54 protein-coding genes, 1 tRNA gene and 2 pseudogenes (1 of these 57 running past the window's edge) are annotated in these 56,129 nt (G+C 69.8%); 26 read left to right on the forward strand and 31 right to left on the reverse strand.

Annotated elements, in window-relative coordinates; all coding sequences use genetic code 11:
- Positions 1–255: pseudogene (locus ACIO52_RS27690) on the forward strand (hypothetical protein); the annotation flags it as partial.
- Positions 256–364: 109 nt separating this feature from the next.
- On the opposite strand, the gene ACIO52_RS27695 reads toward ACIO52_RS27690, so the two are convergent.
- Both ACIO52_RS27695 and ACIO52_RS27700 read right to left on the reverse strand, forming a co-directional pair.
- Entirely contained in the window at positions 365–1,234 is an 870-nt protein-coding gene (locus ACIO52_RS27695; protein WP_402647959.1) for a MerR family transcriptional regulator, read from the reverse strand.
- 134 nt (positions 1,235–1,368) lie between these two features.
- The gene (locus ACIO52_RS27700) at positions 1,369–1,866 is read right to left on the reverse strand and encodes a DUF6764 family protein (RefSeq protein ID WP_218716067.1); all 498 of its coding nucleotides are present in this window, start codon (positions 1,864–1,866) and stop codon (positions 1,369–1,371) included.
- Positions 1,867–2,121: 255 nt separating this feature from the next.
- Here ACIO52_RS27700 and ACIO52_RS27705 point away from each other — a divergent pair, with 255 nt between their 5' ends.
- A complete protein-coding gene (locus ACIO52_RS27705) occupies positions 2,122–2,778 on the forward strand; it encodes a fasciclin domain-containing protein (RefSeq protein WP_402647962.1) in 657 nt (218 codons plus the stop codon).
- Between the two features lie 160 nt (positions 2,779–2,938).
- On the opposite strand, the gene ACIO52_RS27710 is transcribed toward ACIO52_RS27705, so the two are convergent.
- The 4 genes from ACIO52_RS27710 to ACIO52_RS27725 all read right to left on the reverse strand — a co-directional run bounded on the left by ACIO52_RS27710 (position 2,939) and on the right by ACIO52_RS27725 (position 7,270).
- Complete coding sequence (locus ACIO52_RS27710; RefSeq protein WP_402647965.1) at positions 2,939–3,787, reverse strand: acyl-CoA thioesterase; 849 nt, start codon at positions 3,785–3,787, stop codon at positions 2,939–2,941.
- Between the two features lie 131 nt (positions 3,788–3,918).
- Positions 3,919–4,893: a DUF389 domain-containing protein gene (locus tag ACIO52_RS27715; protein ID WP_218716070.1), complete on the reverse strand. Its 975-nt coding sequence runs from the start codon at positions 4,891–4,893 to the stop codon at positions 3,919–3,921.
- An 88-nt stretch (positions 4,894–4,981) separates the two neighbouring features.
- Positions 4,982–5,962 (reverse strand): alpha/beta hydrolase family protein, encoded by a 981-nt coding sequence (locus ACIO52_RS27720; protein WP_218716071.1) that lies wholly within the window; start codon positions 5,960–5,962, stop codon positions 4,982–4,984.
- Positions 5,963–6,190: 228 nt separating this feature from the next.
- Positions 6,191–7,270: an alkaline phosphatase family protein gene (locus ACIO52_RS27725; protein ID WP_218716072.1), complete on the reverse strand. Its 1,080-nt coding sequence runs from the start codon at positions 7,268–7,270 to the stop codon at positions 6,191–6,193.
- A gap of 402 nt (positions 7,271–7,672) precedes the next feature.
- Between ACIO52_RS27725 and ACIO52_RS27730 the strand changes: the two genes are divergently transcribed.
- Both ACIO52_RS27730 and ACIO52_RS27735 read left to right on the forward strand, forming a co-directional pair.
- Positions 7,673–7,912 (forward strand): three-helix bundle dimerization domain-containing protein, encoded by a 240-nt coding sequence (locus ACIO52_RS27730; protein WP_402647970.1) that lies wholly within the window; start codon positions 7,673–7,675, stop codon positions 7,910–7,912.
- A gap of 94 nt (positions 7,913–8,006) precedes the next feature.
- Positions 8,007–9,695, forward strand: coding sequence for a SulP family inorganic anion transporter (locus ACIO52_RS27735; protein WP_394358706.1), 1,689 nt, complete (start codon positions 8,007–8,009; stop codon positions 9,693–9,695).
- 54 nt (positions 9,696–9,749) lie between these two features.
- Here ACIO52_RS27735 and ACIO52_RS27740 read toward each other — a convergent pair whose 3' ends face one another.
- Both ACIO52_RS27740 and ACIO52_RS27745 read right to left on the reverse strand, forming a co-directional pair.
- Positions 9,750–10,688, reverse strand: a complete 939-nt coding sequence (locus ACIO52_RS27740) for a DAPG hydrolase family protein (protein ID WP_255586662.1) — start codon at positions 10,686–10,688, stop codon at positions 9,750–9,752.
- A gap of 152 nt (positions 10,689–10,840) precedes the next feature.
- The gene (locus tag ACIO52_RS27745; protein ID WP_342801951.1) at positions 10,841–11,422 is read right to left on the reverse strand and encodes an ABATE domain-containing protein; all 582 of its coding nucleotides are present in this window, start codon (positions 11,420–11,422) and stop codon (positions 10,841–10,843) included.
- A gap of 102 nt (positions 11,423–11,524) precedes the next feature.
- On the opposite strand from ACIO52_RS27745, the gene ACIO52_RS27750 reads away from it, so the two are divergent.
- Positions 11,525–12,385 (forward strand): SDR family NAD(P)-dependent oxidoreductase, encoded by an 861-nt coding sequence (locus tag ACIO52_RS27750; RefSeq protein ID WP_218716075.1) that lies wholly within the window; start codon positions 11,525–11,527, stop codon positions 12,383–12,385.
- Positions 12,386–12,508: 123 nt separating this feature from the next.
- Here ACIO52_RS27750 and ACIO52_RS27755 read toward each other — a convergent pair whose 3' ends face one another.
- Complete coding sequence (locus ACIO52_RS27755) at positions 12,509–13,270, reverse strand: glutamine amidotransferase (RefSeq protein ID WP_402647974.1); 762 nt, start codon at positions 13,268–13,270, stop codon at positions 12,509–12,511.
- Between the two features lie 284 nt (positions 13,271–13,554).
- Between ACIO52_RS27755 and ACIO52_RS27760 the strand changes: the two genes are divergently transcribed.
- On the forward strand, positions 13,555–15,714 hold the full coding sequence (locus ACIO52_RS27760; RefSeq protein ID WP_402647977.1) for a hypothetical protein: 2,160 nt from the start codon (positions 13,555–13,557) through the stop codon (positions 15,712–15,714).
- A 324-nt stretch (positions 15,715–16,038) separates the two neighbouring features.
- Positions 16,039–16,941, forward strand: coding sequence for an aminoglycoside phosphotransferase family protein (locus tag ACIO52_RS27765; RefSeq protein WP_402647980.1), 903 nt, complete (start codon positions 16,039–16,041; stop codon positions 16,939–16,941).
- Between the two features lie 296 nt (positions 16,942–17,237).
- Here ACIO52_RS27765 and ACIO52_RS27770 read toward each other — a convergent pair.
- Together ACIO52_RS27770 and ACIO52_RS27775 are read right to left on the reverse strand one after the other, a co-directional pair.
- Positions 17,238–17,322, reverse strand: a tRNA-Leu gene (locus tag ACIO52_RS27770).
- Positions 17,323–17,372: 50 nt separating this feature from the next.
- Positions 17,373–17,885, reverse strand: a complete 513-nt coding sequence (locus ACIO52_RS27775) for a PadR family transcriptional regulator (RefSeq protein ID WP_316575092.1) — start codon at positions 17,883–17,885, stop codon at positions 17,373–17,375.
- A 104-nt stretch (positions 17,886–17,989) separates the two neighbouring features.
- Between ACIO52_RS27775 and ACIO52_RS27780 the strand changes: the two genes are divergently transcribed.
- Complete coding sequence (locus ACIO52_RS27780) at positions 17,990–18,544, forward strand: hypothetical protein (protein WP_402647983.1); 555 nt, start codon at positions 17,990–17,992, stop codon at positions 18,542–18,544.
- Positions 18,545–18,637: 93 nt separating this feature from the next.
- Here ACIO52_RS27780 and ACIO52_RS27785 read toward each other — a convergent pair.
- From ACIO52_RS27785 to ACIO52_RS27795, 3 genes and pseudogenes are all read right to left on the reverse strand, one after another.
- Positions 18,638–19,243, reverse strand: a pseudogene (locus ACIO52_RS27785) (hypothetical protein); the annotation flags it as partial.
- On the reverse strand, positions 19,131–20,405 hold the full coding sequence (locus tag ACIO52_RS27790) for a glycosyltransferase 87 family protein (protein ID WP_255586693.1): 1,275 nt from the start codon (positions 20,403–20,405) through the stop codon (positions 19,131–19,133). The gene ACIO52_RS27790 and the pseudogene ACIO52_RS27785, both read right to left, overlap by 113 nt.
- A gap of 130 nt (positions 20,406–20,535) precedes the next feature.
- Positions 20,536–20,967, reverse strand: coding sequence for a MarR family winged helix-turn-helix transcriptional regulator (locus ACIO52_RS27795; protein ID WP_402647987.1), 432 nt, complete (start codon positions 20,965–20,967; stop codon positions 20,536–20,538).
- A 57-nt stretch (positions 20,968–21,024) separates the two neighbouring features.
- Between ACIO52_RS27795 and ACIO52_RS27800 the strand changes: the two genes are divergently transcribed.
- Positions 21,025–22,044 carry a hypothetical protein gene (locus ACIO52_RS27800; protein ID WP_316575094.1) on the forward strand — a complete coding sequence of 340 codons (1,020 nt, stop codon included), beginning with the start codon at positions 21,025–21,027 and terminating at the stop codon, positions 22,042–22,044.
- Positions 22,045–22,242: 198 nt separating this feature from the next.
- Positions 22,243–23,784, forward strand: coding sequence for a hypothetical protein (locus ACIO52_RS27805; RefSeq protein ID WP_342801925.1), 1,542 nt, complete (start codon positions 22,243–22,245; stop codon positions 23,782–23,784).
- On the opposite strand, the gene thpD is transcribed toward ACIO52_RS27805, so the two are convergent.
- From thpD to ACIO52_RS27830, 5 genes are all read right to left on the reverse strand, one after another.
- Positions 23,781–24,704: an ectoine hydroxylase gene (gene thpD / locus ACIO52_RS27810; protein WP_218716147.1), complete on the reverse strand. Its 924-nt coding sequence runs from the start codon at positions 24,702–24,704 to the stop codon at positions 23,781–23,783. The two genes, ACIO52_RS27805 and thpD, sit on opposite strands and share 4 nt — an antisense overlap.
- Entirely contained in the window at positions 24,691–25,095 is a 405-nt protein-coding gene (locus ACIO52_RS27815) for an ectoine synthase (protein WP_218716146.1), read from the reverse strand. The genes thpD and ACIO52_RS27815 overlap by 14 nt, the downstream gene beginning before the upstream one ends.
- Positions 25,092–26,360: a diaminobutyrate--2-oxoglutarate transaminase gene (gene ectB, locus ACIO52_RS27820; protein WP_218716156.1), complete on the reverse strand. Its 1,269-nt coding sequence runs from the start codon at positions 26,358–26,360 to the stop codon at positions 25,092–25,094. The genes ACIO52_RS27815 and ectB overlap by 4 nt, the downstream gene beginning before the upstream one ends.
- Complete coding sequence (gene ectA / locus ACIO52_RS27825; RefSeq protein ID WP_255586690.1) at positions 26,360–26,911, reverse strand: diaminobutyrate acetyltransferase; 552 nt, start codon at positions 26,909–26,911, stop codon at positions 26,360–26,362. Before ectA ends, ectB begins: the two co-directional genes overlap by 1 nt.
- A 71-nt stretch (positions 26,912–26,982) precedes the next feature.
- A complete protein-coding gene (locus ACIO52_RS27830) occupies positions 26,983–27,693 on the reverse strand; it encodes a response regulator transcription factor (RefSeq protein ID WP_218716145.1) in 711 nt (236 codons plus the stop codon).
- A gap of 292 nt (positions 27,694–27,985) precedes the next feature.
- On the opposite strand from ACIO52_RS27830, the gene ACIO52_RS27835 reads away from it, so the two are divergent.
- A complete protein-coding gene (locus ACIO52_RS27835; protein ID WP_218716144.1) occupies positions 27,986–28,933 on the forward strand; it encodes a threonine/serine dehydratase in 948 nt (315 codons plus the stop codon).
- A gap of 214 nt (positions 28,934–29,147) precedes the next feature.
- On the opposite strand, the gene ACIO52_RS27840 is transcribed toward ACIO52_RS27835, so the two are convergent.
- From ACIO52_RS27840 to ACIO52_RS27860, 5 genes are read right to left on the reverse strand one after another with little or no spacing between them, the layout of a single operon-like run.
- Positions 29,148–30,002, reverse strand: a complete 855-nt coding sequence (locus tag ACIO52_RS27840; RefSeq protein ID WP_218716143.1) for an SDR family oxidoreductase — start codon at positions 30,000–30,002, stop codon at positions 29,148–29,150.
- A 34-nt stretch (positions 30,003–30,036) separates the two neighbouring features.
- Positions 30,037–30,705 carry an FHA domain-containing protein gene (locus tag ACIO52_RS27845; protein ID WP_402647993.1) on the reverse strand — a complete coding sequence of 223 codons (669 nt, stop codon included), beginning with the start codon at positions 30,703–30,705 and terminating at the stop codon, positions 30,037–30,039.
- A 1-nt stretch (position 30,706) separates the two neighbouring features.
- Positions 30,707–31,996, reverse strand: coding sequence for a VWA domain-containing protein (locus ACIO52_RS27850; protein ID WP_402647996.1), 1,290 nt, complete (start codon positions 31,994–31,996; stop codon positions 30,707–30,709).
- Positions 31,993–33,009 carry a PP2C family protein-serine/threonine phosphatase gene (locus ACIO52_RS27855; protein ID WP_402647999.1) on the reverse strand — a complete coding sequence of 339 codons (1,017 nt, stop codon included), beginning with the start codon at positions 33,007–33,009 and terminating at the stop codon, positions 31,993–31,995. Before ACIO52_RS27855 ends, ACIO52_RS27850 begins: the two co-directional genes overlap by 4 nt.
- Positions 33,006–35,201: a tetratricopeptide repeat protein gene (locus ACIO52_RS27860; protein WP_402648130.1), complete on the reverse strand. Its 2,196-nt coding sequence runs from the start codon at positions 35,199–35,201 to the stop codon at positions 33,006–33,008. The genes ACIO52_RS27855 and ACIO52_RS27860 overlap by 4 nt, the downstream gene beginning before the upstream one ends.
- 37 nt (positions 35,202–35,238) lie before the next feature.
- Here ACIO52_RS27860 and ACIO52_RS27865 point away from each other — a divergent pair, with 37 nt between their 5' ends.
- Positions 35,239–35,376, forward strand: a complete 138-nt coding sequence (locus ACIO52_RS27865) for a hypothetical protein (RefSeq protein WP_402648135.1) — start codon at positions 35,239–35,241, stop codon at positions 35,374–35,376.
- Positions 35,377–35,416: 40 nt separating this feature from the next.
- Here ACIO52_RS27865 and ACIO52_RS27870 read toward each other — a convergent pair whose 3' ends face one another.
- The 4 genes from ACIO52_RS27870 to ACIO52_RS27885 all read right to left on the reverse strand — a co-directional run bounded on the left by ACIO52_RS27870 (position 35,417) and on the right by ACIO52_RS27885 (position 40,515).
- Positions 35,417–36,589 (reverse strand): hypothetical protein, encoded by a 1,173-nt coding sequence (locus ACIO52_RS27870; RefSeq protein WP_402648002.1) that lies wholly within the window; start codon positions 36,587–36,589, stop codon positions 35,417–35,419.
- Positions 36,586–37,560, reverse strand: a complete 975-nt coding sequence (locus ACIO52_RS27875) for a glutamate ABC transporter substrate-binding protein (RefSeq protein ID WP_342801752.1) — start codon at positions 37,558–37,560, stop codon at positions 36,586–36,588. Before ACIO52_RS27875 ends, ACIO52_RS27870 begins: the two co-directional genes overlap by 4 nt.
- Positions 37,557–38,828 carry a hypothetical protein gene (locus ACIO52_RS27880; protein WP_308248341.1) on the reverse strand — a complete coding sequence of 424 codons (1,272 nt, stop codon included), beginning with the start codon at positions 38,826–38,828 and terminating at the stop codon, positions 37,557–37,559. Before ACIO52_RS27880 ends, ACIO52_RS27875 begins: the two co-directional genes overlap by 4 nt.
- A gap of 187 nt (positions 38,829–39,015) precedes the next feature.
- Positions 39,016–40,515, reverse strand: coding sequence for a flavin-containing monooxygenase (locus tag ACIO52_RS27885; RefSeq protein ID WP_402648006.1), 1,500 nt, complete (start codon positions 40,513–40,515; stop codon positions 39,016–39,018).
- Between the two features lie 211 nt (positions 40,516–40,726).
- On the opposite strand from ACIO52_RS27885, the gene ACIO52_RS27890 reads away from it, so the two are divergent.
- Entirely contained in the window at positions 40,727–41,881 is a 1,155-nt protein-coding gene (locus ACIO52_RS27890; RefSeq protein ID WP_342801755.1) for an LLM class flavin-dependent oxidoreductase, read from the forward strand.
- Positions 41,882–41,891: 10 nt separating this feature from the next.
- On the opposite strand, the gene rox is transcribed toward ACIO52_RS27890, so the two are convergent.
- The gene (gene rox, locus ACIO52_RS27895) at positions 41,892–43,316 is read right to left on the reverse strand and encodes a rifampin monooxygenase (RefSeq protein WP_402648009.1); all 1,425 of its coding nucleotides are present in this window, start codon (positions 43,314–43,316) and stop codon (positions 41,892–41,894) included.
- Between the two features lie 471 nt (positions 43,317–43,787).
- On the opposite strand from rox, the gene ACIO52_RS27900 reads away from it, so the two are divergent.
- From ACIO52_RS27900 to ACIO52_RS27920, 5 genes are all read left to right on the forward strand, one after another.
- Positions 43,788–44,402 carry an HAD family hydrolase gene (locus ACIO52_RS27900; protein WP_218716227.1) on the forward strand — a complete coding sequence of 205 codons (615 nt, stop codon included), beginning with the start codon at positions 43,788–43,790 and terminating at the stop codon, positions 44,400–44,402.
- Positions 44,403–44,473: 71 nt separating this feature from the next.
- Positions 44,474–45,082, forward strand: coding sequence for a bifunctional 2-polyprenyl-6-hydroxyphenol methylase/3-demethylubiquinol 3-O-methyltransferase UbiG (locus ACIO52_RS27905; protein ID WP_218716226.1), 609 nt, complete (start codon positions 44,474–44,476; stop codon positions 45,080–45,082).
- Positions 45,083–45,165: 83 nt separating this feature from the next.
- Positions 45,166–45,603, forward strand: coding sequence for a DUF4247 domain-containing protein (locus ACIO52_RS27910; RefSeq protein WP_218716225.1), 438 nt, complete (start codon positions 45,166–45,168; stop codon positions 45,601–45,603).
- 30 nt (positions 45,604–45,633) lie between these two features.
- A complete protein-coding gene (locus tag ACIO52_RS27915) occupies positions 45,634–46,059 on the forward strand; it encodes a DUF350 domain-containing protein (RefSeq protein WP_218716224.1) in 426 nt (141 codons plus the stop codon).
- On the forward strand, positions 46,059–47,588 hold the full coding sequence (locus ACIO52_RS27920) for a polyamine aminopropyltransferase (protein WP_402648013.1): 1,530 nt from the start codon (positions 46,059–46,061) through the stop codon (positions 47,586–47,588). The genes ACIO52_RS27915 and ACIO52_RS27920 overlap by 1 nt, the downstream gene beginning before the upstream one ends.
- A 2-nt stretch (positions 47,589–47,590) precedes the next feature.
- On the opposite strand, the gene ACIO52_RS27925 is transcribed toward ACIO52_RS27920, so the two are convergent.
- A complete protein-coding gene (locus ACIO52_RS27925; RefSeq protein ID WP_316575107.1) occupies positions 47,591–47,821 on the reverse strand; it encodes a hypothetical protein in 231 nt (76 codons plus the stop codon).
- A 16-nt stretch (positions 47,822–47,837) separates the two neighbouring features.
- On the reverse strand, positions 47,838–48,902 hold the full coding sequence (locus ACIO52_RS27930) for an NAD-dependent epimerase/dehydratase family protein (protein ID WP_402648017.1): 1,065 nt from the start codon (positions 48,900–48,902) through the stop codon (positions 47,838–47,840).
- Positions 48,903–49,025: 123 nt separating this feature from the next.
- Between ACIO52_RS27930 and ACIO52_RS27935 the strand changes: the two genes are divergently transcribed.
- The 8 genes from ACIO52_RS27935 to ACIO52_RS27970 form a co-directional block, all read left to right on the forward strand.
- Positions 49,026–49,649, forward strand: a complete 624-nt coding sequence (locus ACIO52_RS27935) for a TetR/AcrR family transcriptional regulator (RefSeq protein WP_218716220.1) — start codon at positions 49,026–49,028, stop codon at positions 49,647–49,649.
- A gap of 93 nt (positions 49,650–49,742) precedes the next feature.
- On the forward strand, positions 49,743–50,060 hold the full coding sequence (locus ACIO52_RS27940) for a nuclear transport factor 2 family protein (protein WP_255586723.1): 318 nt from the start codon (positions 49,743–49,745) through the stop codon (positions 50,058–50,060).
- Positions 50,057–51,211 carry an alkaline phosphatase family protein gene (locus ACIO52_RS27945; RefSeq protein WP_402648020.1) on the forward strand — a complete coding sequence of 385 codons (1,155 nt, stop codon included), beginning with the start codon at positions 50,057–50,059 and terminating at the stop codon, positions 51,209–51,211. The genes ACIO52_RS27940 and ACIO52_RS27945 overlap by 4 nt, the downstream gene beginning before the upstream one ends.
- Before the next feature lie 65 nt (positions 51,212–51,276).
- A complete protein-coding gene (locus ACIO52_RS27950) occupies positions 51,277–51,597 on the forward strand; it encodes a hypothetical protein (protein ID WP_218716218.1) in 321 nt (106 codons plus the stop codon).
- A gap of 126 nt (positions 51,598–51,723) precedes the next feature.
- Positions 51,724–52,977 carry a transcriptional regulator gene (locus tag ACIO52_RS27955; RefSeq protein ID WP_218716217.1) on the forward strand — a complete coding sequence of 418 codons (1,254 nt, stop codon included), beginning with the start codon at positions 51,724–51,726 and terminating at the stop codon, positions 52,975–52,977.
- Between the two features lie 87 nt (positions 52,978–53,064).
- Positions 53,065–54,582, forward strand: a complete 1,518-nt coding sequence (locus tag ACIO52_RS27960) for an aldehyde dehydrogenase family protein (RefSeq protein ID WP_402648025.1) — start codon at positions 53,065–53,067, stop codon at positions 54,580–54,582.
- On the forward strand, positions 54,582–54,989 hold the full coding sequence (locus ACIO52_RS27965; protein ID WP_218716215.1) for a DUF779 domain-containing protein: 408 nt from the start codon (positions 54,582–54,584) through the stop codon (positions 54,987–54,989). Before ACIO52_RS27960 ends, ACIO52_RS27965 begins: the two co-directional genes overlap by 1 nt.
- Before the next feature lie 217 nt (positions 54,990–55,206).
- A protein-coding gene (locus ACIO52_RS27970; protein ID WP_402648028.1) for a nitrate- and nitrite sensing domain-containing protein crosses the window boundary here: on the forward strand, positions 55,207–56,129 show its start. Its footprint extends 1,432 nt past the window's final position; only the first 923 of its 2,355 coding nucleotides appear in the window; it begins with the start codon at positions 55,207–55,209; the stop codon falls past the right edge of the window.

Here is a 56,129-nt window from a genome sequence, read left to right on the forward strand (position 1 = left end):
TACCCGGTGCCCGACAGCGTGAAGTCCGGTGACCAGGTCACCAGCGGTGGCGTCGGCGTCGCGGGCACCGTGGGTGTCAGCAACGAGATGCCGGGCCTGACCGCCTGCTTCACCGCGCGCGGCGCGAACGCGGGCGAGACCGTGATCGGCAGCCTCGGCGACAACGGCCTCGGCTCCTCCGACGGTCAGCTGAGCTCCACCGGCTCGCTCAGCGACGTCATCTCCGACGTGCTGCGCAATCTGATCGGTAGCTGATCGCGTAGCACCTGGTCGCCGGGACGGTCTCGCGCTGCCGTCCCGGACGACCTATCGCCCGTCGTCCTTCGGCCGAAGGACGACGGGCGAGTGATGCATCGTTTATGAATCATTCAACGGTCGGCGGCCTGTCCCGGCCACGTGCCAACCGACTGACCTCGGCGACCGCCTCTTCGAGCGAGCCGAGGCACCGCACACCAGGCACCTCGGGCCATCCAGGTCCCGCAAGAAGCAGCTGGGCCGGTGCACCGATTCCGGCGGGGATCGGCGCCGCTGCCGCCGTGCGCGCGGTTTGGGACCACAGCACCACCACGGGATCCTGCGCTTTGGCCACCGCGTCAGCGAGCGCGCCGCCGGGTACCGCCGCGCCGAGTAGCACCGCCGGTACGCCGATCTCCGCCAGCGCCGCTCGCAGAACTTCCAGGGGCAGTACATGCGCCTCGCCCGGAGCACAGGCCAGCAGCACCGGAGCGAGCCCGGCTACGCCGCGCACCGCCGGCACAGCGCGGTGCAGACCCGTGGTGATCGCCCAGGACACGACATGCTCTACATCGATCAAGCCATTGCCACGATCCTGCCTGCTCACGATGTCCGCGAAGACAGGTCGACACAACTCGCGCCACGTCGCCACCACCCCGAAATGGGTCAGATGGGCAGTGATCACGCCCAGGAGTTCGGCGACCCGGAGCTGCTCGGCAGCGTCCAGCACCGGCGCCACATCACCGAGGGTGGGGACAGAATCCGCCGCGATCCGGGCGGCCTGCGCCGCTTTGGCCGGGCTCGCTCCAGCACGGACCAGATCGGCCATTCGGCTCAGCATCGCCACATCCCCGGCCGTGTAGTACCGGTGACTGCCCGGGCGGCGGTGCGCGGGGCCCAGGCCGTAGCGCTGGTTCCAGCTGCGCAATGTCGCTACGGGAATGCCCAGCATCGCGGCCACGGTTCCGACGGTGTAGCCGGATGCCGAGTCACCCCTCACACCACCTTCTCCCAACCTCCGCGCGCCTTTCCACGAATCGGACGAGATCTACGGCTGCCGACCTGCCGCGTTCCCGAAGCACCGACCTCGTTCGATCGGTGCCCTCCGGCCCGCCGGACGGCGCACGCCCGGTGTCAGCGCAGCGACACGCAACCCTGCAGGGTCTGGAAGTCGCCGGCGAAGGCGGGACCGCCGGTGCAGGTGGGGGTGGTGACGCCGTTGACGGTGACCTCCGCTCCCGGACCGGCGATCCCGATGGACAGCCCGGGCCGCACCCCGGTCGTCGTCACCTGCGCACCCGGCCCCAGGGCGATGGCGGCCGGGCCCGACAGGAACGTCGAGCTCGAGGTCGCGGTGCCGCCGTTCTGCGCGATGGCCAGCGACAAGCTCGTCGGCGCGGCATCGGCGGACGCGGCGCCGTCGAATCCGTAGGCCGCCGCCGCGCCGCCCGCGGCGCTCGTCGCGGAGCAGGACCCGTCCGCCGCACCGGCCTGCACGGACGCCGCACCAGGCGCCGGACACATGGCAGTCGGCGCGGCATTCGCCGTCGGTGCGGCGGCCAGGGCGAACAGTGAGGCCGTTCCCGCACTCACGAGAAACCCGAGTGCGCGCCCAGCAGTGAAATGAACCATGACCATCTCCTCGCTTCCGATTCTTGTCCGTGGCCGCGCCACGCCCGTGACGATGTCGGCCGGTGAAAATATCTGCCTACGAGATGCCTGTGAGGCTTCACACTACACGTCAAATGATGCAGAATCGACGCATCAGGAAGTTTAATTGCGTGGTCCACGACGCACAGCGGTAGCGCGGGCTCCGACCCCGCTTCGCAGCAATCGATCCTGCGCCGTCGGCCGATACGGGCATCGCCCCTGACAGGAAGGCACGACATGAAGGTTCGACAGCACTCCGGAACAGTGATCGCGGTACTGGCGGCGATAGCGATCGCCGGGTCAGCGTGTACCGACACCGACGAGGCAAGCGACACCACGTCCGCACCCACGACGACCACGTCCGCTACGGCCATGCCCGCACAGGGCGAGGTGGCGATGACCGGGCTCGTCGGCCCCGGCTGCGCAGACTACGCGGCGCAGGTACCGACCGGACCGGGCTCGATCGAGGCGATGTCGCAGGAGCCCGTAGCGACCGCCGCCGCGAACAACCCCTTGCTGACCACCCTCACCGCGGCGGTGTCCGGCCAGGTCAATCCCCAGGTCAACCTCGTCGACACGCTCAACGGTGGCGAATTCACCGTTTTCGCGCCGGTGGACTCCGCGTTCGCCGCGCTCGGCCCGGGCACGCTGGAAACACTGAAAACAGACTCGGCGATGCTGACCAGCATTCTCACCTACCACGTCGTACCGGGACGGTTGGCACCCGAAGCCGTCGTCGGCACACACGCGACCGTCGAGGGATCCGAGGTCACGGTGACGGGATCGGGCGATCAGCTTCGCGTCAACGAGGCAACAGTGGTCTGCGGTGGTGTCCGCACGGCGAACGCGACCGTCTACCTGATCGATGGTGTCCTGACACCGCCCACCAGCTAGCGGAACCGGACGGCTCCAGGGCGGGTGCGAGGTTGCCGAACGCGCTGCCGCACCCGCTCCTCCGGAGTGCGTGCGGCCGCAGGGCTCGAGCCCCGTCGACCGGACGGTGAGCCCCGGGCGGGCCGTTCGCCCAGCGCCGTGGCTCGTCCGCCGCCTCCGCTCAGCCGGGCGTGTGTGCGCGCATCAGGCCCTGCGCGTCCACCGAAGCGACCAATTCTCCTGCGCGCGTGAAGATCTGGATCCGCTCGGACATCCGTCCCGCGCCCGCGAACGGACTCTCACAGCGCAACAGCAACCAGTCGTGCACGGTGAACGGCCGATGGAAGGTGACGGTCTGTGTGAGCATGGCCGAGGTCCCCCGGCCACCGCGCCGCGTGATCTCGGCCTGCGGATACGGCCGCATGCTGACCGGTCCCAGGAAACCCTCACTGCCATGGGCCAACAGCGCCCGGGAGAACACGGGCAGGTCGGGCGCCTTGTCGCAGCGCATCCACACATCCAGCGACGGTGGACCCGCGAGGTCGAGCGCCAGCGCGTCCGCCCCGCCGGGCGTCCGCACCTCCCAGGGCAGCAGGGCGCACGGCAGGTCGGCGCACTCGTCCGGACCCGGCACCTCCGGCGGTAGTGCGACGTGGTGTGCGAGGAAGTCCGGCTCGTCGACGCTGAGCATGGCCAGCACCCGGGCGTGCTCGCGCCCATCCTGCCGGAACGCCACCTGCACGGTGGCCAGTGCCCGGCCCGACTGGATGACCTCGACATCCACGTCGACCTCCCGATCGGCGAACCCACCGCGCGGGAACACACCGTGCAGCGACTGCACCGCCATCTGCGGCACGGTGCGCTCGGCCGCGACCACCGCCTGCGCCAACGTCTGACTGCCCAACGTCGTCGGCAGCGTCGATGTCACGTTCCTGGCCCGGAATCGTCCGGGCGCCGTCTCGGCGAGATCGAGCACGTCGAGGAGGTCGGCCAGGTCGACGACCGGCCAATTATCGGTTCCACCAGCCATGGCCGAATGCTCGCACAGACCCCGACTGCCGGGAAAGCCGAGAGGAGCGGTGAATGGGACACTTTTTTCCTCCCCCGACCGGCGCTCAACGCCGCTTCCTCGCGCAGCACAGCAACGGACTGTCGGCCTGGTCACCGGTTCGGCTGCACCCTGGCGCCGACGTTGTGCACGATGACCACAGTCGGATTCCACGGCACGAGGTCGTCGACGCGGCGTTGCAGTTCCTCGACCGGTGGCAGTTGTTCGGGCCCGAGCACCGAGATCGTCGCGGTATCGCTCTGCAGCGTCACGTCGGTCACCTGTGCGCCCGGCTCGTCGCGCAGCCAGTCGCCGGTGGCCTCGGCGATCTGGCCGGCCCACAATGTCGACAACGAGTTGATCACCATCGGGATCGCGACCAGCACCAGGGCTGCGCCGAGTATCGCGAAGCTGCGTCCGCGTCGCGCCGCGGCGGCCTGCGCGTCGGCCGCGTAGCCGGCACCGAGCAACACGATCGTCGCGGTGATGATCATCGCCACGACATTGGACGCGAACAACACGAACGCACCCAGGGCCAGGGCGGGTGCGTGCGAGCCGAGGCAAACTCCGACCACGCCCAGCGGCGGCACCAGCGAGATCGCGATCGCGACGCCGGGCAGCACATCGCCGACGTCGCGCCGGGCGATCGCGACAGCGGCCACCAACCCGGTGGCTATCGCCGCGGTCAGGTCCACCAGTTTCGGCGATGTTCGTCCGACGACCTGAGCGTTCGACAGGACGTGCACCGGATTCGGCAGCAACTGGGCGAAGAGAAAACCCAAGACGACGACAACGACGACGCCGGCGCCCACCAGCACCACGCTGCGCCCGATCAAGGCCGAACGGCCGGTCACCACGCCCAGCGCCACCCCGAGAATCGGCAACGACAACGGCGCGACGATCATCGCGCCGATCACCGTGGCGGTGGAATCCCCGATGACGCCGGAGATCGCGATCACCGCCGAGAGCACCAGCATGATCCAGAACGCGGAACGCTTCGCGCCGACCTCACCGACCGACAGATCCAGCCGATCGGTGAGCTCGGCGAGCGATCGCCGCTGGTCCACGGGCACGAGATATCCCAGCATGGCGGTCCTTTCGGCGAGGCTGTCGCCGACGTTAGCGACAGCGGACCCCAGGCGACTCATCCGCTGCGGGTGAACTCCACCTCCCGGCTCAGCGGGCAAGCCCGATCGTCGCGGCGAGGAACGGCCAGGACCGACGAAGATCGTCTTCCCAGTACCCCCACGAGTGCGTGCCGACCGGGCGCTCGTCCAGCGTGACCGGAATATTCAACTCGCCCAGCCGATTCGCCAGATTGATCGTGCAGAAGCGAACCGCGGCTTCGATCGGGCCACCGAGAAGCACCTGCGCCGCCAGCGGAATGCGACCGTCTTGGACTCGGGGATCGGCGGGAGTGTCGTGCGGCGCGGCGGGCACACCGCTACCGGTACTCAGATAGATGGCGGTCCCGCGCAGCCGTTCGGCATTGACCAGGGGATCGTTGGCCCGCCACAACGGCCCATTGCGCGGACCCCACATGTTCTCCACGCTGCGTCCGCCGCCCCAGTTCTCGACGGTGACGCGGACGAACTCCTGCCCGACCGGATCCGACGTCTGCGCACAGCCACTGTAGGAGGCCACGCTGCGCCAGAAGCCCGGCTTGGCGATGGCGAGATTCAGCACCGACGTGCCGCTCATGGACACCCCGGCGAGCGCTCGCTCGTCATCGGCGCCCAAGAAGTTCTCGATCACCGGCGGCAGTTCCTCGTTGAGGAAGGTCTGCCACTTGTTCCGGCCGAGAACGGGGTCGTCGGCGATCCAGTCGGTGTAATACGAACTGCTCCCGCCGACCGGTGTCACCACGTTGACGTCCTCGGTGCGCAGAAAGTCGATCACCTCGGTCTGCGCGTCCCAGCCGCTTCCGTTCGGACCGCCCTGCGAACCGTTGAGGAGGTACAGCGTCGGCCGTGGCCGAGCCTGGTCCGCCGCCCGGAGGACCTGGACCGGGACGGACCGCTCCATCGCCGCGGAGTACACCGAGACGACCTGTCGACGGTCGCCCAGGTCCTGCACGGTGACCACGCCTGCCGATGGTTCGCCGACCGCGGGCCCGGCGAGGGTCGCCGGACCGGCGGCGGCCGCCACCGCGACCATCAGCGCGCTCCATCGGAACCGGGCAGACCTGCGTATCGGTCGCGGTGTTCTCATGTGAGGTCATCCCTAGTGCTCGCGTCAGAACCTGACTGGCCCACGTGCCGACGATCTGACGGCACGACAGGAGGTTCGCGGCGCTACCGGGTGCGGTTTGGTCCCCTGAGCGAACGAAGTGACCGTGTCGGCGAGCCGGTTCGGCCACGCCGATCTCCGGACGGCGTCACCGCGTCATCGCTCGGAGGAACCGCTCGCCGATCCACTTCCCAGCAGACACAACGGATTCGCGACCATCGCCGACTGCGCCGAACCCGACGACGAACCGGTGATCCCGGCGTCCACCGGCGGCGTATTCGGCACCGGTGCCGCAGGGTCGCCCGAGCCACCGTTCAGCATCGACTCGCCGTCGAGATTCGCCGGCGCCGAGACCTCGAGCAGGTCCAGCACGGTCGGGGTGATGTCGGCGAGGGTGTATCCGTTGTGCTGCGCGCCCGCGGCGAACCCCGGTCCGCGGGCGATCACGAAACTGGCTGTCTCGTAGGCACTCTGCCCACCGTGTCCACCGTCGGGCTTGTGTCCGTGGTCGGTGGTGACCAGAATCGTCCATCGCTCGTTCGCGTGCGCGGCCGCCCGCGCGTCGACCGCGGCGGTGATCTTCCCGACCAGGCCGTCCACCCGCCCGATGGCATCGCGATACGCCTGCGGCCAGACTCCGCGCAGCGTGTGCCCGACGATGTCCACCTGATCGAGGTGCGTGAACAGCAGATCGGTCCCGTCCTCGGTGATGGCCGAGACAACCGCCGCGGCGGCGTTGGAGTCCGCGGTGGTCTCGCAGACGCCCGCGCCGGTGGGATCGATCTGGGTGACCGCCACCCGGTCGGCTTGCGGGCTACCGGTCCGCGCGATCATGCCGATCGTGTCCCAGGTCCCGATGGAAGCCGTCGACAACGACGGACGCTCCCGCTCCACCTGCGTGAACACCGTCGGATACGGCGCGAAAGCCTCCGCGTTGCAGGTGGCTCCGTTGTCCCGGATCCCGTGCTTGCTGTCCCATACGCCGGTCAGCGCCGTCGCCCACGAGACGCACGACATGGTGGTGTGCGGGGCGATGGAGGTCCGTGCCAGCGTGCCCTGCGCGGCCAGGCGGTCGAGGTTCGGCGCCTCGGCCGCCGACACCTCACTCCACAGGGTGCCGTCGATACCGATGACCACGACCTTGTTCACGATCGGAGCCGCCGGGGCCGGGGCGGCTGCGGCGAGTGGGACAGCGGCCAGTGCGGCGGCCGCGAGTATGCGGTGAGTGCGAGACATGGGCGGCACCGTAGTTGCCGAGCGGCCCCCGCACCCAGCAAATTGGACAATCGACCGGCACAGTCCCGTCCACCGGGAAGTCCTCGCCGCCGCCATTCGGGCCCACAACCCCGCGGCGGACACCGCGTCTTGTAAAAAGGAAACCACCCCGGTAAAATGTGAGCAACCACACCACTGTGGATTCTGCGCCCGCACAGCGATTTTCGCTGGACGGATAGTTTTCCGATGATGCACCACGACACCGAGCGAGCAGTCGCGCACGGAAATGAAGAGCATCTCCCCATCCTGACTACCACCACCGCTTGGTGGCCACCGACACCCGGATCGGAACGGGGAGAATTTCTCGACAGGACCCGCATCCATTCACCGCCGAATTGCCTGATGCCGAATGGTCGATAGACAATGCGCGACGACCTTGAATTCGTACAGATCGATCAGGTGATCGAACGCCTGATCACCCGTTTCCCCGCGGAATCACCGGCGGAGATCGAGCTTCTGGTTCGCCGTATTCATGCGCGGTTCGCCGAGGCCCGTATCCGAGATTTCGTTCCGCTGCTCGTCGAAAAGGCCGCTCGGCAAGCTGTCGGCCGCGTCCCGGTCGAGATCCCTCGCAGCACTCCGAGCATGGCTACGATCCAGTAGTGGATTCCCCCACGGCGCACGCCGTCCCGGTGACGACCGCCTCCGCTCGCGCCCGAGCACGCTGAGGCCCCCGACCATGTCGTGGAAGCAGCGAGTGAGCGCCTTACCCGGGATCGCGACGGCCCGCGGCTATCGTCGTGCGTGGCTGCGAGCCGATGTCACCGCGGGCCTCGTCTTGACCGCGTTGTTGATCCCCGCCGGCATGGGCTACGCCGAGGCGGCGGGGCTTCCCGCGTATGCCGGGCTCTACGCCACCATCGTGCCGCTGCTGGCCTACGCGGTGGTCGGGCCGTCCAGGATCCTTGTGCTCGGCCCGGATTCCTCGCTCGCTCCGCTGATCGCGGCCGCGGTGCTGCCGCTGGCCGCCGTCGACGACCCCGACCGTGCGCTGGCTCTCGCGGGAGTCCTCGCGGTCCTCGTCGGGCTCATCCTGCTCGTCGGGGGGTTCCTTCGGCTCGGGTTCGTCACCGAACTGCTGTCCAAGCCCATCCGACTCGGCTACCTGAACGCCATCGCGCTCATCGTCGTCGTCGGACAACTTCCCAAACTGCTCGGGTTCTCCGTCGACGCCACCGGCGTTCTCGCCGAGATCGCCGAGATCGGGAAGGCCGTCGTCGACAGCGAGATCGATCCCATCGCGGCCGCTCTCGGCCTCGGCACCCTCGCCGTCATCGTGGCCTTTCGCTGGTGGCTACCCGCGGTGCCGGGAGTGCTGGTCGCGGTCGCGGTGGCCATCGCGATCTCGGCCGCCGCCGGACTCACCGACGACATCGGCATGGTCGGCGCCTTGCCCGAAGGCCTGCCGCTGCCTTCCATCGACGGCATCGGCTGGGACGACATCGGGCACCTGATCGGACCCGCGGCGGGCATCGCGCTGATCGCGTTCGCCGACAGCGGCGTCCTGTCGCGGACCTTCGCCGCCCGACACGGAGAAGACGTCGACGGCAGCACCGAGATGAAGGCGATCGGAGTCGCCAATGTGGCGGGTGGGCTCTTCGGCGGATTTCCCGTCTCCGCGAGCGGGTCACGAACCCCGGTCGCCGAACAGAGCGGCGCCCGGACACAATTGGCCGGCGTCGTCGGCGCGATCGCCGTCCTGCTCTTCGTGCTGCTCGCTCCGGGTCTCACCGCGTACCTGCCAGACGCCGCGCTCGCGGCCGTCGTGATCGTCGCCGCCACCGCGTTGATCGACATCCGCGGCATGGTCCGGATGTGGCGGATGAGCTCGGTCGAATTCGCCCTGGCGGCAGCCGCGTTCGTCGGGGTCGCGTTGGTCGGCGTGCTGCAGGGCATCCTCGTCGCGATCGGACTCTCCTTCGTCGCGGTGGTCGCACGAGCCTGGCAGCCCTACCGCACCGAACTCGTCCGGACACCGGACCGCCCCGGCTACCACGACATCGAACGTCACCCCGACGGCCTGCGCATTCCCGGCTTGGTGCTGGTCAGGTTCGACGCACCACTGTTCTTCGCCAACGGACAGATATTCGACGACTATGTCCGCTCGGTCGTCGCCGACGCCCCGTCCCCGATCGAGTGGGTCATCATCGCCGCCGAACCGATCACCGATCTCGACACCACCGCCGTGGACGAACTCGTCGACCTCGACAATTACCTCGAAGGCAAAGAGATCCAATTGAAGTTCGCCGAGATGAAAGGACCGATCAAGGACAAGCTGATCCGCTTCGGCGTCGGTGACCGGTTCGACAGAACGCACTTCTATCCCACCGTCGAGGCCGCGGTAGCGGCTTTCCACCATCGCGCCGACCGTCCCGCGGACAGTTGATCCGGAGTCGCGCCTTTCGCTCGCCCTCGAACGCATTCGAGATCGGCAACGCGGCTACTCCGAGCTCGCGGAGTCTGCTCCGCCCGCGAACTCGCTGTACAGCTCGGGTAGGAATCCCGCCAGGTGCGCCATTTCCTGACCGCAGTGCAACAGGAGATCACGTGCCAACCCCAGACCGAGCACCAGATCCGCGGGATCGAGCGCGGCGCCACGCCCCAACGCTTGGGCGGCCTGGCGAGGGTCGGGCAGGCGCAGGCCGTAGCGGTTGAGGTAGAAGCGGCTACGCATCTCGCTGCCGCCGGGGATCGGGCGCACTTGATGGGCAAGCCAGCCGAGCTCCACCGGCGCGATGCTGCTCCCGACCCGTCCCAGGATCACCGTATGCCCGGCCGGGACTTCGAAGCCGTGCGCCACCGGGTCGACGAACGAGATCGCGAGCTGCTGCAATTTCGCCCCGACATACTCGTCGACGTAGGAGATGGTGCCGACGTATTTCGCCCGGTCGGGCATCGCCTCGGCACTGCGATCCGAACTGATGTCGGCGTACAGGTGCGCGTCAGGATGCCAGAGCTTGTACCGGGCGGACTCCGCCGAGTGCCAGCCGAACCACCAATCCCACATCGCCGCGGTCACACCCGGCATCTCGGTGCGCACCGCGGTCCACACCAGACCTTCGTCGCTGCGGCCGTACCCGGTTTCGACCGGCGAATAGCCCGAGATCGACAGGTCCGACGTCACCGCGGAGAACGCAGGAATCATGCCGCCCGGAGTCGCCGGCCCGTGGAATGCCGCCGCGACCGCGGCGGGAGGGGCGACGGTGCGGTGGGCCATGAACCGCGCGTAGGGTTGGGCCCAATCCTGTGCGGAATACCCCGGATAGCGGACAACCGGCGACGCCTGTGCCGGTGCGGTGGTTCCCAGGATCAGCTCACCCGCCATCGCGGTTCCCAACGCCAACACGTCGCGTCTGCGCGGACGCCACCCTCTCGACATTGTCCGACGCTAGCCATCACCGGGCCGGTCGAGGGCGCAGTCCCCGCAAATATTGTGACATGTAACAGATTCGGCGACGCCGTGCTCCGGCACAGGTAGGAGAATCCGGGTGGCACCGTCGACTGTCGAAGTGATCCCGGCGGAGCCCCGCATCAGGACTGGGTATCCGCGTCGGCGTCCGTCGCCTGCGCTCGGCGTCGTGCTCTGATGGCGCGCATCGAGACCTGACTGCTGCAGGCGTTGCTGCAGTACGCGGCCGAGGTATTGCGGGTGCGGTCGTAGAAAGCGAAGTGGCAGGGCGGATTTCGACATGCCTTGAGCCGCGACCAGGAACCGGTGTAGGCGAGTTCGGTCACCGCGGCGAGGATCGCCGCCAGCACCGCGGACACGCCGTCGGCGATCGGTCGCAGTTCCACTCCGTCTCGGTCGATCGTCGCGCGGAGTGGATACCTGTCGGCCGCCCGCCGTAGCAACGCCTCGCTCTCCTCGATCGCGACGGCGGAGACGTTCGGGTCCGCGGAGTGGGTGAGCAGGATGGTCACGACGGCATCGCGCAACTGCCGCGCCTCGGCCGCATCCGCGTCGGTGACCGCACCGGTGACCTGTCGCCCGGTACCCCGCAACCACGTGCGCAGTCCGTCGGCGTCGGCGAACTGCTCGACACCCCCACCACCATCGGCGTGCGTATTCGCGAACGCGATCACCGCCAGCGCTGCTTCCGACCCATCGCCCATACCGCGAATTTACCTCGGGAGTTGTCGGCTAGCCAATTTCGATGGGAACAACTTCCACATCAAGCGTTGACTTGTTGCTAGCAAACAACTTACGCTCGCAACATGATCAACACGTCGAAAGCTCCCATCACATGGTTCATCACCGGCGCCTCATCCGGCATCGGCCTGGCATTGACCGAGGCGGCCGCCGCACGCGGCGACAATGTCGTGGCCTTGGCGCGGCACATCGATGCGCTGTCGCCCCTGGCCGCGGCTCATGGCGGCCGGATCACTCCCGTTGCCGCCGACGTGCGCAGGCAATCGTCGATCGACGACGCCGTCGCGCTCGCGCTGCACACGTATGGGCGCATCGACGTGGTTGCGAACAACGCAGGCTACGGGCTCTTCGGAGCAGTCGAAGAAGTCGACGACGAGCAGGCCCGCGAGATCTTCGACACCAACTTCTTCGGAGTGCTCACCGTGCTTCGCGCTACCCTGCCGATCCTGCGCCGACAGCGCGCCGGTCACATCCTGCAGGGTTCCTCCTACTACGGACAGACCGCCCACGCCGGCGTAGGCCTTCTCGCGGCGACGAAGTGCGCCATCGAAGGACTCACGGACGCGCTGCTGGACGAAGTCGCTCCCCTGGGTATCGACGTCACACTCGTCGAGCCCGGCCCGACCGCAACCCCGTTCCTGGCCAACCTCCATCACGCCCGGCCGATCGACGATTACGACCGAACCGTGCGCGAAGTACAGCGACAGATCGGCGAGCTGCCGCCGACGGCGTTCAACGATCCGAATCGGGTCGCGGCCGCCATCCTCACCGCGGTCGACAGCGACACTCCCCCGGTGCGCCTGGTCACCGGAGGCTTCGCCGTCACCGAGATCGACGCCGCGCTGCGGCGGCGACGCGATGAGCTCGCGGCGTGGCACCAGGTGTCCTGCGATGTGGACGTCGCCGCAGCCCCCGCGACGGTGTAGCGCCGACCACCGACAACGCGTCCGGTTCGGCGCACCGATAGTCGTCGGTGCGCCGAACCGGACGAGAGCGCGAGTGCCGGCGTTCGCCGGAACTCGACCCGACGGTGACAGTCCAGCCGAACGTCAATCCTCGTACAGCTGGACGAACCGACGCACCAGCGCGCCGGGGTGCACGACGTTGCCCGAGCGGGCTACTTCCTTGAGCGCTTCGGCCTCGACGGGGTCGAAGTAGCCGTGGTGCTTATAGGCGTCGATACGGATGCTCATGCCCTGCGCGTCCAACTCCGGATGGAACTGCGTGGCGTACACGTTGGCGCCCACCCGGAATGCCTGTATCGGGCAGCCGGTCGAGGTGGCGAGCCGTTCGATCCCCGCCGGGAGCTCGGTGGCGGCCTCCTTGTGACCGACGAACGCGTCGAACTCGCGCGGGAGCACGCACAGCAGCGGGTCGACCCGCCCGGCATCGGTCAGAGTGATGGTGGTGGGGCCGACCGGTTCGGGATGGGTTCGGTCGATGACAGCGCCGATCACCGAGCCGATCACGCCGATGCCGTAACAGGCGCCGAGGAACGGGAAATCCTGACGGACCACGGCCGCCACGAGCTCGCGCAACTCAGCTTCCACTCGCCGCTGCACCGGCGATTTCGTGTCGGGCGGGTCGGAAACGGTGAACGGGCTCCCGCCCAGCATGATGCCCGCGTAGCGGTCGAGGTCGATCTCTCCGAGCGGATCGCGTTCCAGACGGCGCCGGTGCAGTCGGCGCGGTACGAGCCCGCCGCAGCGCAGGAAAGCCTCGTATTCCTGGTCGGCGGCCTCGTTCTCGGCGCGTGTCGCCAGCAACAGGAACGGCCTTCCGTCGCGGTCGCGCACCATCGCGTCGCTCATGCCGAACACCGTAGCGGTGCGAACGGCCGGAACCCTCGCAGCTCACCGGCGTTCGGATCGAAGCGCCGCAGGCTCGCGATCGGTCAGTCGATTAATGGTCTCCGCTCGCCAGGCGATATCAGGAAGAGATCCCCCGTTTCGACGACGGAAGTAGTTCGATGGCGCACACACACTTTGTCTTCGTGATTGCCTGGGTGAGCGGCGATGCCACACGGTCGGGGCACACCTTCACGGAGGCGTGGCTGCTGGCCTGCGGTGACGAAGTACGCCGATTCTGGCGAGATATGTCCGGATTTCGCGAGGAGCACACCTGGTCGGTACATCCACCGGTCGAGATCGATCAGCCCTACGCCGACGCCGACGCACTCGCCGCCGCGGTGCGCGTGAAGGCCGCGGCCGACGGGGCGCCCTTCCCGAAGGGCGCCGTCCTGGTGGTGATTCAGGATTGGGCGGCCGCCACCGGTGGCCAGTTCGGCTACGACGGTCAATTCGCCGCTGCCCAGCTGAGCGCTTCGCTGCTGTGCCACGAGCTGGGCCACTACTACCAGCGTCGCAATCACCAGCCCGGCGGCCACGCCAGTACGTTCAACGGTCACGTCGGGCTCGACTACGCCGATCCGACCTGCATCATGGGCTCGGTCGGAACGCTCGCCGCGCAGGAGCCGCAGCTGGCACACGCGTCACCGGGCCACGATCTGACCGGGCCCGCCCTGTGCCCGGCGGCGACGGTGCCGATCGGCTGGCTCGACCCCCACCACCCGACGGCCACGGTAGCGGTGCCGCGACAACCGGCGGGCCCTATCCAAGTGGCACGCTGGCCCGGCGTCCCGGCCGCGGGCCACACCGGGGCTCCGGTGGTGGCTGTCGCCCACGCGATGGCTCCGGGCGGTGCCGACGTCTACATCTCGCTTCGCTCACCGCGCGTCTGGGACCGCGGCTTTCGCACGCTCACCCCGCAGGGCATGCAACGCCAGATCGTCGCGCAGGAGCTGGCGCGCAGCGGTGCCACGTTCCTGCTCGCCCAGGTACCGGTCCAGCCGGGAGCGTCGATGCGGTTGGGCCGGGCGCCGCTGCGTCTCGATGTGCGCGGCGGAGGCGACGCCGTGGCCGAGATCGATGTGGTGGCGGATCCGTGGCGGTTGTGGTCGGTGCTGGAATCCCCACCGCTGCATCGGGCGGCCCGGATCGCGGCCGTCGCGCGCGAGGGCGAGATCGACGTCTTCGTCGTCGCGCTCGACGGCGCGGTGCTGCAGACCCGGTTCACCGGCCACGTATGGGTGTCGTGGCGAGCACTCACCGACCCCGGCGCGTTCGACCCACGTGCGGGCATCGCCGCGGCCAGCTCGACGACGAACACGATCGACCTGTTCGTTGTCGGCACGGGCGATCACCTGGTGCGCCGACGCCGGTGGATCGACGATCGGTGGGCACCGGACTGGCAAGTGTTGACCGGCGGCGGGTTGGGCCCGCGTTCAGCGTTGGCCGCGACCGCGACCGCGCCGGGGCGAATCGAGCTGTTCGCCGGCGATGCCGAGGGCACCGTCATCCACACCACGGTCACCGATGCCGCCGCGAGCTGGCGACCGCTGCCGCCGCTGCCCCGGGCGGGCAGCGTCGCCGCCGTCACGCTGTCCGGTGACACGATCCAGGTCAGCGCCGTCACCGAAGGCCCCGGCGACGGGCGGATCTGGACCATCGTCGGCGAACCGGACCAGTGGCCGTCCCCGTGGGAACCCCATCTCGATGTCGGCCTGACCGAGGACGGCGGAATCGCGGCGGCCCGGTCGACGCCCGGGGTGAGCGAACTCGTCGCCGCGGCCAGTCCACTGGCCGCACGCTCCTACGCCTACGGTGCGTGGACCGGCCAACCGGTACGGGTCCCCGGTCAGCCGCCGGGCACCGACAACCGCACGGTGGCCGCGGTATTCCGCACCCCCACGACCCTGGATGTGCTCGCCGTCGCCGACGGCAAGATCCACCGCATCACCCGTTCCTTCGACCCCGACGTCGTCCAAACCGACATCCAGGAGCGGGTGCGATACCAGGCCCGCCTCGTCGCCTCGGGCGGTCGGTTCGTCCGCGTCAGCGACGACCCACTGACCCGCGACCTGCTGATCGCCGACGAGTACCTGCCCACGCCCGCAACGGTCTTCACGATCAGCGAACTCGCCTACTACTCCTCGTACGGGATCAGGACGGTGGTGTCGATTCGAGCGCACGACGGCCGGTACGTGATGGCGCTCGACGGCGGCGGCGAGTGGTTGCGGGTCGGCGCAACGACCTTGGGCCAGTGGGAGAAGTTCGTCCTGACCACCTCCGGCGGCGCGAGCACCATCATGGCCTTGGGCGGGCACTACTGGTCGGCGCAAGGCGGGGACTCGTGGCTGCTGTGCGACCGAGTCGCGGTGGGTCCGTGGGAACGGTTCGACATCGCCCGACTCTGACCTTCCGGAGAAGGCCGCGGTGTAATCAGGGGACACACTCACTATCCACAACGATCCGACGCGATCGTGGCCGAAGGCCGAACGCCATTCCCGGAAACGGACAAGCTGACACCCAGAGCCACAGCGGCACAGGCAGTTCAGGACCCGCACCGCCACGTAGGTCCGGCGGGAAGGCCATGAATGTGGACGAAGAAACCAGCGTCAGCTGCACTGCCTGATCTGATGCTTGGTCACGGTCTTGTGCACCCGGGACGGCGTGGGTCGGCGGCCACCCGGTCAGATCTTGCACGTCGGGACCGAGCCGGACGCGCATACAGTCGGGTCGTGATCGAGATTCCCGATGATTTCGCCCGCGAGACCGTTCTCCGAGAGGGAGATGCCGGCAGGACGTGGATCTCAACACTTCCAGGCTTGGTCAATGAACTGTTGCAGCGGTGGGACTGCGTACCCGACGGGTCGGTGCTGCACGGCCACATCGGAATCATCGTGCCGGTGCGACACACCGACCTACCTCCCTCGGTCATCAAGGTGTCATTCCCGCATCCGGGCAACGTCTACGAACCGGACGCGTTCAGTGTCTGGAACGGCAGCGGAGCGGTGCACCTCTACGGCCGTGACGATGAGCATTTCGCGATGCTGCTGGAACGGGCGGGACAGGGAACGCTGGCCGATGTGGCCGACTTCGACCAAGCCGTCAGCACGCTCGGCCAATTGTCTCAGCGCCTTGCTGTCGGCGCACCGGAGGAATTGCCGAGACTCAGCGACCTGGTCGCCGACTGGGAAAGCGAGATCATCACCACCGCAGCCGAACTCGGTAATCCACTGCCACGCCGAGCCCTGGACGCCGCAATAGCGACGCTGCGGGAGCTGGGCCCAGACCAACCCGACACCCTGGTCCACGGCGACCTCCACGACGCCAACGTCCTGCCGGGTGACCGGGAACCCTGGCTAGCCATCGACCCGAAAGGCTATGTCGGTGACCCGGCCTACGACACGATCACGGTGATCCGCAGTATTCGCTTTGCGCATCTACTGTTCGGGCCGAATCCTGAGCAGGGGCTTTCACGCAGCCTGGACCTATTCTGCGAGTCAGCGGGCATCGACCGCGAGCGGGCCCGTCGCTGGGCGCAGGTCCGCGCGATCAAGGCCGCGCTCTGGGGACGCCAACACCACGACCCGGGCTGGGTGATCCAAGCCACCGACCAGCTCGTCGACATCCTCACATAGCACCGCAGGGGATCGAACCGCACCCGGCTGACCCAGCCTCCACCAGCCACCGAGAAGCACAGGCTCGAAGCCGGATATCGGAGTTGGATCGATACGCGACCGAACACGTACCGATGACCGGGCAGGGAATCAAGAGCTTGGTCGTCGCCTCCTGGGTGGCCTGCCGGCCGTCCTACGCCGATCCGATCCCGACGACAAGCATCGCGCGTATCGGGAACTCGGCTTGAAACCGACCTACAACGAAAACACACGGATGGTGTTCGCCGAAGCGACTCCATCCGTGCGTGTAAAGAACGTGTCCGGAGGGGGACTTGAACCCCCACGCCCTAATACGGGCACTAGCACCTCAAGCTAGCGCGTCTGCCATTCCGCCACCCGGACTTGCTGGTGTGCCAAAAGATTATCCGACGCGGTGTCGGAAACCAAATCGCCTAGGTGACCTGCTGTTTTGCCCACTCGGCCCACTCCTGGTTCATGCGGTAGAAGCGCTTGCCCCACTCGAGGGCGATGTGGCCGTTGGTGGAGAAGGGGTTGGCGGTCCAGTCGATGGCGGATTCGAGGGTGAGGAGTTCGGCGAGGGCGGCGGCGGAGCGGGACTCGAGGGTGGTGAGGTAGGTGATCGCTTCGGCGGGGGTGAGGGCGTCGAGGAAGAAAACGCGCAGGAGGGTTTCGTTGCGGGTGATCGGTTTGGGGGCGACCTCGGTGAGCCAGTGGCGGAGGTCGGCGAGGCCGGCGGGGGTGATCGTGTATTCCTTGCGGCCGCGGGGGCCCTCGTCGGAGACGGTGATCTCTCCGGCGTCGGCGAGCTTGGTGAGTTCGGTGTAGATCTGACTCTGAGTGGCGGGCCAGACGTTGGCGAGGGATTCCTTGAAGCGGTGGATCAGGTCGTAGCCGCTGGCGGGGCGGTCGGCGAGCAGGCCGAGCAGGGCGTGACGGAGGCTCATGCCCATCATCTTACCTTCCACTCTTGACATGTCTGAATAGGAACATCTAATTTCGACCTGTCTGAATTGGAATGTCGCGTCTACCGCGTACTCAGGGAGCCACCATGTCCTACCTGCGCACCTTCGCCCCGTGGATCGTCTACGCGCTCGTTCCCGGCCAGTACTGGGCGTGGGCGGCGCTCGTCGCCGCAGGCCTGGCGCTCGCCGAGGTGGTGGGCCGCAGGCGGAACGGGGCCGGGTTCGACGCGCTGATCATCGAGGTCGGGACGCTGGCGTTCTTCGTGGGGCTGACCGTGCTGGCGTTCGGCGACCCCGACACCGGACTGCACGCCTACTCCCCCGCGCTCTCGCACACCGCGCTGGCACTGATCGCTGGTGTCTCGCTCGCGGTCGGGATGCCGTTCACCCTCGGGATCGCGAAACAGACCACCCCGCAGGAGGTCTGGGAGGAGCCGCTGTTCGTGCGGACCGGGTATGTGCTGACCGCGGTGTGGACGGCGAGCTTCGCGGTCGGTGCGGTGCTGCTGGCGCTGCTCGCGCACGCCGACACCTGGCCCCGCACACTCGCGCACGCGCTGACGTTCGCGGTGCCGATGGTGTTCACCGTGCGCTACGTCGCCTACATCCAGGCCAAGGCGGCCGCGTTCGACGCCGTGTGAGCCGATCAGGGCTGTCTGGCAACGGTTTCCACGTGGGGCTCGGACGTCGGCGGACGTCCGGGCCTCACGCCGTCGGCGGAGCCAGCGGATGAGGGCGGCGGGCGGAGTTTCGGTGGCCCAGGCGACGATGCCGTCGGGGCGGGCCGGCAAGCCGGTTCCCGGCGTGGGATAGACCGGTGCGGCCGTGACCGCGGGGAGGCGGTCCGTCCACGGCGCTGCGGCGACTCGGAGGGCGACGGAGTCGGCCGGGTCGAACAGGACGGCGCGGCGCGACGTGAAGAAGTCGGGGCGGTGTCGGTGCCGTCGGCCGGGTCGAGAAACGACGCCGAGGAGGTGGTGACCCGCGCCGAGGTCGTAGCACCGGCGGACGCCGGCGATGGATTCGAACATCGTGGTGGCGTCGTCGGCGGTTGCCATGGGTTCGCCGACGACCTCGCACAGGGCGCGGGTGCCCGGTTCAAGACGCATGACGACGATCTGCGCACGGGCCCAGGCGCCGATCGGACGACCCCAGGCGGCGGGACAGGTCCGCCGGGTGCCGCGGCAGAATGCTGGGCGACCCGGACCTCCACGGCCTTCGCGCGACTCAGCGGGCGCGCGCGGGTTCCTCGACGACGGTGGGCTCCGTCGCCTTCGCGGCGGCGGTGTGGCGGCCGGTGACCAGGAACAGCACGACGAGCCCGACCGCGAGCCACACATAGGTGTCACCGACGACGTGCTGCCACCACGCCCACGAGGTCTCGCGGTGTTCGCCGTCGGGCAGGAAGCTGTGCGGCGCGATGACGAACACCGCGGCCACCACGACGGCCGTGGCGTACCAGCCGCCTGCGCTGGCGATCGGCAGAGTGCGCGCGTGGCAGACGATGGCCAGCAGCGCGGGCGCGATCCACACCCAGTGGTGCGACCACGAGATCGGCGAGAGCAGCAGTGTGAAAACCGCGTTGAGGGCCAGCGCGATCGCGGGGGCGTCGGCGGCCTTGCGCATGGCGGCGACGACGAGGACCAGCAGCAGGCCACCCAGGACCAGCCAGAGCGCGTCGAACGGCAGCCCGGTGACGTGCAGGCGAGCCAGCACGGCCTGGATGGACTGGTTGGTGTGGAACGCCGAGCCGCTCAGGCCAGAGACGTTGCCGAGGCCGCCGAACCAGTAGCGGGTGGATTCACCGGGCAGCAGCGCGAACGAGGCGATGGTGGCGACGGCGCCGGTGGCCGCGGCGGTGGCCGCGGCCTTGTAGTCCTTGCGGACCAGGAAGAACAGCACGAACGCGGCGGGCGTCAGCTTGATGGCGGCGGCCAGGCCGATCAGCATGCCGCGCGGATAGCGGGTCTTGGGCAGCAGGCAGTCGGTGGCGACGAGCACCATCAGCAGCAAGTTGACCTGACCGAAGTCGATGGTCGAGCGCACCGGTTCCAGCAGCATCGCGGCGGGCAGCGCGCACGCGGTCACCAGCAGCGCGGCCTGACGGTTGTCGCGGTGGTAGCGGCGGGCGACGAGGAACAGCGTCCAGCCGAGCGCGGCGACCGAGGCCACCACATAGAGGATCTTCGCCGCACCCCAGGGCAGCAGCGCGAACGGCGCGAGCGCGATGGCGGCGAACGGCGGGTAGATGAACGGCAGACCGATCCCGATGGAGGTCTTGGGCAGCTGGCCGTACATGTCGGCGCCGTCGCGCATGGCCTCGATGCCGAGGCGGTACACCTGCAGGTCGATGAAACCGCCGGAGTACTGCTCGAACGGCCAGAGTGGGATGCGCACGCACGCGATCGAGACCACGGTGAGCAACACCGGCACCAGCCACCATGCTCGATTGATCGGGCGTGGGGAAGGCTGCTGCGCAGGGTGGGTGGTGTCACTACTCATCCGCGGCGACTATACCGACTCGCGGGCCGCACCGCGCCATCGCCCGTCGGCGGTGGTGACCCGCGCAATAGCCAGCGGGATGCCCGATCGGGCTGGTCGGAGCGATTCCGGCGCCGACGGCGGGGTGCGTTCAGTCGCCCCGGTTGTAGCGGGTGAGCAGGGTCGCCATAGCCGTGACGTCCGCGTCGGTCCAGTCGGCGAAACGCTCGGTGAAGGCCTCGCGGCGGCGGCGCTCGGCCTCGCGCGCGACGATCCGGCCGGACTCGGTGGCGTGCAGCAGGTGATTGCGCCGGTTGCCGGGGTCGACCTCGCGGGTGAGGTAGCCGAGCCGCTCGAGCGCGCCGACCTGCCTGCTGACGGTCGACTTGTCGAGCAGGAACTGTTCAGCCAGATCGGTGGCCTGACATCCGCCGCGCTCCAGGATCAGATCGAGGATGCTGTAGGCGACCAGACTCAGTTCGGGGTGCAGCTCGGCGGCGCGGCCACGCGCGCGGCGGGCGAAGGCGGTGAGCTCGCGCTGGATGGCGTCCACGGCGGCGGTTCTTGTGTCGGGCGCATTCATAGTTGTATGCTACAACAATCATAGTTGCATTTACCAACTGTTTGGAGATCTCCGTCGATGACCACCACCCAGCTCCGGCATGTCGCCGGACATCTGCTGACTCCGTTGCTGATGTGCCTCGGTATGGCGTTCGCGTATCTCGGCGCGTTCCACCAGCCGACGCCGAACCATCTCGAACTGGCCGTGGTCGGCGAGTCACCGCAGGCGATGGTGCTGGCGCAGACGATGAAGGACAAGGCGGGTGACGGCGTCGACATCATCACCGTGCCCACCCGGGACGCGGCGATCGAGGCGCTGGGCAATCGCGACCTCACCGGCGCCTACGTGCCCGACGAGCGGCGTCCGGAACTGCTCGTCGCCACGGCAGGCTCCGACACCACCGCGATGGCCGCCGAGGTGGCATTCCGGCGGGTGTCCGATCATCAGGGCGTGCCGCTGGTCGTCACCGATGTGACCGCGAAGGCCGACGGCGATCCGACCGGGCAGGGCCTGTTCTTCCTGCTGGTCGCGTTGAGCGTGGGCGCCTACGGCAGTGTCGCGGTGATCGGGGCGGCGGGCGCGATGCTGCGGATGCGGGTGCGCGCCGCGATCGGTGTGGTGACGGCGTTCGTGGTGAGCCTGATCGGGATTCTCGTCGCGGGCCCGGTGTTCGGGGTCGTCGACCACGACTACGCGGCGGTGTTCGGGGTCGCCTGGCTCTACAGCGCGGGGATCATCCTGATCGGGATCGGGTTGCACACCTTCCTGAAGCGCTGGACGACGCTCGCGCTCATCACCCTGTTCGTGATGCTGAACTTCACCACCTCCGGCGGCGTCTACGGACCGCAGCTGCAGAACGGGTTCTTCGGTGCGCTGCACTCGTTCTGGAACGGCGCCGACTTCGTCGAGGGCCTCCGCACGCTGCTGTACTTCGACGCCGCCGCCGGGTTCGGGGCGCGTTTGCTCGGTCTGTTCGCGTGGCTCGCCGTCGGCGTCGTGCTCGTCGTGGTCGCGGGCCGCCACGAGGCGCGCATCGCGCCGAAGCCGGTCACGCCCGCGGCGATCGAGGAGGAGATCGGCGAATCGGTCGCTGTGTGACCCGCAGGCCGGGCACGCCCCGGCGAAAATCGTTGCCGAGACTTCGGATCCGACTCCGGACGCAGGTCAGCGAGTTCGCCGGGACGTTGCGCGGAAAGGGTCGCGGTATCTCGTAGACGCGAGTACGGTGTAGCGCGCAACCGCGGCCAGCGTCAGGCGCCGCATGGGGGTCGAACGCGGAAAGGGTGGGCTGCACCGATGAATCATCCCGGCGCGCGACCTTTCGGCGACCCGATTCCCCTCGAACAGCGCTACACCAGCGCCGACCCGATCGACTGGTGCGGCGCCGAGGTATATCCGATGTACGCCGAGGCGTTGCCGGCCGGAACGACGGCGGTGCGGTTGCGTGCGGTCTCGGTGCTGGCGCCGCCCGAGGTGACCGGGCTCGGCCTCGGCCTGACCGTGCAGGGCGGGTATGTGCACCTGAACGGGAAATCGTTGCAGGGCGTCGACATCTGGTACGACGCGCTCGCCGACGGCGTCGACATCACGGTCACCGTGGACGGGCCCGAGCCGCTGTTCACACTCACCCCGGTCTGGGTGGCCGGGTCGGGGAGCCAGCAGTCCTGGACCGGCAACTACGGCATGGTCATCGATCTGTTCCCGGGCGGCGCGTCCACGCTGTGGTGCAGCACCGGGCCCGGCACACCGGATTTCAACGAGCTCGTGGTGGAGCTGACCACCTTCCCGGCGCCGGACCCCGCGCCGTTCGTGGCACCGGCCTCCGCCCTCGCGCCGCCGTCGATCCGGGCCGCCACGGCACACACCCCGTTCGCGCCCGTCACCATGCCGCCGACTCCCGCCATCACGGCCGCGATGCTGGCGGCGGCCCTCCCAACAGCCGATCCCCTGGCGCCGTCGGTGTTCTCGCGAACTGAACCCCCGGCTTCCGCGTTGCCGACACTGTCGGCAAATCCGAACGCCAGGCCACCGGCAACCGGCGCGGAGCCGACAGCTGAACCGCCGGCATCGGCCACGGTCCCGACTACCAGGCCCCCAGCAGCTGTCGCGACGCCGACGCCCGAAGCGTTGGCACCCACCGCATTCCCGTTTGCGATGCCCCCGTCAGCAGCTGCGATGCCGACACCTGAGCCTCCTGCGCCCACCGCATTCCCGACCATGGGGCCCCCAGTGGCGGTTGCGGTGCCGACAGCTGAACCTTCGGAAGCGATCACGAGGCCGTCGACCAGTTCGCTGGCAGCGGCCTTCGCTCAGCTGGCTGCGCCTCCCCGGCAACCGATCTCAGGTCCACAGGAACCGGCATCGGCGGCAGCGGACGAGGTCGTTCCCGCCTCGGCGGTCCTGCCACCGGCGACCGGCATGCGACCGGCGGCCGATCCACCGACCGTCCTGCCGTCCGAACCGCCGATGTCGGCAGCGCGCGACTTCCGGTCAGCGGGCCACCCGGCTCCCCCGCCGCCGGAGATCCGACCGGATCGGGACGTCGAGTCGACACCGGTGATCGCGGCGCCGACCCTGCGCGCGCCGCAGACCTCGGGCGGGCAGAGCATCGGTCGTGCGCTCTATGACCTGGGGACCGCGATGAACGAACGCGGCGAACACGATTCGGCGCGCACACTGCTGACGCAGGCCGCCGAGGCCGGGCACAGTGCCGCCGCCTACGACCTGGGGGTGCTGCTGCTGCGCGACGGTGATCGCGCCGGGGCCGAACACTGGTGGAAGGCCGCGGCCCACGACGATCCGCGGGCCGCGGCCTCCCTCACCGAACTTCCGCGCTAACGCGCCTGGTCCGCCAGCACCGACACCACGTCCGGACCCGCCTCGCGCACCGGAGCCACCTCGCGGGACGCGATGTGCGCGGGCCGGTGCCGTGGCGCCGCGTACGGCTCGTCGAGCGCGTTGTCCACGCTGTTGAACACCAGAAAGATGTTCGAGCGTGGGAACGGCGTGATGTTGTTCGACGAACCGTGCATCAGGTTCGAATCGAACAGCAGGGCCGACCCGGCCCGCCCGGTGAACTGCGTGATGCCGTAGCGGGCGGCCAGGAAGGTGATGTCGTCGTTGGTCGGCACACCGATCCGCTGCTCCTGCAACGATTCCCGGTAGTGCCCCTCGGGCGTCTCCCCCAGGCACGGCACGAAGGTGCGGTGCGAGCCGGGCATGAGCATCAGGCTGCCGTTGAACGGGTAGTTGTCGGTCAGCGCGATCGACAGGCTCACTGCTCGCGGCGCGGGCATGCCGTCCTCGGCGTGCCAGGTCTCGAAATCGGAGTGCCAGGCGAACCCGCTGCCACCGAACCCGGGCATGTAGTTGACCCGGGTCTGATGCAGGTACACCGCCGAGCCGAGGATCTGCTCGGCGAGCCCGACGATCCGCGACTCGGCCACCAGCTCCGCGATCGGCTTGCTGAGCCGGTGCACCTGGAACACCGAACGCACCTGTCCGGCCACCGGCTCCACCACCACCCGGTCGTCGCCGTAGAGCACGGGATCGGCGGCGAGGTGGCCGATCTCCGCGCCGAACGCGGCGACTTCGTCGGGGCTGAGCAGGTCGGGGATCACCGCGTAACCGTTGGCGTCGAAACCTGCCAGCTCGGGCGAGGAGACCCGGCCCCACACTGTCGGATCGGAGCGTTCGATATGCGGGGCCGGTTCGATCAGCCGGGTCGGGTAGCGGTCGAGCCGATCAGACACGGGCATCCTCCTCCTCGACGATGAGCGGATACACCCCGTTCTCGTCGTGTATCTCGCGGCCGGTGACGGGCGGGTTGAACACACACAGCATCCGGAGCCGGGTCCGGGCGTTGACCTGATGACGTTCGTTGCCGTCGAGCAGGTACATCGACCCGGGGCCGAGCTGGTAGACGGCTTCGTTGTCGAGGTCGAGCAGGCTGCCCTCACCCTCGATCAGCCAGACCGCCTCGACATGGTTCTGGTAGTGGAACTCGTGGACGGTGCCCGCCTCGATGGTGGTCTCGTGGAAGGAGAAACCGACCCGGTCCCCGGCCAGCACGATGCGCTTGCTGCGCCAGCCGGGGCCTGCCACGTCGCGTTCGGTACCGGTGATCTCGGCAGTGGTGCGCACGATCATGCGGCACCTCCACACACGGTGTCGATCGAGGACGACAGGACCGACAGGCCACGGGCGAGTTCGTCGCTGCCGAGTGTCAACGGCGGCAACAGTTTCACCACCTCGTCCATCGAACCGGAGGTCTCCACCAGCAGGCCCTGCTCGAAGGCGGTGCGGCAGACCTTGCCCGCCTGCGACGGGTCGTCGAAGACGATGCCGTGCACCATGCCGCGACCACGGGTCGTGACGCCGTCGTAGCGATCGGCGATCGCGGACAGGGTGCGCCCGACGTATTCGCCGTTGGCGGCGGTGCGCTGGGCGAGCTTGTCGTCGCTCCAGTACTCGCGCAGCGCGGCCGTCGCGGTGACGAAGGCGGGGTTGTTGCCGCGGAAGGTGCCGTTGTGCTCACCCGGCGCCCACTGGTCGTGCTCGGGCTTGAGCAGCACCAGCGCCATCGGCAGGCCGTAGCCACCGATCGACTTGGACAGCGTGACGATGTCGGGGGTGATGCCGGCGATCTCGAAGGAGAAGAACGGACCGGTCCGGCCGCAGCCCATCTGCACGTCGTCGACGATCAGCAGGATGTCGCGCGCGGCGCACAGGCCGGCCAGGTGCCGCAGCCATTCCGCGCGGGCCAGGTTCACCCCGCCCTCACCCTGGACGGTCTCCACGATCACCGCGGCGGGGCGGTCGAAACCGGAGGAGCTGTCGTCGAGGACGCGCTGCATCCAGCCGAAGTCCTCGATGGTGTTGTCGAAGTAACCGTCGTAGGGCATCGGCGTGGCGTGCTCGAGCGGCACACCGGCGCCGGCGCGCTTGGCGGCGTTGCCGGTGACCGACAGCGCGCCCAGGGTCATGCCGTGGAAGGCGTTGGTGAAGCTGAGCACCGTCTTGCGCCCGGTCACCTTGCGGGCCAGCTTCAGCGCGGCTTCGACGGCATTGGCGCCGGTCGGGCCGGGGAACTGCACCTTGTAGTCGAGGCCGCGCGGCGACAGCAGCGTGTCGCGGATGGTCTCGAGCAGCTCGCGTTTGGCCACGGTGGACATGTCCAGGCCGTGGGTGATGCCGTTGCTCGCGATGTAGTCCAGCAACGCCCGCTTGAGCACCGGGTTGTTGTGGCCGTAATTCAGCGCGCCCGCGCCGGCGAAGAAGTCGAGGTACTCGCGTCCTTCCTCGTCGCGCAGCCATGCGCCCTCGGCGGTGGCGAAGACAGCGGGCCAGTCACGGCAGTATCCACGCACATTCGATTCCATCGCTTCGAAGATGCTGGTGTCGGTGGTCGTGATCATCGTCGTTCCTCCTGGCGCTGAGCGGGTGCGATGACGTACAGCTGCTCGGCCTCGTGTGAATCGGGGAAATCGTGCGTTTCGAACAGAGCGACGGTGCGTAGACCCGCACCGCGCTCGCGGGCCACCGCGGCGAACAGCGCCTGGGAGGCGGTGTTGCCGGGTGAGATCGTGGTTTCCAGGGTGGTGATGCCGGCGGGGGCCACCGAATCCAGCAGCGCGTGCAGGATCCGGGCGGCCAGGCCGCGGCCGCGGAACTCGGTGTCGACGGCGATCTGCCAGACGAACACGGTGTCCGGCGCTTCCGGGCGGACGTAACCGATGACGAATCCCACCGCCCGGCCGTCGCTTTCGGCGACCAGCGAGGTGGCGGCGAAATCGCGACACCACAGCAGGTAGGCGTAGCTGGAGTTGACATCGAGCACCTGCGAGTCGCGGGCGATCCGCCACAGCTGGGCTCCGTCACCCAGCCGCGGTGGGCGCAGTCTCGGTTCGGAACCGAGAACCGCAGGGGCGGAAGCGGATTCGATGGACACGGTGGACGAAGGCATATCTCTACAGTGTCGAACCGACTTTGCGGTCTCTGTGTCGAGCTCTTTGCAGTTGTATGACGAGTCTTTTACTACGCTTGCGGATCGAGCCGATAGCCCAGGCCGCGCACCGTGACCACGATGCGCGGGTCGGACGGGTCGCGTTCGATCTTGGTGCGCAACCGGCGCACGTGTACGTCGACGATCCGCTCGTCGCCGAAAAAGCCCTGGTCCCAGACTCTTTCGAGTAGGACGGCACGACTGAGCACCCGGCCCGGGGTCTCGGCGAGTTCGCACAGCAGGCGGAACTCGGTGACCGTGAGGTGGATCTCCTCGTCGCCGCGGCGGACCGCACCCGCGTCGGTGGCCAGCACCAGCGGCGCCACCGGGTCGGCGTCGAGGACGGACTCGGGCGTGACGTCGCGATCGGCGGTGATCCGGGCACGCCGGCGCAGCGCGCGCATCCGCGCGGTGATCTCCTTGATCTCGAACGGTTTGCTGACGAAATCGTCGGCGCCCGCCTCGAGGGCCGCGACGACATCGTGGGTGTCGTAGCGGGTGCTGATCACGATGATCGGCACGTCGTGGTCGCGGCGGATCTCCCGGATGCAGTCGAAGCCGTCGGTCTCCCCGCGCATGAGGTCGACGATCATCAGGTCGGGCGGTCCGTCGCTGCGGAGTTGGTCGAGAGCGTCCTCGGGGACACCCGCCTCGGCGACGGCGTATCCCTCGTCTTCCATCGCACGGCGCAGATCGCCGCGCATCTGGACGTCGTCGTCCACGATCATCAGGTTCGCACTCATGCCCGGACCTCGCTTTCGGCCGGTTCGGCCATGACCGCGTGGGTGGCCGCGTTCGGCCACCGTTCGCTGCGCTCGCTCATGTGCACATCCTTTGCTGACACGCCGGGACGTGCGCCGGATCACCTCGGGGAGTTCGCGTCCCCAGACCGACACGCCATCCCGTCTTCGAGCTCGTTACCGATCTGTTATTTACCCAGCCTCAGGGCTGCGTAAACCCGCCGTAACAATTCGCCCGGTCAGCAGGGGGTCCGGAGCGCCTTCGACGGTGCTGTGGCGATGGCATAGTCGAGGAGTGACACCGACCTATGACGACATCGAGGCCGCCGCCGCCAGGATCGACGGACTGGTCCGCCCGATCACCGTCGCACCGGCCGCTCCCGGCACCGATCCGCTGACCTTCGCACTGGAGTTCCTGCAGTTCACGGGCTCGTTCAAGGCGCGGGGCGCGCAGAATTTCGTGCGTGCGCACGCGGCCGCGGGAACGCTGCCCGCGGCCGGTGTGACGATCGCCTCCGGCGGCAACGCGGGGCTCGCCTGCGCGTGGGCCGCGCGCGAAGCGGGGGTACCCGCGACGGTGTTCCTGCCCGACACCGCTCCCCCGGTCAAGATCCGGCGATTGCGTGACTACGGCGCCGAGGTACGACTGATCGGTCCGGAATACAAGCAGGCGCTGGCCGCGTGCCAGGAGTTCGCCGCGACCAGCGGCGCGCTGTCCTCGCACGCCTACGACCATCCGCTCATCGCGGCGGGGGCGGGCACGTTGCTGCGCGAAATCCACGCGCGCGTGCCCGATCTCGACACGGTGCTCGTCGCCGTCGGTGGAGGCGGGCTGTTCACCGGAACGGCCGTCGCCGCACAGCATCTCGGGATCCGCACGGTCGCGGTCGAGCCGGTGGGCTGCCGCTCGCTCGACGCGGCGCTCGCGGCAGGCAGGCCGGTCGAGGTCACCGTCGACTCGGTGGCCGCCGATTCCCTGGGCGCGCCCAATGTCTCGGCCATGGCGCTGGCCGCCGCGCAACACGAGAGCGTGCGCTCGGTGCTGGTCGACGACGAGTTGATCCGGCGGGCGCGCAGGCAGCTCTGGGACGAGCACCGGATCGCGGTCGAATGGGGCGCGGCGACCGCGCTCGCCGCGCTGCTCGACGGTGGTGCCGGCGCGGCGTACCGGCCCGAACCCGGCGAGCGGGTCTGCGTCATCCTGTGCGGGGCCAATACCGACCCCAGCGATCTGGTGCGCTGAGCGAGGTCAGCGGCGCAGGGTCGTCGCCTGTTCGATCCGGGCCGGGCCTGGCCGGGTGCGCATGGCGTCGAGACCTGCGACCAGGCCCTCGTCGGCCCGGACCGCGACGACGGAATTGATCGTGCCGGTCCTACGTGCCCGGGCACGAGGTCGCCGCGTCCTGATCCCGGCGACATCGGTTCGCGCCCCGGATCATTCGATCCGGGGCGGTCGGTCAGCGGACCAGGGCGTTCTTGGCGGCGTAGCCGGACATGGCCGAGTTGAGGCCGCGCATGGCCAGGGTGTAGCCGTAGGGGACATAGCGCTGGCCCCAGTGCGCGAGCTGGATGTCGCGAGAGGTGTAGACCCAGTAGCGGTTGCGCTCCACGCCCTTCACCACGGCGGTGGCGGCCTGCTCGGGGGTCACCGCGTGGCGCAGGAACAGCCGCATCGCCTTCTGCAGTGCCGCGTTGTCGCGATCGACACCGGCGATGTCGACGCTGTCGACCATCGGGGTCGCCATCGCGCCGGGCAGCACCAGGCTGACACCGATCTTGTGCCTGCGCAGGTCGAACCGCAGCACCTCCGACACACCGCGCAGGCCGAACTTGGTGGCGCTGTAGGGCGCGTGCCAGGGCAGACCGAACAACCCGGCCGCCGAGGAGACGTTGACGAGGTGACCGCCGCGGCCCGCCGCGATCATCGGCGGCACGAACTCCTCGATGACGTGGATCGGGCCCATCAGATTGATGTCGACGGTGCGCCGCCACTGCTGGTGGGTGAGCTTGTCGACGGTGCCCCAGGTGGCGATGCCCGCCACGTTCATGACGATGTCGACCCGGCTGACCGCCTCGAAGGTGTGCGCGGCCAGACCGACCACGGCGGAATGATCGCTGACGTCGGCGGCGTGCGCGAGAGGCACCGTGGCGCCGGCCGCGCGCAGCTCGGCGGCGGTCTCGGCGAGCGCGTCGGCGGTGATATCGGTGAGCACGAGGGCAGCGCCTTTGGCGGCGGCCGCGAACGCGGTGGCGCGGCCGAGCCCGCTGGCGGCACCGGTGATCAGGCAGGTCTTCCCGTCGAACTTCGTCATGGTCCCGACCCTACGGTTCGGCGAACGGGTTCGTCTATGGTCCCGTGTCGATCACTATGGTGGTCCACCCGCCGACGTGGATCCGGCTGCCCGCGCGCAGCTCGACCGCGATCTGCGACGGGATCGGTTCCTCGGCGCCGTCGAGGCTGGTCCCGTTGGTGGAGCCGAGGTCGGTGACGGTGAGCCCACCGGCCGGGTCCGCCCGGATCAGCGCGTGCGCGCGCGACACCCCGAGATCGGCCGGGGCGATACCCAGGTCGATCTCGGGCACGATGCCCTGCGAGGTCGAGCGCTTGCCGATCAGGAACTGGTTGCCGTGCAGCGGGATCCGTCGTTCCGGATAGAAGTCGGGGAACGCGACGCGCTCGGCGTCGGGCCCCTTGCGGGCCTGGACCCTGGTGTAGAACTCGCGGTCGGCGAAGACCCGCGCGACCCAGACCCGGGCCGGTGAGTCCGCGCGTGGCCCGTCCACGCGCACGAGCGTCGAGTCGGCGCGGCGGGGGTCGGGCTCGGGCCGCGCGGGCGCGGGCAGGGCCGAGTCGTACCCGCAGACCTCGCAGAACCGGCCACTGGTCGGCATGGCGCAGGACGGGCACAGCCGCAGCTCGGCCGGATCCGATGCGCCGGTACCGGTCAGCGCCGAGCCGCACACATCGCAGTAGTCCAGGGAGCGCGACTGATGCCCGTCCGCGCAGATGGGCATGTCAGGAACCCTCCGGCCGGACCCGCGCGGTCTTGGTCGAGCGGATGTCGAGCGCGAGTTCGTCGGCGGCGGCGACCTGGCCGCGCAGCTTGACCGTGCCGTCGCGGTCGTCGACCTCCACCACGTTGCGCAGCAGCTTGGCGGTGGACTCGTGCCCGGAGGCCGCGGCCAGCTCCACCGCGCGCCGCAGTTTCGCGGTCGCGGTGGTCAGATCGCCGTTGCGGCGCGCGGCCAGCCCCTCCTGGACGGCCTGGGCCAGTTCGACCTGCCCGGTGTAATGGGCGACACGGGTGCTGATCCGGGTGGACAGGGTGGTGTCGGTGGTCCAGACCGCTCGCACCAGCCCCTGACCGAGCACCTCGTCACCGGCCAGCACGCTCAGGCGCGCGGCCAGTTTCTCGCGGCCGGGCGCGGCCGGTTCCAGCTCGATCTGCACGTGGTATTCCCGCTCCTCGGCGGCCCACGACGAGAGCGGGTACTCCCCCACCTGCGGGCCCGCGTCGGTACGGCGCGCGGTGAGGTCCTCGAGCACCGGCGCGACCTGCTTGACCATCCGCACCCGCGCGCCCGCCGGGGTCCACACCTTCAAGGTGAGCTCCGGGATGACCCGAGCCACCGAGGACTGCATCATCTTCGCGAAGTCGGCGGCCAGATCCTTCGGATCGGCGACCATGTCGGCGTCGCCGGACAGCTTCGAGGAGATCTTGTGCAGGTCGGCGGCCATCCAGTCGTCGCCGACGCCCCGGCAGTCACAGACGAAAAGGCCTTCGGCGCGATCGAGTTCGGTGGCCAGCTGCTCCGGCGTCTCGTGTTCGTTCTTGCCGTCGGTGAGCAGGATGGCGTGCGCCTGCGCGCCGGGATGCGCGGCGGCGACCTGACGGGCCAGCGCGAGCCAGGAACCCATGGCGGTGCCGCCGTCGGGGCGCAGCTTGTCCAGCGCGCGCCGGGCCGCGCCCCGATGGCCGGGATCCGCCGGCGCCGACAGGGCGCCGGTCGGGTAGATCATCCGCGCGGACTCGGTGCCCTCGATGATCGCGAACGCGGTGCCGTCGGGGATCTCGTCGAGCGCGGTGCGCGTGGCGGTGCGCGCGTTCTCGAATTTGCGCTTGTTGCCCATCGACCCCGAACAGTCGATGATCAGGATCTCCAGCCGGGGCGGCGGCGTGGCGACGGCGGCGAGTTCGGGGCCGGTGGCCACCGTCAGCACGGCGTCGACCACGCGCGTGCCCTCGGCGAGGAACTCGTTCTGGTCGACGGCGATCGATATTCCTGCGGTCTCGGCTGAGCTCATGACACTCCTGGATCGTGCGGAACGGCAGCGGGCGCGGGGACCGGGGCCAGCGCGACCGTGATGTTGTCGCTGCCGCCGCTGTTCAGCGCGAAGTCGGCCAGCGCGCGGGCCGCGGCCTGCGGTGAGGTCTCGACGGTGAACCCGGCGAGGGCGACGGCGTCGGGCAGGTAGTTCCACAGACCGTCGCTGCACAGCAGCAGCGTGCCGGGTTCGGTGACGACCATGCTCTGCAGGCAGTTGGCCGACCACGGCGCTTCCCCGCCGTCGGCGCCGAGCCAGCGCAGCAGCGTGTGCGCGCGCGGGTCGTGCATGGCGGCTTCCTCGTCGAGGGCGCCCGCGTCGACGAGGGCCTGGGCCCAGGAGTCATCGACGCTGAGCCTGCGCGAGGCGGTCGGGTCGCCCGCGGCGAGCCAGAAGGCCCGGCTGTCCCCGACATTGGCGACGGTGATCTCGGTGCCCTCGACGGTCTCGCGCACGATCGCCGACACGTAGGTGCACGAGGGCGCGTACTCGCTGCTGCGCGACATCCCCCGCACCGCCGCCGTCGCGGTCGCCAGGCCCGCCATCACGGCGTCGCGGGCGGAGCGGCCGTCGGCGAGCGCGGCCAGCGCGGCGTCGACGCCGGAGCGGGCCGCGGTGCCGGAGGCGGCCTGCGGGTCCTGCGAGGTGGAGACGCCGTCACTGACCACGATCACGCGGGTGCCGTCACCGTCGCGCACGGCCGCGGCGACGGCGTCCTCGTTGCGCGCGTGGCTGATTCCGCGGTCGGTGAGCAGATACACCGCGCCCAGATCGTCCTCGAAGCGGTCGGGGACCGGCTTCGGGCTGCCGCACTGCGCGCACAAGCCACCCTCGTAGCGGCGTTCACCACAGGTCGAGCACTGCGGCGTCGCGGCCGGATCGTGCACCGGCAGCGCGATCTTGCGCACGCCGAGTTCGCGCCCGCACCCCTCGCAGAAGCGGTGCCCCGCCCTGGCCGACCCCACGCAGTCCGGACACCCCGGCGCGCTCACAGCGTGGTCCTCGGCCGCACCGCGTTGGCCTGATCCACCAGCACGAAACGGGTCCACATGTCGTCGGCTTCCCGAGCCAATGTCCGCAAGCATCGTTCCAACCCCGTCCGCACTCCCTGCTCGGTGAATTCCACGTCCAACAGCTTGCCTGGCGCACTCGGCCGCTGTCCCGACCGGATCCAGTTCAGTGCCGCCTCCAGTACCCGCATGCGCACTCGTGCGGTCCGCGTGCGCGAGTCCAGGCTGAGTCGTTCGACCCGCTCGCCCGCCTCCCGCAGCAGCGTCTCGTCCAGTTCGCCCGGCGCACGGCCCGCCAGCAGGGTCTCCACGGCGGAAACCCTGGCCTCGGTGAACATCGACGACCCGCGGTCGACCTGGTCGAGCACCGCGACGGCGCCCGCGCGGTCCGCCTTCGCGCGCCGCAGCCGAGCCGCGCCGAAGGCGGCCGACAGATACGTGTGGTCGGTGCGCCACACCAGTTCGTAGAGCGCCAGCGCGCGATCACGCTGCGCCGCGGCCGCTTCGGCCGCCACCGCGCCCAGTTCCAGCGCGGCCGCCAGGGCCAGTTTCGGCGCGGGCTCGCCGGGCAGCGCGGCGTAGACGGCCTCGAAGTCGGCGGCGGCCGAGGCGTGGTCGCCGGTCAGCAGGGCCGCCTGCGCGCGGTACCAGATCCGGCGCCAGTCGTAGTCGAGTTCGACATCGGAGGCGGCCAGGCGCGCCAAGGCGGCCTCGGCATCGCCTGCCTCGAGTTCGGCGCGGACCAGCCGCAGCGGAATCTCCACCGACTCACCGGATCCGGTGACCACCGCCCGCAGGCCCGCTGTCAACGCCGCCTCCAGTTCGGCGGGCGTCGCGGCGTCGGTGGTGGCCAGCAGGGCGGCGCCGCTGTCGGCCGGATCGACCAGCGGGGCGGGCAGGCCGGCGATCAGCGCGGCGGGTTCCGGGGTGGCACTGTCGATGCCGAAGACCGCGCGGGCCGGACCGAACGAACTCGACATGCCGGGACGCGGCAGTCCGTCGTCGGTGGCCAGGACCTCGCGCAGGACACCGGTGAGCTGATCGGCCATCTCCGACATCGACCCGAAGCGAGCCAGCGGATCCTCGTCGGTGGCGCGCAGCAGGAACCGATGCAGGGAATCGTGCCGGGCGAGCAGGGGTTCGGCCTCGGGCGAGGGCAGCGGGCCGAGTTTCCCGTCGACGGAGGCGATCCGCATCATCAGCACGGCCAGCGTGCGGCCCGCGGTGTAGACCTCGGTGGCCACGGTGGGGCCCGTCTCGGCGATCTCGGGCGCCTGGTAGCCGATGGTGCCGTAGATCGGGCTGGTGCGGTCGTCCATCGCGATGACGGCGCCGAGGTCGATCAGCTCGAGCCGTTCCTCGGTCTGCATCACGTTGTCGGGCTTGAAATCGCAGTACGCCCAGCCGCGCGCGTGCAGATAGCCCAGCGCGGGCAGCATTTCCAGCACATAGGCGATGGCCTGGGCGGGCGGCAGGTAGCCGCCGTGCTCGGCGCGATGGGTGCGCAGGATCTGCTTGAGCGAGGTGCCACCGACGTAGGCCATCACGATGTAGCCGACCGGATCACCATCGGCGTCGGCGTGTTCGGTGAAGTTGTGGATCTTGACGATGTTCGGGTGGTCGACCTCGGCCAGGAAGCGGCGCTCGGCCACCGCCGCCGCCAGCGCGTCCGGGTCGCCGGTGTCGATCAGGCCTTTGAGCACCACCCAGCGCCGGTTGACGCGATGGTCGACGGCCAGGTAGATCCAGCCGAGGCCGCCGTGCGCGAGTGCGCCCGCCACCTCGTACTGACCGCCGACGACATCGCCGGCGCGCAGGCGGGGCACGAAGGAGTAGCGGGTGCCGCAGTGCGGGCAGAACCCGGAGGTGCGCCCGGCCACGCCGTCGTGGCTGCGGCCCACCGGCTTGTCGCATTTGCCGCAGAACCGGTCGGTTTCGGGGACCTGCGGGTCGGTGAGCACCGCAGTGGCCGGGTCGACGCGCGGGATCGGCGGCACCTCGACCAGCCCGGCACCGAGCCTGCCGCGCGCGGCCGAGCGGGCCGATCCGGACCGGTGCGTGCGCACCGAGCGGCTCGAGGTGCGCCCGCTGGCGCTCACCGTCGGCGCGGACGGTCTGTACACGGGGGCCGCGGTGGGCGCGGTGCCGCAGGTGTCGCAGTAGCCGTCGACGATCGTTCCGCCGCAGTCGGGTTCGGCGCACGCGCCCGGGGTGGATGGTACGGGCGGTGGCGACGCGCCGTTGCGCGGCTGGGCCGTGGTGCGTCCGGACCGCTGCGCCCCGGCCACCGGCACGGCGCTCGGCGGCGGCGCGCTCGCCACGGGGGCGGTGCCGCAGACGGCGCAGTAGCCGTCCTCGACGGCGCCGCCGCACCCCGGTTCACTACATGTCATGCTGTCCGCCCCGCTTTCTCCCCGATGATCGAACGATAGTCGGCGACCGCCCGGGTGACAGCGGCCAGATCGCAGGGTGTCCGGCCGAGCAGCCCGGCAGCGATGCGATCGGCGGCGAGGACGTCGCGGTCCTCGCTCACCCCGAGCCGGGACGCCTTGGCCCGGTAGGCCGTCAACCGGCCGCGGAGTTCGGCGCGCCGGTCCAGCAGTCCGCGCGCCAATTCCTGTCGCCGCGTTGCCGTGTCGACGGCGTGATTGGTGCGGGCCCGCAGCGCGAGCAGGTGCTCGACCGTCGGCCTGGTCGGTTGCGGGCCGAGGCTGTCGAGTGCGGCGAGCAGCCGCGCGGCCGGTTCCCCGCCACCGGGCAGCTCGCCGGTCGCGACCTTGTGCGCGGCCTGCGCGGCGGTCTCGTCGGCCTGGTGTTGCAGCGCGTCCAGATCGGCCAGCCGGGCCCGCAGCTGCGCGACCGCGCCGGGCAGGTCGGCGGCGACCGCGAGATGTTCGGCGTGCCGGGCGGATTCGGTCTCGATCAGCGCGGTGAGCGAGGCGAGCGCGGCGGCGATCTCCCCCGGGCGGAATCCCAGCGGGTCGGTGCCCGCGCGACTCAGCAAGGTCGTCAGCGGTTCGGCGGCGGCGTCGAGCGCGCCGTGCGCCTGTTCGACGCGCTGTTGCAGCGGAGCGAGGGCGCCGAGCACCTGCCGGTCGACCGACTCGATCTCCTCGGCGAAGGGCGCGACGAACGCGAACGCGGCCCGCATCCGGTCCAGCGAATCGGCGATGCCGACCGTCACGAGGGTCTCCGCGGGTCCGGTGAGTCCGCGCTGCGCCAACGGGATCGGGATCCGGGCGACCTCGTGTGGTCGTCCCCGCAGCAGTTCGGTGAGCCGACCCCGCGTGCGGTCGTCGACCTTGCCGCGGCCGCCGCGGATCGTCTCGGCCTCGGACAGGATCGCGCGCACCCGGCCCAGGTCCTCCCACAGTTCGCCGAGCGCCTTCTCCACCGGCGCCCAGCGACGCGCGGTCTCCCCTGTCGGCGGGTACCGGCGCACCAGGACCAGTCCGGGATGGCGGTCCAGCTCCAGCAGGGTGGTGCTCACCTGCGCCAATTCCGCGGTGCGCGCGGCCAGTTCACGATCGATCTCGGCGAGGCCGAGCATCGGCCAGGTCATCCGACGTACCGGGGCACGGGCGGGCCCGGTGACGGACCGAGCACCCCCAGGTGCTGCTGGTAGATCCGCTGCCAGGTGCCGTCGTTGCGGGTCCGGTCGAGCACGCCGTTGACGAACCGGACCAGGTCACTGCTGCCCTTGGGCACGCCGACCGCGTAGGCGCCGGTGCCGATCTCGTCGCCGACCAGTTCCAGATTGCGGTCCTGGGCGACCAAACCGGCCAGGATCGGCTCGTCACCACTGATGGCGTCGACAGTGCCCTGCTGCAGGGCGACCAGGCAGTCGGTCCAATTGGTCACGCCGAGCACGGACGGCGGTTCGGGCAGCGCGAACAGCGGCGCGGCCGCGGTGGTGCCCTTGGTGACGCACACGCGCTTGCCTGCGAGCCCGGCGGCGTTCGTGATGCCAGTGCCCTTCGGGGCCGCGATGCGTTGTGCCGCACGGTAGTACACGCTGGAGAAATCGACATCGCGCCGGCGTTCGCAGGTGGCGGAGAAGGTACGCACGATCATGTCGACCTTCTTGTCCTGCAGCAGCGGGATCCGGTCGGCCGCGGCGACGGAACGCAGTTCGATCTTGTCCGGATCACCGAACAGATCGCGCGCGATCTCCCTGGCCAGGTCGATGTCGAAGCCCTCCAGCCGTCCGGTGGACGGATTGCGGAAGCCGAACATGTAGGTGTTCTGGTCGACGCCGACCCGCAGCCTGCCGTTGGCGACGATCGCCGCCATCGACGAACCGGCCGGCATCGCGCCGGGACGCGGTTGCGCCGTCGGGGCCAGGGTCGCCTCGGTGTCGCAGGATCCCGTGCCCTCCGCGGTGGGGGCCGAGGTGATGGCTTCGGCGCCGGGGATCGGCGGGGCGACGGCGGTGGCCGGAATGGTCGACGGGTCCGGCGCGTCACCGCAGCCCGCGACCAGGACGACCGCCGCGGCCAGCGCCGCGGCCAGCAGAGGACGCCGGGTACTCACAGGAACTCCTTCAGTCGGGGCCACAGGCCGGTGACCACCGCGCCCGCCGCGGCCAGCAGCAGGATCAGCGTGCCGAACGGGCTGAGGGTGAAGGTGGTTCCGGCGGCGTCGACGCCGTCGCGCAGGTCGGTGCGGGCCTGCGCGAGCGCGTCGCGCAGTTCCCGGTCCAGGCGGGCGAAGCTGGTCGCCGAGCTGTCGGGACCGGTGCCGATGGCCTGGGTGACCGCCCCGGCGTAGTCGGCCTTCTCGTAGGCGGTGCGCTGGGCGTTGTGGCCCGCGTTCCAATTGGTCAGGGCCCGGCCCGCTTCGGAGTCACCCGCGCCCGCGGCGGTGAGCCGCTGTTCGAGGTCACGGGTGTGGGTGTGGAACGCGTTCTCCGGCGCGGTGATGTCGCCGCGGGTGATCAGGGCCAGGGTCTCGTCGGTGCGGGCCTGCTGGGCCAGGATGCGCGCGCTCGCCAGGTTCTCCACCCGCGCCCCGGCCCCGGTATCTCCGGTGTCGAGCAGTTGCGCGGCGGTGACGGTGGCCCCGGTCGACCACACCAGGGCCAGCAGCGCGGCGGCGGCGGCCAGGGCCACACCGGGATTCACCCACCGGTTGGTACGGCGCAGCAGCAGCACCGAACCGGCACCGCAGGCCGCCAGCACCAGCAACAGCAACACGATCGAGGTCCACGGCGGCGCGCCGATGCGGTGCTGGTCCTCGCGGACGGCGGCGAAGCGCGCCTTGTTCAGCTGTTCGGCGTTGGGCAGCAACGAGGTCTGCATGAGGTCGGAGGCTTGCCGCAGATACGCCGAGCCGACCGGGAAACCCTGACGATTGTTGGCGCGCGCGGTCTCCACCAGGCCGGTGTAGGTGGGCAGATCGGCGGCGATGCGGGCCACGATCGCCCTGGTCTGAGCGTCGGTAGCGCCGGCGGTCGCTTCCGCCAGCGCGGCGGCGGCTTCGGCGAGGGACTGCTCGTAGGTGTCACGCACCTGGGGCGATTCGACACCGCCGGACAGGAACGCCGTCGCGGCACCGGCGTCGGCGGCAGAGAGCGAGACGTAGAGGCTCTGCGCCGCGAACGCCAGCGGCTCGGTGCGGTCGAGTACCTGCTCGGTACGGCCGATCTTCGCGTCGAGCTGCTGTCCCACAGTCGATCCGGCGATCAGGCAGGCCACCGTGGTCACCACGAGTACCGCACCGATCACACCCGGTGTCGTCGCGGCGAAACGCCGCAGCCACATCCCCGCGTCTCGGATGGTCGCCGGTAGGCGAGATCCCACACCGTCCTCCTTCGTCTCCCCGGGCGGTGTCTTCGATCGCGATAGTACGGGAGGCGCTGGGAATTCGCCCGGGTGACCGAAACCCGCTCCGCACAACCGGATCGGGCATCGATCACCGTGACGAAAAGCAACGGGGTCCGTCACCGGGAAGTGACGGACCCCGTTCAGGATCGGGTGGCGCCGCGGATCAGGCGCCGGCGACCTTCTCGCCCGGCGCGACCGTGGTGCCGGTCTTGCTGAACCGCAGGACGCCGTCCTCGATCGGCGCCTTGTGCATCAGCGTGCGGTCGCGGTAGTAGTTGTTGACCAGCTTCCAGGCGCCCCTGGCACCCTGACGCGGCATCGCGTCGTTGCCGCGCTGGATGTAGCCCGAGGTCAGGGCGCCACCCATCAGCGACTCGTCGGCGATGTCCTCGGGGTTGGCGTGCACCTCGAAGGTGGTGTAGCCACGGTCGCGCATGATGTTGAGCACGCGGCACAGGTACGCGGCGGCGAGGTCGGCCTTGAGCGTCCAGGACGCGTTGGTGTAGCCGATGATCATCAGGAAGTTCGGGATGTCGGAGTACAGGACGCTCTTGTAGGCGACCGTCTCGTTGAACTTCACCGGCTCGTCGTCGATCGACAGGGTGATGCCGCCGAGCATCTGCACGTTCAGGCCGGTGGCGGTGACGATGATGTCGGCCTCGAGCTCCTGACCCGACTCGGTCAGGATGCCCTTCTCGGTGAACTTGGCGATCTTGTCGGTGACGATGTCGGCCTTGCCGCTCTTGAGCACCTTGAACAGGTCACCGTTGGGCACCACGCACAGGCGCTGATCCCACGGGTTGTAGCTCGGGGTGAAGTGGCGCAGGTCCACGTTCTTGCCGACCTGCAGGCGCACCTGGGCCAGCATCAGCTTCTTGGCCAGCTCCGGGTTGGTGCGCGAGAGCTGGAAGCTGGCGCGCTGCAGGGCGATGTTGCGGGCGCGGCCGATCTTGTAGGCGATCTGGTCGGGCACCCGGGACTTCTTCAGACCGATGGCGACCGGGTCCTCCGACGGCAGCGCCTGGATCCAGGTGGGCGAACGCTGCAGCATGGTGACGTGCGCGGCGGTGTCGGCCATCGACGGGATCAGCGTGATCGCGGTGGCGCCGGAACCGATGACCACGACCTTCTTACCCGTGTAGTCCAGGTCCTCGGGCCAGTGCTGCGGGTGCACGATCCGGCCCTGGAAGTCGTCCTGGCCGGGGAAGGTGGGCTGGTAGCCCTCGTCGTAGTTGTAGTAGCCGCTGGCACCGACGAGGAAGTTGGCGGTCCAGGTCTCGGTCTCGCCGGTGGCCTCGATCAGGGCGGTGACGGTCCACAGTGCGGCGGCGCGGTCGAAGTCGGCGGTGACGACCTTGCGGCCGAAGGTGATGTGGTCGGTGACGCCGTACTCCTCGGCGGTGTCCTCCACGTAGCGACGGATGCTGGCGCCGTCGGCGAGCACCTTGGTGCCGATCCACGGCCGGAAGCCGAAACCGAAGGTCAGCATGTCCGAGTCGGAGCGGATGCCGGGGTACTTGAACAGGTCCCAGGTGCCGCCGATGTTCTCGCGGCGCTCCAGGATCGCGTAGCTGCGTCCGGTCTGCTCGCGGGTGAGGTGACAAGCCGTGCCGATTCCGGACAGGCCAGCGCCGATGATCAGTACGTCGACATGCCGCGTCATTGAGGAAACTCGTTTCGTAGGGTCGTCGCCGCCCGAGCACCGTCGCCCGAGCCTCCGTCGAGGTTACGTGTTTCACACGGTTACGTCTAGTTCGGCCGGGCCGCGTCGTGGCGTGTCGGGGGTTGCGCGCACGGTGATCGGAATCCGTGACGTCACCGGCTTCGCCGGTCAGAGTCGAGGACGATTCCTCTCACTACGACGAAAGGCGGACATGACCGAGCGCGGACTGTCGTTCCACTGGTTCCTGCCCACATACGGCGATTCGCGCGGGCTGGTCGCCGGCGGACACGGCAGCTTCATGTCCGGTAACCGCCCGGCCACCCTGCGCTACCTCGCTCAGCTCACCGCGGCGGCCGAGGACAACGGTTTCGAGGGCGTGCTGACCCCCACCGGCGCGTGGTGCGAGGACGCCTGGCTGACCACCGCGATGCTGGTGCAGACCAGCGAGACGCTCAAGTTCCTGGTGGCGTTGCGCCCCGGCCTGACCAGCCCCACGCTGGCGGCCCAGATGGCGGCGACCTTCCAGCGCCATTCCGGCGGCAGGCTGCTGCTCAATGTCGTCACCGGTGGCGAGCCGCGCGAGCAGCAGGCCTACGGCGACTTCCTCGACAAGGCCCAGCGCTACGCCCGCACCGGCGAGTTCCTGCACATCGTGCGCGAGCTGTGGGAGTCGACCGAGCCGGTCAGTTTCACCGGTGAGCATCTCCAGGTGCGCGACGCGCTGCTCAGCTCCCGGCCCGACCCGATTCCGCCGGTCTTCTTCGGTGGTTCCTCCGGTCCGGCGGGGCCGATCGCGGCACGCTACGCCGACACCTATCTGACCTGGGGCGAGCCGCTGGACGCGGTCGCCGCGAAGCTGGACTGGATCCGCGGGCTGGCCGCGATCGAGGGCCGCACTGTCGACTTCGGCCTGCGCATCCACGTGATCAGCCGCGATACCGCCGCCGAGGCGTGGGCCGAGGCCGACCGGTTGCTGTCGGGGATCGCGCCGGGCGAGATCGAGCGAGTGCAGGCGAGCCTGGCCAAGAGCGAGTCCGAGGGCCAGCGCCGGATGGCACAGCTGCACAACGGCCGCACCGACGGCCTGGAGATCGCGCCCAACCTGTGGGCCGGTGTCGGGCTGGTCCGCGGCGGCGCGGGGACCGCGCTCGTCGGCTCGCACGCGGAGGTGGCCGAGCGGCTGCTCGAGTACGCCGCGCTCGGGATCGACCAGTTCATCCTGTCCGGGTACCCGCACCTGGAGGAGGCGTACTGGTTCGGTGAGGGTGTGCTGCCGATCCTGGAGCGCCAGGGCCGCTGGCGGCATCCGTCCCGGCCCGCCGCGGTGCCGGTGGTGGCACCGTTCACCGCGGCGGCCAGCAGCTGAGGCAGCGCGCTCAGCACGCCGCGCCGAACCAGCGCGGCAGGTGGACCAGCAGTTCCCGCTGGTCCACCCCCGCCCAGGCGACGTGGCCGTCGGGCCGCAGCAGCACCGCGGGGACGTCGAGTTCCTCGCTCACGTCCACGACATGGTCGACCCGATCGGCCCAGCCCGCCACCGACAGCAGGCCGGTCTGGTCCAGCAGCAGCCCGCGCCCGGCGTGCAGGCGGTCGTAGAGGCGGCCGCCCGTCAGCGTGATGTCGCGCAGGCGCTTGCCGACCAGCTCGTGGCCGTCGCCGAAGTCGTAGCGGATGCCGATCGCGACGATCTTCTCGATCAGGTACCGGTTCACCTCCTCGAACTCCATCAATTCCGCCAGCAGCCTGCGCGCGGCCTGCGCGCCCGGTTCGAGCGAGACCAGTTCCATCTGCGCGCGAGTGTTGTCCAGGACGTCCGCGGCCACCGGGCGCCGTTCGGTCTCGTAGCTGTCGAGCAGGCCCTCCGGCGCCCAGCCTGCGATCTGCGCGGCCAGCTTCCAGCCGAGGTTGAACGCGTCCTGGAGACCCAGATTCAGGCCCTGCCCGCCCATCGGCGGATGGATGTGGGCGGCATCGCCCGCCAGCAGCACCCGGCCGACGCGATAGCTGTCGGCCAACCGGGTGGCGTCACCGAAGCGCGACAGCCAGCGCGGTGCGTGCGCGCCGAGGTCGGTGCCCGCGGTGGCCACCAGCTGCCGACGCAGCTCCTCGAACGTCGGCGCGACGGTGCGATCGGCGGCGACCTCGGCCGCGGGCACCACGACGCGATACACGCCGTCGCCGAGCGGCATGGCGCCGAAACGCAGCTGGGTCTTGCGCACCTCGGCGTTCACGGCGGCCAGCGTCTCCGGCGACGCGGTCAGCCGCATCTCGCCCAGAAGGGTGTCGACCCGGCTCGGTTCGCCGGGGAAGCCGACCCCGAGCAGCTTGCGCACGGTGCTGCGGCCGCCGTCGCAGCCGACGAGATAGCGCGAGCGCAACCGCGTGCCGTCGGCCAGCTCGACGGCGACCCCGTCGTCGTCCTGCGTCAGCCCGACCACCTCGGCGCCGCGCCGGATCTCCACGCCGAGGGTGACGGCGTGCTCGGTCAGCAGGCGTTCGGTGACCGTCTGCGGGAGGCCGAGCACGTACGGATGGCTGGTGTCGAGCCCGGCGGGCTGGGGTTTCGCGATCCCGGCGAAGAAGCCGCCGAGCGGGTGCGGTGTCCCGGCGGCGAGAAATCGGTCCAGCAGACCGCGCTGCCCCAGCACCTCGAGACTGCGGGCGTGCAATCCCATGGCGCGCACCACCGGGGTCGGTGCCGGTTCCCGGTCCAGGACGAGTGCGCGCACCCCGTGCAGCCGCAGCTCGCTCGCCAGCATCACCCCGGTCGGTCCGCCGCCCGCAACGATCACGTCGATCATCAAATGCCCCTCGTTTGTGCTGGTCATGGCTTCGGCAGGCGATTGTGCAGGACGACCGGGGTCTTGCCGCAAGCCCCGGTGTGCGCTATACATTGAGAGTGGCAAGGAGTGGTTTCCCCTCCTTGCCATTGGTTTGTCCGCACCCCGGCGGTCTCGCCGGAGCCGCCGCGATCCCCCTCACCCGCCGACAGCGACGGATCGACCAGGCCGCCGGAATGGCAGTCGATGCATCTTTGCGGTCACTGCTGGTGACTGTGGATTCCTCGTCCGGGAATCCGCGAATGCGGCCGGGACCTGGCCCGTCCGCGCATACTCCAGAACCGCCATACTTCCCGCCTTGCCTGCGGTGATGCACTCCGCGCATCGCACAATCGCACTCCCCCAAGCGTTTTCGGCAGTGAGTGCACGCGGGGTTCCACGTGAATCAGCCCGTCAGCGCGGTGTTCGGGTCGATCCCGATACGCTCGGCTCGTGAGCCTCACCGTCGGTTTCGATCTGGACATGACCCTCATCGATTCGCGCCCCGGGGTCGCCGTCGCGATCGACACCCTGGCGCGGGAATTCGACCTGCCGATGGTGGGCAGCCACTTCGCCGATCATCTGGGACCGCCGCTGGCCACGCTGCTCGCCGACGCGGGCGCGCCCGACGACCTGATCCCCCATCTGGTCACCCGGTTCCGCGCGCTCTACCCCGACGTCGTCCCGCACATCCCCGCCCTGCCCGGCGCGGCCGCGGCGCTCGACGCCGTGCGCGCGGGCGGCGGACGGACACTGGTGGTCACCGGCAAGTTCGAGCCGAACGCCCGGCTGCACATCGACCACCTCGGCTGGCAGATCGACCTGCTCGCCGGTGATCTGTGGTCCACCGGCAAGGCCGAGGTCCTGCGGGCCGAATCCGCCGCGGTCTTCGTCGGCGACCATGCCGGCGACATGCGCGGCGCGAAAGCCGCCGACGTCCTGGCCGTCGGTGTGACGACCGGCCCCTACGACGCCGACGGGTTGCGGGCCGCGGGCGCCGATGTCGTCCTCGACGACCTCACCCAGTTCCCCGAGTGGCTGGCCGGTTACGCCGCCGGTCGCGGCTAGGACACCGGAAACCTTTGCGCGGGTGGATTTCCGGTCCGGAACCCCGGCGTGGCCCCGGCCGTTGTCGTGGCATGTCGACGGACCCCTACTGGAATCACAACACGCACTACCACCCCTGGATCCTCGATCAGGTCCCGGCCGATGCCCGCACCGCGCTCGATGTCGGGTGCGGCGACGGCCTGCTCGCCCGTAAGCTGGCCACCCGCTGCGACGCCGTGCTCGGTGTCGATATCGACGACAAGGTCATCGCCACCGCCCCGCCCGCCCCGAACGTGCATCTCGAACAGGCCGACTTCCGCGAACTCGACGACACCTTCGACATGGTCACCGCCGTCGCCACCCTGCACCACGTCCCCGTCCGCGACGGCATCGCCGCACTGCGCCATCTGGTCGCGCCGGGCGGCACGCTCGCGGTCGTCGGCCTCTGGAAGATGCACCCCCTCACCGACTTCCACTACCTGCCGCTGCTGCCCGCGATCCGCGGCCTGGACTGGTGGCGTCGTGGCTCGCGGGGCGGCCCGGCGGCCGCGGTCCGCGACCCGGCGGAGACGCTGTCCGAGATCCGAGCGGTGACCGGCGAATTGCTGCCCGGCGCGCAGATCCGCCGACGTCTGATGTGGCGCTACACCTTGGTCTGGCACAAGCCGCGCCGGCCCGGGGTCAGCGGCCACGGGACCTGAGCGCGACGGTTGACGGTGCGCCCGCGCCGGGTGATACAGTCCGGCGCAGTTTTTGTACGGGGAGGGTTTCGCACAGCGTGACGATGAATCGCACCAGATGGATCGTGGCCGGGATCTGCGCCGTGGTCGTCGCCATCGTCGCCGTGATCGTGGTGGTCGTGGTGACCAGGGACGCGAATCCACGCGACTACGTGGCCGAGCGCTATCAGCGGGCCCGCCAGCTCGATCAGGTCAACGACGGCATCGCGTTCACCGCCGCCGCCGCGCCCGCCGCCGTGGCCGCCGCGATCGCGAAGGCCACCGACCCCCGCGATCGCCGCAACACCGGCGACAACCACTACCTGCGCTTCGACAAGGACCTCGTCGCGGTCTCGCCGCACGCGGGCGGTTCGCTGGTGCTGGTCGACAGCCTCGCCAACGGCACCCGCCGCCACCACTCGCACACCAGCACCTACGGCTGGACCAGCGGCTCCGCGGCGGGCGACTTCCGCGGCGGCGGCAGCGACCAGGGCGGCAAGTAGTACATCGTCATTCAGCACAGGAGGACACATATGCTCGCCGACCTGGCGGCGGACGCGGGCGCCGCGCTCGCCTACTCCGCGGTGGGAATCGTGTTGATGGCCGTCGGTTTCGGCGTCGTCGACCTGCTCACCCCCGGTGATCTGCGCGCCCAGATCTGGCTCGAGCGCAACCGCAACGCCGCGATCCTGCTCGCCTCGAACCTGTTCGGAGTCGGGATCATCGTGGCCACCGCCATCTGGACCTCCGAGGGCAAGATCCTGCAGGCGCTGCTGGCGAGCGCGATCTACGGGGTGATCGGCCTGGCCGCGATGACGCTGGCCTTCGTGCTGCTCGACGCGCTCACCCCCGGCGATTTCCGCGCCGTCGTCGCCGATCCGGAACCGCATCCGGCGGTGTGGGTCACGGCATCGGCGCACGTCGCGGTCGCGCTGGTGGTGGCTGCGGGCCTGACCTGATGCCGGTGCACCGCCTGGCCAGGGCGGCGCTGCTGGCGACCGTGTTCGTCTGCGCCGCCTGCGGCCTGGTGTACGAGCTGTCGCTGGTCACCCTCGGCAGCTACCTGATCGGCGACACCGCGGCGCAGGCCTCCATCACCCTGAGTGTGATGGTGTGCGCGATGGGCGTCGGCGCGCTCGCGGCGAAACCGTTGCGCCGCCACGCCGCCGCCGCGTTCGTGGCGGTCGAGCTGGCGCTGGCCGTGATCGGTGGACTGTCGGTGGCGGCGCTGTACGCCAGTTACGCCTGGCTCAATGTCTACACCGGCACCCTGGTGCTGGCCGCGGCGGTGATCGGCATGCTGATCGGAGCCGAGATCCCGCTGCTGATGGAGTTGCTGCAGCAGATCCGCAGACAGGAGGCCAGCGGCGCGGTCGCCGATCTGTTCGCCGCCGACTATGTCGGTGCGCTGCTGGGCGGGCTGGCGTTTCCGTTCCTGCTGCTCCCGGTGTTCGGGCAGATCCGGGGCAGCCTCGTGGTCGGCGTCGTGAACGCCGCGGCCGGATCGGCCTTGGCGTTCTTCTTCTTCCGCGCGCAGATGACCCGCGCGGCCCGGCGCGTGCTGGTCGGCGCGACCGTGGTCGTCGCGGGCGGGCTCGCGAGCACCTATCTCTACGCCGATCGGTTCGAGGCCACCGCCCAGCAGGCCCTGTTCGCGCATCCGATCGTGTGGCAGACCCGCACGCCGTACCAGCAGATCGTGCTCACCGAGTCGTTCTCCCCGTTCGGCACCACCGATACCCGCCTCTATCTCAACGGTGGTCTGCAGTTCTCCTCGGTCGACGAGTACCGCTATCACGAGGCGCTGGTACATCCGGTGCTGGCGGGATCGCATCGCTCGGTGCTGGTCCTCGGCGGCGGTGACGGCCTGGCCCTGCGCGAGATCCTGCGCTATCCCGACGTCGCCGAGGTGACGCTGGTCGAGCTCGATCCGGCGATGATCGACCTCGCCCGCGCAGACGAGCGCCTCACCGTGCTCAACCAGCATTCCTTCGACGACCCCAGGGTTCGGGTGATCACCGCGGACGCGTTCACCTGGTTGCGCGGCGCCCCCGGGCTTTTCGACGCGGTGATCGTCGACCTGCCCGACCCGGACCAGACCTCGGTGGCCAAGCTCTACTCGCAGGAGTTCTACGCGATGACCGCGAACGTGCTGGCCCCCGGCGCCCGCCTGGTGGTGCAGTCCGGCTCGCCGTTCTTCGCGCCGCGCTCGTTCTGGACCATCGACGCCACCGTGCGCGCGGCCGGGCTGCGCACGACGCCCTACCACGTGGACGTGCCGAGTTTCGGTGATTGGGGCTTCGTGCTCGCCGCGGCGGGGCGGAGCCCGGCCCCGGCCCTGAGCTCCCCTGCGCCGCTGCGTTCCCTCGACGACCGCACCCTCGCCGCCGCCACGGTGTTCCCGCCGGATCGCCGCGCGGCCGACCCGCAGGTCTCGACTCTCATGCGCCCGGTGATCCTGGATCTGCAGCGCCAGGAATGGCGCTGACCTCAGGCCGTCCCGGCGCAGGCCAAGTGAGTGCCGACGACAGCCAGGCCCAGCACGGCCACGACCGCCGACAGGGCGGGCACAGGCTCACGGATCAGGCGCTCCCCCGCACGTCGTAGCGCCGCCGTCAGCCGGTCGAGCCGACGCCCCACCGGCACGGGGTCACCGGGTTTCCCCCGCGCTGCGCGCCGGAGGAGGCCGACCAGGGCGAGGACGAGCGCGGTGATCAGCATCGTCTTCCCTTCCCGCTCATCGGGTTCCGGCCGGCGCGGCGACGACAGTGGTTCGCCGCCCGCCGGGCGCGGTGACGACGCCGACGGCGATCAGGCTGTCGGCGGTGTCACGGATGGTGTCCGCGATCGGGCGCATCGTCCAGCCCAGTTCGCGGCGGGCCTTGTCGGCGCTGACGTTCTCGGTGCGGCCGAGCACCGGGAGGGTCAGCCGTACGCCCTTGTCGAACACTGCGACGAGCCGGACCAGCCAGTTCGGCAGCACCCGGGTCGGCACCCGGAAGCCCTGCGCGGCGAAATCGCGGGCCAGCATCGTGGCCAGCTCCCCCATCCACAGCGGCTCGGCCGCGCAGATGTACCGATTGCCCGCCGCCGCGGGCACTTCCATCGCGAGCCGGTGGGCGATCGCGAGGTCGCGCACATCGACCGGCGTCCAGCCGGTGCGCACCGAACCGGGCACATCGCGATTCAGCAGCCGGCGGATCGGCTCGTGCGAGGTGCTGGTCGTCGCGTCGAGCAGCGGGCCGAGCACCATGCCGGGATTCACGGCGACGAGTTCGAGTGCGCCACCGAGTGATTCGACGTAGTCCCAGGCGGCGCGTTCGGCGAGGGTCTTGCTCTTCTGATATGCGGGGATCCGGTCCACGACCGACCAGTCGGCCTCGGTGCGGACGGCGTCGTCATCGTGACCGTAGGCCACCGCGGCGACCGAGGAGGTGAGGACGACGCGCCGCACCCCGGCCGCCGCGGCGGCGCGCAGCACCCGCAGGGTGCCGTCGACGGCGGGCTCGATCAGCGCCTGCTCGTCGTCCGGGGGCGCGGACGGGAAGGGCGAGGCGACGTGCAGCACGGTGTCGCAGCCCGCCACCGCCTCCGCCCAGCCCGCGTCGTCGTCGAGCGTGGCGGCGACGAACTCGAGCGCACCGCCGGTGCGGCGGGCGAGGTCGGTCAGGTGCGCGCGTTGGGCGTGCGCGTCGAGGTCTCGCACGGAGCCGCGGACGGCGTAACCGTGCTCGAGCAGTTCGGCGATGCAGTGGCCGGCCACGAAACCCGTCGCGCCGGTGACCAATACCCGAGTGGTCATGGTGTTCACCCTTCGTCCTTCCAGGGACGCCCGCCCATCTGAGCGGTGCTCAAATAATCTAAACACTGCATAGATTTCCTGTCCAGTGCCGATCTCGGCGAGCTTCTCGCTTACGCTCGGAGGGTGAAGCGCACTCGTTACCACCACGGCGACCTGCGGGCCACGCTGATGGACGCCTGCCTGCGCCTGATCGAGAGCGAGGGCCTGGCCGCGGTGAGCCTGCGCCGCGTCGCCCGCGAAGCCGGGGTCAGCAGCGGCGCGCCCTACCACCACTTCGCCGACCGCGCCGCGCTGCTGTCGGCGCTGTCGGTGGACGGCTTCCAGCAGCTCGCCGCCGACCTCGCCGCGACCAAGGCGGCGGCCACCTCTCCGCTGGACGCGCTCACCGCGCTGGCCGAGACCTACGTCCGGTTCTCCCGCGACCATCCGGCGCAATTCCGGCTGATGTTCCGCCCCGAGCTGTCCCAGCCGGAGAAACACCCCGATGCCCACGAGGCCGGCGACGACGCGTTCCAGATCCTCGCCGACACGGTCGCCGAGGCGGTCGCGGCGGGCGTGCTGCCCGCCGACCGCGCCGACACCCTGGCCGTGGCCTGGTGGGCACTGGGGCACGGACTGGCCTCGCTGTGGCTGGACGGGCATCTCGAGAAACGCAGCGAGCAGATGGGCACCAACGCGCCCGACCTCGTCGACGCGATCATGCGCTCCTTCACCGGCCTCATCGCCCCCCGGCCCACCGGCGCCTGACGCGCCGTCGCTTATTCCCTCGGCCGCACCCGCGCGCTCACCTACAGTGGGGTGCACCGTCATCCGTCGTGTGCCACCCGAGCAGGAGAGCCGATGTCTGCCACCGCGAAACTCGATCCCCTGGTCGAAGCGTTCGTCGACGCGCTCAACGCCCAGGACACCGACCGCTTCTACGGTGTGCTGACCGAGGACGCGACCATGTCCGACGACGGGGTCGAACGCGACCTCGCGCAGTGGACCGAGGCCGAGATCTTCAGCAGCAACGGCCACCTGGTCGTGGAATCGGTCGACGGTGACGGCCTCGAGCTCACCGCCGACTACACCAACAGCCGATGGGGCTCCCTGCGTACCACCTGGCGGTTCGTCCTGCGCGACGGACTGATCAGCCGATTCGAAACCGGACAGGCGTGAACGACGAACTCTTGCTGACCCCGCGCTACGGCGAGTCCTCCCTCGCCGATCTGCTTCCCTCCGTGCTGGCCTGCCTCGGCGTCGACGGCGAGACCGACCGACTCGGCCTGGATCTCGACGTCGACCACGTGTGCGTCCTGCTCGTCGACGGCCTCGGCGCGCAGGCGCTGGCCGCCAACGCCACGACGGCGCCGTTCCTGTCGGGCCTGCCGGAAGCCACCATGACCGCGGGCTTTCCGAGCACCACCGCCACCAGCCTGACCACCCTGGGCACCGGTCTGCCGCCGGGCGAGCACGGCATCGTCGGGTACCTGCTGCGGCTGCCGGAAGAGCAGCGGCTGTTCAACAGCCTGCGCTGGCAACTCAACGGCGCCGGCCCGAAGGTCGACGTCCTCGCCACGTTCCCGCCCGAGCGAATCCAGCCGCGGCCCACCGCCTTCCAGCGCGCCACCGCCGCCGGGATCGCCGCGATCCAGGTCGCGCCGGGGTATCAGGACGGCTCCGGCCTGACCAGGGCCGGCTGGCGTGGCGGCGATTTCCGGGCCAGCTTCTCCGTCGGCGACCTGATCGACGGCGTCCTCGACGCCCTCGTCTCGGCACCGAAAACCCTGGTCTACACCTATCATTCGGAACTCGACACGACCGGGCACGCGCGCGGGCCCGCCTCGCGGGCCTGGCGATTCGAGCTCGGGCACGTCGACCGGATCGCCGCCGAACTGGCCGCGCGGCTGCCCGCCCGCACGGCGCTGATCGTCACCGCCGACCACGGCATGGTCGAACTCACCGAGCGGATCGACTTCGACACCCACCCGCACCTGTCCGCGGGCGTCGCCGAGCTCGCCGGGGAGCCCCGCGCCCGCCACGTCTACACCACCGACGGCGCGACCGCCGACGTGGCCGACACCTGGGCGGGCGTGCTCGGCGGCGACTTCCTGATCCGCACCCGGGCCGAGGCGATCGAGGCGGGCTGGTTCGGGCCGACGGTCACCACCGAATCCGCCTACCGGATCGGCGATCTGGTCGTCGTCGCGCGCGGGGAGGCCGGGGTGATCCGCTCCGCCGCCGAACCGCTGCAGTCGATCATGGTGGGCCATCACGGCTCGCTCACCGCCGCCGAGCTGCTGGTTCCGTTGCGGATCCACCGCGGCTGAGGCCGACCGCTTAGGCTGGAGGCCACTCGACGCGCACCCGCGCGGCGCGACCCTCAGGAGGAACCATGCACGCCACCACCCGAACCGGTGCCGTCGCCGTCGGCGTCGCGGTGCTGGCGGCACTGGCGAGTGGCTGCACCGAGGTCGAGCGGGTGCTCAACCAGGGTGGCGACACCTCGTGCCGCGACTACGTCAACCAGGAGCCCGACACCAAGCGGATCACCATCACCAAGGCGATCAAGCAGCGCAACGGCACCGACAACGAGCCCGCGGGCACCCTGGTCGACTCGATGATCGTGCAGGTCGACCTGCTGTGCGCGGGCCAGCGCAATATCGACACCCCGATCAAGAACGCCGATATCGCCGGGCTCTTCCTGAACAAGTAGCCGACGCCGGTGCCGTCAAGCCGCCACGACAGGGCATGCACCGGTGACCCGGTCGTCCGCCGGTAAACGGTGCACACCGCGGTGGCGCAGCTGATAGACATGAAAGCGCCACCGACGAGCAGGGAGTTGAACGTGGGCGCACACGACGACCCGATCGCCGGATCGCCCCCGCCGGACCGGCTCTCGGACTATCGGGGCGCGCTCGAGAAGCAGTGGAACAAGCTGGCCGCGCCCTCGCGCCCGCTGCATCTGCCCCGTGACACCGGGCCGGTGCGCGCGGAGGTCGCCAAGTCCTGGCAGCGCTCGCTGCACACCGTGGACCCGGCACAGACCGTCGCCCCCGGCTTCAACGACATCAGCGACCGCTGGTCGGAGTCGCCGCTGCGCAGACCAGTCACCGAACTCGCCGGGCAACTGCGCGGCATGGCCGAGGAATCCGGTTATCTCGCCGTCGTCAGTGACGAATCGGGCACCATCTTGTGGACCGCGGGCGATCGCACTCTGCGCCGCCAGGGTGAGCAGGTGAACTTCGCGCCCGGCGGGGTGTGGGACGAGAGTCATATGGGCACCAACGGCCTGTCGCTGGCGCTGCACGACGACAAGGCCGTGACCGTCTTCTCCGCCGAGCACCTGGTCGCGGCGCTGCACGGCTGGGTGTGCTATTCCGCGCCCATCCACGGCCCCGACGGCAGGCAGGTCGGGGTGCTCGATCTGTCCTCGACCTGGGAACGCTCGCACCCCATGGTGATGACCTCGGTCCGGGCGCTGGTGACCGCGGTGGAGACCATGTTGCGGGCCGAGGCGCCCGCTCCCGCGCCCGGTGTCCGGCTCGAATGCCTCGGCGCCGCACGGCTGTTGCGCGACGGCAGGCCGGTCCCGCTGCCGCCACGCCAGCTCGAGATCCTGGCCCTGCTGGCGCTCGAACCCGAGGGCTATACCCCCGAGCAGCTGCACGCCGCCGTCTACGGCGACCGATCGGTCTCGCTCAACACCCTCAAAGCCGATGTCTCGCATCTGCGGCGGGCCACCCGCGGCGAGATCGCCAACCGGCGCTACATGCTCACCGGTCCGGTGTCCTGCGACGCGGTCGACCTGCTCGCCGCGATCGAGGGCGGCGACCTCACCTCGGCGCTGTGGCTGTATCGCGGGCCGCTGCTACCCGGCTCCGATCTCCCCGGCGTCGAACAGTGGCGCGCGCATCTGGATGTGGGCATCCGCAACGCGGTGCTCCACAGCGATCGGGCCGAGCACGCCGTGGCCTTCGGCCAGCGCTGTCCCGGCGATGTCGCGGTGCACGAGCACGCGCTGCGCCTGCTGCCGCGAGACGACGTCCGCCGGGCCGTCGTCACCGCCCGCCTGTACACCGCGCGACAGGGCTGACCTGGGCGAACACGCTCACCAACCTCGTACCAACCTTCGCCGACCATAGTGTGTTCCACCACGCAGAGGTCGCGAGGAGCGAGACGCATGATCTACGGCAAGCCCGGATCGGATACCGGCATCGTCAGTTATGCCGCCCGATACGACAACTTCATCGGGGGTGACTGGGCCGCCCCCATCGAAGGCCGCTACTTCGACAACACCTCGCCGGTCGACGGCGAGACGTTCTGCGCGGTGGCCAGGTCCACGGCCGCCGATATCGACATGGCGCTCGAGGCCGCGCATCGTGCCACCGACCGCTGGGCCACGACCCCGGTCGCCGAGCGCGCCGACATCCTCAACAAGATCGCCGACCGGATCGAGAACAGCATCGAACCGCTGGCGGTCGCCGAGACCTGGGACAACGGCAAGCCGGTCCGCGAAACCCTGGCCGCGGATCTCCCGCTGGCCGTGGATCACTTCCGCTACTTCGCCGGTGTGCTGCGCGCCCAGGAGGGCTCGATCTCGCAGATCGACCCCGACACCGTCGCCTACCACTTCCACGAGCCGCTCGGCGTGGTCGGCCAGATCATCCCGTGGAACTTCCCGATCCTGATGGCGGCTTGGAAGCTGGCCCCCGCGCTGGCCGCGGGCAACTGCGTGGTGATCAAACCCGCCGAGCAGACACCCGCCTCGCTGTTGCTGGTCGTCGAGCTGATCGCCGACCTGCTGCCGCCGGGAGTCCTCAACGTGGTCAACGGCTTTGGCGTGGAGGCGGGCAAACCGCTGGCGCAGAGCCCACGAGTGGCCAAGATCGCGTTCACCGGCGAGACCACGACCGGCAGGCTGGTCATGCAGTACGCGAGCGAGAACATCATCCCGGTCACCCTGGAGCTGGGTGGCAAGAGCCCGAACATCTTCCTGCCCGACGTGATGGCGGCCGACGACGACTACCTCGACAAGGCCGTCGAGGGCTTCGTGATGTTCGCCCTGAACCAGGGTGAGGTGTGCACGTGCCCGTCACGCGCGCTGATCCACTCGTCGATCTACGACGAATTCCTCGCCCGCTGCATCGCCCGCACCGAGGCCGTCGTGTCAGGTCATCCCCTCGATACCGAGACGATGATCGGCGCGCAGGCCGGCAACGACCAGTACGAGAAGATCCTGTCCTACCTGGACATCGGCAGAGCCGAAGGCGCCCGCGTGCTGACTGGAGGGGAAGCACGCAAGGTCGACGGCCTGCCGGGTGGGTACTACATCGAACCCACCATCTTCGAGGGTGAGAACACGATGCGGATCTTCCAGGAGGAGATCTTCGGACCCGTGGTCGCGGTGACCCGTTTCGACACCGTCGACGAGGCCATCCGCATCGCCAACGACACCCTCTACGGCCTCGGCGCGGGCGTGTGGACCCGCGATATCAACACCGCTCACCGACTCGGCCGCGGCATCAAGGCGGGCCGGGTCTGGACCAACTGCTACCACGCCTACCCCGCGCACGCCGCCTTCGGCGGGTACAAGAAGTCGGGATTCGGGCGGGAGAACCACGCCATGATGCTCGGGCACTACCAGCAGACCAAGAACCTGCTGGTCAGTTATTCCACGACGAAACTCGGGATGTTCTGATGCAGAACCGGATCCACCGTGTGGAGATCACCGAACGCGCCCAGACCCTGTTGCGCAGGCTGATCGAGGACAACGGCCCGGTGTTGTTCCGCCAGGCCGGCGAGGGCTGCGACGAGGACATCGCGCCGGTGTGCCTATCCGCCAAGCAGTTCCCGATCGAGAAGGCCGATGTCCTGCTGGGCAGGCTCAGCTGGCACACCGAGTTCTGGATCAGCCCCGAGCAGTTCGAATGCTGGAAGGACACCCACCTCACCGTCGACGCGGTGCGCGGGCAGGCCAGCGCCGAATCGCTGGAAGCGGGCCAGGGCATGCGCTTCGTGCTGCGCGCCCGGCAACTCACCGAGGCGGAGAACGCGGCACTGGCTGCCGCACCGCCCCCACGAACCGGCGCCGACCGCACGCTGTAGCGGCGCCACGGACCTGACCTGGTAGGACCTTCCCGGCGCTGCCAGGCCATGGCGAGCCCCCGCCGACTGGGCCATCGCGGCTCAGCCGGCGGGGCGAGCTCGCCGAATCCCCCGTGCCGGTCCGCCCCTAGCAAAGACGTTCCCGCACAAACCAAATCGCGTCTCGCTCAGCGAGACACGCAGGTCAAGACTGCAACGATTCCGTTACGTTATGGCGATGTTCTTAGCGAGACTCGGTGTTCGAACCCGGATTCTGGCGATCGCTCTCATCCCCAGTCTCACGCTGGTGGTGGTCGGCGTCGGAACGGCGGGCTACCTGGTCGACGAGAGCAACAAGGCCAAGACCTGGGCCTCGGAAATGCAAGCGGCCGTGCCCTACACGCGCGAGCTCATCGAGGCCGTCCAATCCGAACGCCAGCTCACCCTGGCCCACCTGGCCGGTGACGAGACCGCCCAGCTCGCCCTCGCGCCCGCCCGGGCCCGGCTCGATGCCGCCTTCCGGGGTCTGATCGAGGTCTCCGAGGGCATCCGCAAGGTCGACGATTCCAACATCGGCGACGACAAGGGCGGATTCAACACTCTCGGTACGCATCTGGCCGGGGTGCGCGGCGGCGCCGACGCGGGCCTGCTGCCCGCCTCCGACGCGTACATGTTCTACAACAAGCTGCTCGACGTGTTCACCCAGGGCACCAAGGTCGCCGAGCGCGCCGCCCCCGACGCCGTGGTCGCCGCGGGCGTGGGCGAGGGCATGCGCCTGCTCAACGCCGCCGAGGCGATGTCGCGCAGCAACGCCCTGGCGCTGTCGATGGTGGCCGCCGGTGGGCCCACCAGCATTCCGCTCGACGAGTTCGTCAAGCAGAGCGGCTTCTATCACAACGAAGTCGCCAACGTCGCCGCCGAACTCGACGAAGCCCAGCGCACCGCGATCACCGCGCTGATGTCGTCCTCGCAGTGGGGGCAACTGAGCGCGATGGAGTCGGCCCTCGTGCAGCGTTTCGCGGCGGCGGCCGCGCAGACCACCGGCAGCTCGAGCACCTCGACCAAGCAGACGCCCGCCGCGCTGCCGCTGTCCTCACCCGAATGGCAGAGCGCGGCAGCCGAAGTCAACCGGGCCATGCTCGACGCGTACAGCACGCACAA

The organism is Nocardia sp. NPDC087230 (genome assembly GCF_044744725.1).
Classification (GTDB): Bacteria; Actinomycetota; Actinomycetes; order Mycobacteriales; family Mycobacteriaceae; genus Nocardia; species Nocardia canadensis.

Excerpts from the sequence above, each read along its gene's own strand:
- ACIO52_RS27760 (WP_402647977.1), top strand. The coding sequence starts at position 13,555 with ATGTCCGGATTTCGCGAGGAGCACACCTGGTCGGTACATCCACCGGTC.
- ACIO52_RS27950 (WP_218716218.1), top strand. The coding sequence starts at position 51,277 with ATGCACGCCACCACCCGAACCGGTGCCGTCGCCGTCGGCGTCGCGGTG.
- ACIO52_RS27915 (WP_218716224.1), top strand. The coding sequence starts at position 45,634 with ATGCTCGCCGACCTGGCGGCGGACGCGGGCGCCGCGCTCGCCTACTCC.
- ACIO52_RS27885 (WP_402648006.1), bottom strand. The coding sequence starts at position 40,515 with ATGACGCGGCATGTCGACGTACTGATCATCGGCGCTGGCCTGTCCGGA.
- ACIO52_RS27870 (WP_402648002.1), bottom strand. The coding sequence starts at position 36,589 with ATGACCTGGCCGATGCTCGGCCTCGCCGAGATCGATCGTGAACTGGCC.
- ACIO52_RS27750 (WP_218716075.1), top strand. The coding sequence starts at position 11,525 with ATGATCAACACGTCGAAAGCTCCCATCACATGGTTCATCACCGGCGCC.
- ACIO52_RS27720 (WP_218716071.1), bottom strand. The coding sequence starts at position 5,962 with ATGGTCGCGGTGGCGGCCGCCGCCGGTCCGGCGACCCTCGCCGGGCCC.
- ACIO52_RS27725 (WP_218716072.1), bottom strand. The coding sequence starts at position 7,270 with ATGTCTCGCACTCACCGCATACTCGCGGCCGCCGCACTGGCCGCTGTC.
- ACIO52_RS27790 (WP_255586693.1), bottom strand. The coding sequence starts at position 20,405 with ATGAGTAGTGACACCACCCACCCTGCGCAGCAGCCTTCCCCACGCCCG.
- ACIO52_RS27840 (WP_218716143.1), bottom strand. The coding sequence starts at position 30,002 with ATGACGAAGTTCGACGGGAAGACCTGCCTGATCACCGGTGCCGCCAGC.
- ACIO52_RS27715 (WP_218716070.1), bottom strand. The coding sequence starts at position 4,893 with ATGCTGGGATATCTCGTGCCCGTGGACCAGCGGCGATCGCTCGCCGAG.
- ACIO52_RS27910 (WP_218716225.1), top strand. The coding sequence starts at position 45,166 with ATGAATCGCACCAGATGGATCGTGGCCGGGATCTGCGCCGTGGTCGTC.
- ACIO52_RS27745 (WP_342801951.1), bottom strand. The coding sequence starts at position 11,422 with ATGGGCGATGGGTCGGAAGCAGCGCTGGCGGTGATCGCGTTCGCGAAT.
- ACIO52_RS27775 (WP_316575092.1), bottom strand. The coding sequence starts at position 17,885 with ATGAGCCTCCGTCACGCCCTGCTCGGCCTGCTCGCCGACCGCCCCGCC.
- ACIO52_RS27850 (WP_402647996.1), bottom strand. The coding sequence starts at position 31,996 with ATGAGCTCAGCCGAGACCGCAGGAATATCGATCGCCGTCGACCAGAAC.
- ACIO52_RS27960 (WP_402648025.1), top strand. The coding sequence starts at position 53,065 with ATGATCTACGGCAAGCCCGGATCGGATACCGGCATCGTCAGTTATGCC.
- ACIO52_RS27780 (WP_402647983.1), top strand. The coding sequence starts at position 17,990 with ATGTCCTACCTGCGCACCTTCGCCCCGTGGATCGTCTACGCGCTCGTT.
- ectA (WP_255586690.1), bottom strand. The coding sequence starts at position 26,911 with ATGCCTTCGTCCACCGTGTCCATCGAATCCGCTTCCGCCCCTGCGGTT.
- ACIO52_RS27920 (WP_402648013.1), top strand. The coding sequence starts at position 46,059 with ATGCCGGTGCACCGCCTGGCCAGGGCGGCGCTGCTGGCGACCGTGTTC.
- ACIO52_RS27705 (WP_402647962.1), top strand. The coding sequence starts at position 2,122 with ATGAAGGTTCGACAGCACTCCGGAACAGTGATCGCGGTACTGGCGGCG.
- ACIO52_RS27805 (WP_342801925.1), top strand. The coding sequence starts at position 22,243 with ATGAATCATCCCGGCGCGCGACCTTTCGGCGACCCGATTCCCCTCGAA.
- ACIO52_RS27890 (WP_342801755.1), top strand. The coding sequence starts at position 40,727 with ATGACCGAGCGCGGACTGTCGTTCCACTGGTTCCTGCCCACATACGGC.
- ACIO52_RS27930 (WP_402648017.1), bottom strand. The coding sequence starts at position 48,902 with ATGACCACTCGGGTATTGGTCACCGGCGCGACGGGTTTCGTGGCCGGC.
- ACIO52_RS27755 (WP_402647974.1), bottom strand. The coding sequence starts at position 13,270 with ATGAGCGACGCGATGGTGCGCGACCGCGACGGAAGGCCGTTCCTGTTG.
- ACIO52_RS27795 (WP_402647987.1), bottom strand. The coding sequence starts at position 20,967 with ATGAATGCGCCCGACACAAGAACCGCCGCCGTGGACGCCATCCAGCGC.
- ACIO52_RS27830 (WP_218716145.1), bottom strand. The coding sequence starts at position 27,693 with ATGAGTGCGAACCTGATGATCGTGGACGACGACGTCCAGATGCGCGGC.
- ACIO52_RS27815 (WP_218716146.1), bottom strand. The coding sequence starts at position 25,095 with ATGATCGTGCGCACCACTGCCGAGATCACCGGTACCGAACGCGACGTG.
- ACIO52_RS27845 (WP_402647993.1), bottom strand. The coding sequence starts at position 30,705 with ATGCCCATCTGCGCGGACGGGCATCAGTCGCGCTCCCTGGACTACTGC.
- ACIO52_RS27710 (WP_402647965.1), bottom strand. The coding sequence starts at position 3,787 with ATGGCTGGTGGAACCGATAATTGGCCGGTCGTCGACCTGGCCGACCTC.
- ACIO52_RS27965 (WP_218716215.1), top strand. The coding sequence starts at position 54,582 with ATGCAGAACCGGATCCACCGTGTGGAGATCACCGAACGCGCCCAGACC.
- rox (WP_402648009.1), bottom strand. The coding sequence starts at position 43,316 with ATGATCGACGTGATCGTTGCGGGCGGCGGACCGACCGGGGTGATGCTG.
- thpD (WP_218716147.1), bottom strand. The coding sequence starts at position 24,704 with ATGCCCGTGTCTGATCGGCTCGACCGCTACCCGACCCGGCTGATCGAA.
- ACIO52_RS27700 (WP_218716067.1), bottom strand. The coding sequence starts at position 1,866 with ATGGTTCATTTCACTGCTGGGCGCGCACTCGGGTTTCTCGTGAGTGCG.
- ACIO52_RS27940 (WP_255586723.1), top strand. The coding sequence starts at position 49,743 with ATGTCTGCCACCGCGAAACTCGATCCCCTGGTCGAAGCGTTCGTCGAC.
- ACIO52_RS27925 (WP_316575107.1), bottom strand. The coding sequence starts at position 47,821 with ATGCTGATCACCGCGCTCGTCCTCGCCCTGGTCGGCCTCCTCCGGCGC.
- ACIO52_RS27905 (WP_218716226.1), top strand. The coding sequence starts at position 44,474 with ATGTCGACGGACCCCTACTGGAATCACAACACGCACTACCACCCCTGG.
- ACIO52_RS27740 (WP_255586662.1), bottom strand. The coding sequence starts at position 10,688 with ATGTCGAGAGGGTGGCGTCCGCGCAGACGCGACGTGTTGGCGTTGGGA.
- ACIO52_RS27730 (WP_402647970.1), top strand. The coding sequence starts at position 7,673 with ATGCGCGACGACCTTGAATTCGTACAGATCGATCAGGTGATCGAACGC.
- ACIO52_RS27800 (WP_316575094.1), top strand. The coding sequence starts at position 21,025 with ATGACCACCACCCAGCTCCGGCATGTCGCCGGACATCTGCTGACTCCG.